General features: G+C 59.7%; 48 protein-coding genes and 1 tRNA gene (2 of these 49 running past the window's edge). 26 read left to right on the plus strand and 23 right to left on the minus strand.

Annotated elements, in window-relative coordinates; all coding sequences use genetic code 11:
- From pcrA to sucD, 4 genes are all read left to right on the plus strand, one after another.
- Positions 1 to 1,111, plus strand: partial view of a DNA helicase PcrA gene (gene pcrA, locus ACRCJM_RS05275; protein WP_431464080.1) — the end only. Its footprint begins 1,589 nt before the window's first position; the window shows 1,111 of its 2,700 coding nt (coding positions 1,590-2,700); its start codon lies beyond the left edge, outside the window; the stop codon is at positions 1,109 to 1,111.
- Positions 1,112 to 1,179: 68 nt separating this feature from the next.
- Positions 1,180 to 1,788 carry a hypothetical protein gene (locus ACRCJM_RS05280; RefSeq protein ID WP_431464081.1) on the plus strand — a complete coding sequence of 203 codons (609 nt, stop codon included), beginning with the start codon at positions 1,180 to 1,182 and terminating at the stop codon, positions 1,786 to 1,788.
- Positions 1,789 to 1,997: 209 nt separating this feature from the next.
- Entirely contained in the window at positions 1,998 to 3,164 is a 1,167-nt protein-coding gene (gene sucC, locus ACRCJM_RS05285) for an ADP-forming succinate--CoA ligase subunit beta (protein ID WP_431464082.1), read from the plus strand.
- A 33-nt stretch (positions 3,165 to 3,197) separates the two neighbouring features.
- Positions 3,198 to 4,115: a succinate--CoA ligase subunit alpha gene (sucD, locus tag ACRCJM_RS05290; RefSeq protein ID WP_237195048.1), complete on the plus strand. Its 918-nt coding sequence runs from the start codon at positions 3,198 to 3,200 to the stop codon at positions 4,113 to 4,115.
- 221 nt (positions 4,116 to 4,336) lie between these two features.
- Here sucD and ACRCJM_RS05295 read toward each other — a convergent pair whose 3' ends face one another.
- Together ACRCJM_RS05295 and ACRCJM_RS05300 are read right to left on the minus strand one after the other, a co-directional pair.
- On the minus strand, positions 4,337 to 5,119 hold the full coding sequence (locus tag ACRCJM_RS05295; protein WP_431464083.1) for a hypothetical protein: 783 nt from the start codon (positions 5,117 to 5,119) through the stop codon (positions 4,337 to 4,339).
- 1,387 nt (positions 5,120 to 6,506) lie between these two features.
- The gene (locus tag ACRCJM_RS05300; protein ID WP_237185116.1) at positions 6,507 to 7,631 is read right to left on the minus strand and encodes a VIT1/CCC1 transporter family protein; all 1,125 of its coding nucleotides are present in this window, start codon (positions 7,629 to 7,631) and stop codon (positions 6,507 to 6,509) included.
- 386 nt (positions 7,632 to 8,017) lie between these two features.
- Here ACRCJM_RS05300 and ACRCJM_RS05305 point away from each other — a divergent pair, with 386 nt between their 5' ends.
- Together ACRCJM_RS05305 and ACRCJM_RS05310 are read left to right on the plus strand one after the other, a co-directional pair.
- Positions 8,018 to 9,067 (plus strand): YrzE family protein, encoded by a 1,050-nt coding sequence (locus ACRCJM_RS05305; RefSeq protein ID WP_431464084.1) that lies wholly within the window; start codon positions 8,018 to 8,020, stop codon positions 9,065 to 9,067.
- Positions 9,068 to 9,381: 314 nt separating this feature from the next.
- A complete protein-coding gene (locus ACRCJM_RS05310; protein ID WP_431464085.1) occupies positions 9,382 to 9,885 on the plus strand; it encodes a Dps family protein in 504 nt (167 codons plus the stop codon).
- An 82-nt stretch (positions 9,886 to 9,967) separates the two neighbouring features.
- Here the strand turns inward: ACRCJM_RS05310 and ACRCJM_RS05315 are convergent, their stop codons facing one another.
- The gene (locus tag ACRCJM_RS05315; protein WP_431464086.1) at positions 9,968 to 10,618 is read right to left on the minus strand and encodes an HAD family hydrolase; all 651 of its coding nucleotides are present in this window, start codon (positions 10,616 to 10,618) and stop codon (positions 9,968 to 9,970) included.
- A 51-nt stretch (positions 10,619 to 10,669) separates the two neighbouring features.
- Between ACRCJM_RS05315 and ACRCJM_RS05320 the strand changes: the two genes are divergently transcribed.
- Positions 10,670 to 11,263: a hypothetical protein gene (locus tag ACRCJM_RS05320; RefSeq protein WP_431464087.1), complete on the plus strand. Its 594-nt coding sequence runs from the start codon at positions 10,670 to 10,672 to the stop codon at positions 11,261 to 11,263.
- Between the two features lie 26 nt (positions 11,264 to 11,289).
- Here the strand turns inward: ACRCJM_RS05320 and ACRCJM_RS05325 are convergent, their stop codons facing one another.
- Positions 11,290 to 12,006 (minus strand): glutamine amidotransferase, encoded by a 717-nt coding sequence (locus ACRCJM_RS05325; protein ID WP_431464088.1) that lies wholly within the window; start codon positions 12,004 to 12,006, stop codon positions 11,290 to 11,292.
- A 241-nt stretch (positions 12,007 to 12,247) separates the two neighbouring features.
- Here ACRCJM_RS05325 and clpB point away from each other — a divergent pair, with 241 nt between their 5' ends.
- Positions 12,248 to 14,836, plus strand: a complete 2,589-nt coding sequence (gene clpB, locus ACRCJM_RS05330; protein ID WP_431464089.1) for an ATP-dependent chaperone ClpB — start codon at positions 12,248 to 12,250, stop codon at positions 14,834 to 14,836.
- 191 nt (positions 14,837 to 15,027) lie between these two features.
- On the opposite strand, the gene ACRCJM_RS05335 is transcribed toward clpB, so the two are convergent.
- Together ACRCJM_RS05335 and ACRCJM_RS05340 are read right to left on the minus strand one after the other, a co-directional pair.
- A complete protein-coding gene (locus ACRCJM_RS05335; protein ID WP_431464090.1) occupies positions 15,028 to 15,363 on the minus strand; it encodes a type II toxin-antitoxin system PemK/MazF family toxin in 336 nt (111 codons plus the stop codon).
- Entirely contained in the window at positions 15,354 to 15,575 is a 222-nt protein-coding gene (locus tag ACRCJM_RS05340; protein ID WP_431464091.1) for a hypothetical protein, read from the minus strand. Before ACRCJM_RS05340 ends, ACRCJM_RS05335 begins: the two co-directional genes overlap by 10 nt.
- A gap of 217 nt (positions 15,576 to 15,792) precedes the next feature.
- Between ACRCJM_RS05340 and ACRCJM_RS05345 the strand changes: the two genes are divergently transcribed.
- From ACRCJM_RS05345 to ACRCJM_RS05380, 8 genes are all read left to right on the plus strand, one after another.
- Positions 15,793 to 16,725: a Sir2 family NAD-dependent protein deacetylase gene (locus ACRCJM_RS05345; protein WP_431464144.1), complete on the plus strand. Its 933-nt coding sequence runs from the start codon at positions 15,793 to 15,795 to the stop codon at positions 16,723 to 16,725.
- Between the two features lie 161 nt (positions 16,726 to 16,886).
- Positions 16,887 to 17,480, plus strand: a complete 594-nt coding sequence (locus ACRCJM_RS05350) for a DUF4956 domain-containing protein (protein ID WP_431464092.1) — start codon at positions 16,887 to 16,889, stop codon at positions 17,478 to 17,480.
- Between the two features lie 209 nt (positions 17,481 to 17,689).
- Positions 17,690 to 18,562: a polyphosphate polymerase domain-containing protein gene (locus ACRCJM_RS05355; protein ID WP_431464093.1), complete on the plus strand. Its 873-nt coding sequence runs from the start codon at positions 17,690 to 17,692 to the stop codon at positions 18,560 to 18,562.
- A 58-nt stretch (positions 18,563 to 18,620) separates the two neighbouring features.
- The gene (locus tag ACRCJM_RS05360) at positions 18,621 to 20,132 is read left to right on the plus strand and encodes a carbohydrate-binding domain-containing protein (RefSeq protein WP_431464094.1); all 1,512 of its coding nucleotides are present in this window, start codon (positions 18,621 to 18,623) and stop codon (positions 20,130 to 20,132) included.
- Positions 20,133 to 20,449: 317 nt separating this feature from the next.
- Entirely contained in the window at positions 20,450 to 20,656 is a 207-nt protein-coding gene (locus ACRCJM_RS05365) for a DUF3073 domain-containing protein (protein WP_431464095.1), read from the plus strand.
- 960 nt (positions 20,657 to 21,616) lie between these two features.
- Entirely contained in the window at positions 21,617 to 21,955 is a 339-nt protein-coding gene (locus tag ACRCJM_RS05370) for an endonuclease domain-containing protein (protein WP_237185106.1), read from the plus strand.
- Between the two features lie 202 nt (positions 21,956 to 22,157).
- On the plus strand, positions 22,158 to 23,180 hold the full coding sequence (locus tag ACRCJM_RS05375; protein ID WP_431464096.1) for a phosphodiester glycosidase family protein: 1,023 nt from the start codon (positions 22,158 to 22,160) through the stop codon (positions 23,178 to 23,180).
- Between the two features lie 5 nt (positions 23,181 to 23,185).
- Entirely contained in the window at positions 23,186 to 24,232 is a 1,047-nt protein-coding gene (locus ACRCJM_RS05380; RefSeq protein WP_431464097.1) for a glycosyltransferase, read from the plus strand.
- A 269-nt stretch (positions 24,233 to 24,501) separates the two neighbouring features.
- On the opposite strand, the gene purM is transcribed toward ACRCJM_RS05380, so the two are convergent.
- From purM to ACRCJM_RS05420, 8 genes are all read right to left on the minus strand, one after another.
- A complete protein-coding gene (purM, locus tag ACRCJM_RS05385) occupies positions 24,502 to 25,644 on the minus strand; it encodes a phosphoribosylformylglycinamidine cyclo-ligase (RefSeq protein WP_431464098.1) in 1,143 nt (380 codons plus the stop codon).
- Positions 25,645 to 27,372 carry an amidophosphoribosyltransferase gene (gene purF / locus ACRCJM_RS05390; protein ID WP_431464099.1) on the minus strand — a complete coding sequence of 576 codons (1,728 nt, stop codon included), beginning with the start codon at positions 27,370 to 27,372 and terminating at the stop codon, positions 25,645 to 25,647.
- Positions 27,373 to 27,527: 155 nt separating this feature from the next.
- On the minus strand, positions 27,528 to 27,899 hold the full coding sequence (locus tag ACRCJM_RS05395) for a hypothetical protein (protein ID WP_431464100.1): 372 nt from the start codon (positions 27,897 to 27,899) through the stop codon (positions 27,528 to 27,530).
- A gap of 26 nt (positions 27,900 to 27,925) precedes the next feature.
- A complete protein-coding gene (locus tag ACRCJM_RS05400; RefSeq protein WP_431464101.1) occupies positions 27,926 to 29,032 on the minus strand; it encodes a hypothetical protein in 1,107 nt (368 codons plus the stop codon).
- Between the two features lie 74 nt (positions 29,033 to 29,106).
- Positions 29,107 to 29,502 (minus strand): sterol carrier family protein, encoded by a 396-nt coding sequence (locus ACRCJM_RS05405; RefSeq protein WP_431464102.1) that lies wholly within the window; start codon positions 29,500 to 29,502, stop codon positions 29,107 to 29,109.
- Positions 29,502 to 30,500 carry an asparaginase gene (locus ACRCJM_RS05410; RefSeq protein WP_431464103.1) on the minus strand — a complete coding sequence of 333 codons (999 nt, stop codon included), beginning with the start codon at positions 30,498 to 30,500 and terminating at the stop codon, positions 29,502 to 29,504. Before ACRCJM_RS05410 ends, ACRCJM_RS05405 begins: the two co-directional genes overlap by 1 nt.
- Before the next feature lie 156 nt (positions 30,501 to 30,656).
- Entirely contained in the window at positions 30,657 to 33,722 is a 3,066-nt protein-coding gene (locus ACRCJM_RS05415; RefSeq protein WP_431464104.1) for an MMPL family transporter, read from the minus strand.
- A 38-nt stretch (positions 33,723 to 33,760) separates the two neighbouring features.
- Positions 33,761 to 34,468, minus strand: a complete 708-nt coding sequence (locus ACRCJM_RS05420; RefSeq protein WP_237194998.1) for a TetR/AcrR family transcriptional regulator — start codon at positions 34,466 to 34,468, stop codon at positions 33,761 to 33,763.
- Between the two features lie 313 nt (positions 34,469 to 34,781).
- Between ACRCJM_RS05420 and ACRCJM_RS05425 the strand changes: the two genes are divergently transcribed.
- The 3 genes from ACRCJM_RS05425 (at position 34,782) to ACRCJM_RS05435 (ending at position 38,175) form a co-directional block, all read left to right on the plus strand.
- Entirely contained in the window at positions 34,782 to 35,705 is a 924-nt protein-coding gene (locus ACRCJM_RS05425; protein ID WP_431464105.1) for a DUF559 domain-containing protein, read from the plus strand.
- A 177-nt stretch (positions 35,706 to 35,882) separates the two neighbouring features.
- Positions 35,883 to 37,163, plus strand: a complete 1,281-nt coding sequence (gene purD, locus ACRCJM_RS05430; protein WP_431464106.1) for a phosphoribosylamine--glycine ligase — start codon at positions 35,883 to 35,885, stop codon at positions 37,161 to 37,163.
- An 85-nt stretch (positions 37,164 to 37,248) separates the two neighbouring features.
- Entirely contained in the window at positions 37,249 to 38,175 is a 927-nt protein-coding gene (locus tag ACRCJM_RS05435; protein ID WP_135012541.1) for a phosphoribosylaminoimidazolesuccinocarboxamide synthase, read from the plus strand.
- Here the strand turns inward: ACRCJM_RS05435 and ACRCJM_RS05440 are convergent.
- Positions 38,172 to 38,930 (minus strand): FadR/GntR family transcriptional regulator, encoded by a 759-nt coding sequence (locus ACRCJM_RS05440; protein WP_431464107.1) that lies wholly within the window; start codon positions 38,928 to 38,930, stop codon positions 38,172 to 38,174. The two genes, ACRCJM_RS05435 and ACRCJM_RS05440, sit on opposite strands and share 4 nt — an antisense overlap.
- Before the next feature lie 124 nt (positions 38,931 to 39,054).
- Positions 39,055 to 40,749 carry an L-lactate permease gene (locus ACRCJM_RS05445; RefSeq protein WP_431464108.1) on the minus strand — a complete coding sequence of 565 codons (1,695 nt, stop codon included), beginning with the start codon at positions 40,747 to 40,749 and terminating at the stop codon, positions 39,055 to 39,057.
- A gap of 517 nt (positions 40,750 to 41,266) precedes the next feature.
- On the opposite strand from ACRCJM_RS05445, the gene ACRCJM_RS05450 reads away from it, so the two are divergent.
- From ACRCJM_RS05450 to ACRCJM_RS05460, 3 genes are read left to right on the plus strand one after another with little or no spacing between them, the layout of a single operon-like run.
- Positions 41,267 to 42,064, plus strand: a complete 798-nt coding sequence (locus ACRCJM_RS05450; RefSeq protein WP_135012547.1) for a (Fe-S)-binding protein — start codon at positions 41,267 to 41,269, stop codon at positions 42,062 to 42,064.
- A 4-nt stretch (positions 42,065 to 42,068) separates the two neighbouring features.
- Positions 42,069 to 43,694 (plus strand): LutB/LldF family L-lactate oxidation iron-sulfur protein, encoded by a 1,626-nt coding sequence (locus ACRCJM_RS05455; RefSeq protein WP_431464109.1) that lies wholly within the window; start codon positions 42,069 to 42,071, stop codon positions 43,692 to 43,694.
- Positions 43,694 to 44,335, plus strand: a complete 642-nt coding sequence (locus tag ACRCJM_RS05460; protein ID WP_431464110.1) for a LutC/YkgG family protein — start codon at positions 43,694 to 43,696, stop codon at positions 44,333 to 44,335. The genes ACRCJM_RS05455 and ACRCJM_RS05460 overlap by 1 nt, the downstream gene beginning before the upstream one ends.
- 90 nt (positions 44,336 to 44,425) lie before the next feature.
- Here the strand turns inward: ACRCJM_RS05460 and ACRCJM_RS05465 are convergent, their stop codons facing one another.
- Positions 44,426 to 45,787, minus strand: a complete 1,362-nt coding sequence (locus ACRCJM_RS05465; RefSeq protein ID WP_431464111.1) for a cation:proton antiporter — start codon at positions 45,785 to 45,787, stop codon at positions 44,426 to 44,428.
- A gap of 112 nt (positions 45,788 to 45,899) precedes the next feature.
- On the opposite strand from ACRCJM_RS05465, the gene ACRCJM_RS05470 reads away from it, so the two are divergent.
- Complete coding sequence (locus tag ACRCJM_RS05470) at positions 45,900 to 46,913, plus strand: acyltransferase family protein (RefSeq protein WP_431464112.1); 1,014 nt, start codon at positions 45,900 to 45,902, stop codon at positions 46,911 to 46,913.
- A 9-nt stretch (positions 46,914 to 46,922) separates the two neighbouring features.
- Positions 46,923 to 49,076, plus strand: coding sequence for an MMPL family transporter (locus ACRCJM_RS05475; protein WP_431464113.1), 2,154 nt, complete (start codon positions 46,923 to 46,925; stop codon positions 49,074 to 49,076).
- Between the two features lie 88 nt (positions 49,077 to 49,164).
- On the opposite strand, the gene ACRCJM_RS05480 is transcribed toward ACRCJM_RS05475, so the two are convergent.
- The 6 genes from ACRCJM_RS05480 to ACRCJM_RS05505 all read right to left on the minus strand — a co-directional run bounded on the left by ACRCJM_RS05480 (position 49,165) and on the right by ACRCJM_RS05505 (position 56,839).
- Entirely contained in the window at positions 49,165 to 49,725 is a 561-nt protein-coding gene (locus ACRCJM_RS05480) for an NADPH-dependent FMN reductase (RefSeq protein ID WP_431464114.1), read from the minus strand.
- 145 nt (positions 49,726 to 49,870) lie between these two features.
- Positions 49,871 to 49,947 (minus strand) — tRNA-Pro (locus ACRCJM_RS05485).
- 66 nt (positions 49,948 to 50,013) lie between these two features.
- Positions 50,014 to 51,771: an ABC transporter ATP-binding protein gene (locus ACRCJM_RS05490; protein WP_431464145.1), complete on the minus strand. Its 1,758-nt coding sequence runs from the start codon at positions 51,769 to 51,771 to the stop codon at positions 50,014 to 50,016.
- 67 nt (positions 51,772 to 51,838) lie between these two features.
- On the minus strand, positions 51,839 to 53,704 hold the full coding sequence (locus ACRCJM_RS05495) for an ABC transporter ATP-binding protein (protein WP_431464115.1): 1,866 nt from the start codon (positions 53,702 to 53,704) through the stop codon (positions 51,839 to 51,841).
- 43 nt (positions 53,705 to 53,747) lie between these two features.
- Positions 53,748 to 54,677 carry a metallophosphoesterase gene (locus ACRCJM_RS05500; RefSeq protein WP_409348804.1) on the minus strand — a complete coding sequence of 310 codons (930 nt, stop codon included), beginning with the start codon at positions 54,675 to 54,677 and terminating at the stop codon, positions 53,748 to 53,750.
- A gap of 32 nt (positions 54,678 to 54,709) precedes the next feature.
- Positions 54,710 to 56,839 carry a transglycosylase domain-containing protein gene (locus ACRCJM_RS05505; RefSeq protein WP_431464116.1) on the minus strand — a complete coding sequence of 710 codons (2,130 nt, stop codon included), beginning with the start codon at positions 56,837 to 56,839 and terminating at the stop codon, positions 54,710 to 54,712.
- Between the two features lie 121 nt (positions 56,840 to 56,960).
- Here ACRCJM_RS05505 and ACRCJM_RS05510 point away from each other — a divergent pair, with 121 nt between their 5' ends.
- Together ACRCJM_RS05510 and ACRCJM_RS05515 are read left to right on the plus strand one after the other, a co-directional pair.
- A complete protein-coding gene (locus ACRCJM_RS05510; RefSeq protein ID WP_185174154.1) occupies positions 56,961 to 57,167 on the plus strand; it encodes a DUF4177 domain-containing protein in 207 nt (68 codons plus the stop codon).
- An 89-nt stretch (positions 57,168 to 57,256) separates the two neighbouring features.
- On the plus strand, positions 57,257 to 57,671 hold the 5' portion of the coding sequence (locus ACRCJM_RS05515) for a RidA family protein (protein WP_431464117.1). Its footprint extends 62 nt past the window's final position; only the first 415 of its 477 coding nucleotides appear in the window; its start codon is at positions 57,257 to 57,259; its stop codon lies beyond the right edge, outside the window.

Here is a 57,671-nt window from a genome sequence, read left to right on the forward strand (position 1 = left end):
CCTGCGCCAGGGCAGCGAGGTGCCCGGTCTGGGAGCTGCCGCCGTGAAGAAGATGGCCGCTTTTGCCCAGATGATCGACGATCTCGCCCAGCTAGCTGCCACGGAGTCGGCAGCCACCTGCCTCGAAGCCGTACTGGAGCAGACCGGCTACCTGGCGGCCCTACGCGAGTCCAAGGATATTCAGGACGAATCCCGCGTGGAAAACCTCTCAGAGCTGGTGGACGCCGTGCGCGAGTTCGAAATCGACAACGCAGGTGCCACCCTGGAGGACTTCCTCGAACACGTTGCCCTGGTCGCTGACGCCGACCAGATCCCCAACAAGCCCAAGGCCGAGCAGGAGGGCGGACCGTCCGCCGCCCAGATTGCCGCAGAGGTGGCCGAAGCCCGCTCCCAGGGCGTCATTACCCTCATGACACTGCACACCGCTAAGGGCCTAGAATTCCCCGTGGTCTTCTTGACCGGTATGGAACACGGCCTCTTCCCCCACCAGCGAGCCCTCACCGACGACTCAGAAATGAGCGAGGAACGCCGCCTGGCCTACGTGGGTCTGACCCGCGCTATGGAACGGCTCTACCTCACTCGCGCTGAGAACCGCTCCATGTGGGGCCAGAGCCAATTCAACCCGCCCTCCCCCTTCCTCGAAGAGATCCCCGAGGAGCTCATTGACTGGAAGCGTACCGGCTCATCCTTCGGCGGCTATTCCGGCAGCGGTTATGGGGGAGCCTACGCGGGCGGACGCGGCGGCTGGGCTGGCAACCGCGGCGGCGGCTCAGCTAGCGGGTACGGGTCCTCTTACGGGTCTTCCACCTACTCCAGCCGCTTCGACGAACCAGCTGAGCGGCGGCGTCCTTCCGAACCAACTACCAGCGAAGTCAACGGCTCAGCTACCTACGGGCTCAAAGCAGCAGCCCGCCAGGTTTCCCGCGTGCAGCAGAACAAGGAAATCCCGGCGCTCGCGGTTGGTGACCGGGTTGAGCACACCAGTTTTGGTGAGGGCCGGGTGACAGCAGTTGAGGGTAGCGGTGATAAAACCGTGGCTAAGGTACGCTTCGCGAAAGAAGAGAAAAGGCTTCTGCTGCGCTACGCCCCGCTCACAAAGAAGACCGACTAAAATAAAAGTAGCCCGGCACCGCCCCGTGGTGCCGGGCTCTTTTCTGCCCGATTCACTCAAGGATGACCATGGATCACGACTCTAACCTTCCCTCTATCGCCGAAGAATTTGTGGAGGCAATGGATGAGGTGACCGATACCCGCGTGCAGCTTCAGGAGATTTCTGACCTCTTTCTCTTTCGCATCGAAATTGACCCCACAACCCCAGCTGCCCGCCGCATCGAAAAGGTGCTGGGCGCAGCTCTGCCGACCACCCGCGGGCAGGTAACGGGCGATGCAACCGCCCTGCACCTTCTCTACGGCACCCGTCAGGTGGTTGCCTGCCTCTACGTTGAGGAGGGCGTCTATCTGGTAGTGACCAGGGTGGACGCGGTCAAGCTGGGTCGGGCTCTTGCAGCCGCCCTGGGGCGCGACGAGGGGCTGGTACTTGATGTGTCGGTCAACCGAACCGTGCTGAATCTGAGCGGAGTAGCGGCGGCGGACGTCATCGATGAGGTCGTCCACTTTGACTTCCCGCCGGATTTCTTCGACCCGGGCATGGCCCTGTCCTGCACCGTGGCTGAGGCCCGTATCATGCTCTGGCGTATCGATGAGCTGGAGTACCTGATGGTGCCTCGTGCCTCCGATACAGCCCCCTTCCTGGTCAATATTTTGGATGCCTGCGAGAAGGTCAAATAGGCCCGGTCGGGGAGCGCCGGTCGTAACTGACAGGTTTGTTTCATTCAGAGGGAAATAAGTTCGCACCCCTGTAGGCAAGTACGCTAAAGTTTCTTTGTGGAGAAGCTTTGTGTGCTCCAGCTCTCGCAATGGGGCGGGCACCGAACTTCGTACATGTAAACGCCGGGAGCACCGCTTTCTGGCATGACTTCGACGAAGAAGGAACCCCTGTGGACCTGTTTGAATACCAGGCACGCGATCTCTTTGAGAAGCACGGCGTCCCCGTGCTCCAGGGCATCGTAGCTACCACCCCTGAAGAAGCAAAGGCAGCAGCTGAGAAGATCGGTGGCGTCACCGTAGTCAAGGCCCAGGTTAAGGTGGGCGGACGCGGTAAGGCCGGTGGCGTGAAAGTTGCCAAGACCGCTGATGAGGCTTACGAGTACGCCCAGCAGATTCTGGGCATGGACATCAAGGGCCATACCGTCCACCGCGTAATGATTGCCCAGGGCGCAGACATCGCTGAAGAGTACTACTTCTCCATGCTGCTTGACCGCGCTAACCGCTCCTACCTGGCCATGTGCTCCGTTGAAGGTGGCATGGACATTGAGACCCTGGCTGCAGAGCGCCCCGAGGCCCTGGCCAAGGTTGAGGTCAACCCCATGGAGGGCATCACCGCTGAGAAGGCTGCCGAGATTGTTGAGGCTGCTGGCTTTGCTGAGGACGTGCGCGAGGACGTCGCCGCTGTGCTGGTCAAGCTGGGCGAGGTCTACAAGAAGGAAGATGCCACCCTGGTTGAGGTCAACCCGCTGGTCAAGACCGGCGACGGTAAGATCCTGGCCCTGGACGGCAAGGTCTCCCTGGACGATAACGCCGAGTTCCGTCAGCCCGAGCACGAGGCCCTGGTCGATAAGTCAGCCGAGAACCCCCTGGAAGCTAAGGCCAAGGAAAACGACCTCAACTACGTCAAGCTGGACGGCGAGGTTGGCATCATCGGTAACGGTGCAGGCCTGGTCATGTCTACCCTGGACGTTGTTGCCTACGCCGGTGAAAACCACGGCAATGTCAAGCCCGCTAACTTCCTCGACATCGGTGGCGGTGCTTCTGCTGAGGTCATGGCAGCTGGCCTGGATATCATCCTCAACGACGAGCAGGTCAAGTCTGTTTTCGTTAACGTCTTCGGTGGTATCACCTCCTGCGACGCCGTTGCTAACGGTATCGTCAAGGCCCTGGAAATCCTCGGTGATAAGGCAACTAAGCCCCTGGTTGTCCGCCTCGACGGCAACAACGTTGAAGAGGGCCGTCGCATTCTCACCGAAGCCAACCATCCCCTGGTCCACCAGGCAGAGACCATGGACTCCGGTGCCGATAAGGCTGCCGAGCTGGCCCACACCGCCTAAATCACCGCTGATTATTACTAGAAGGTTTTTACAATGTCTATCTTTTTGAACAAGGACTCCAAGGTCATCGTTCAGGGCATCACCGGCGGTGAAGGCACCAAGCACACCGCCCGCATGCTCGCAGCTGGCACCCAGGTCGTCGGTGGCGTCAATGCCCGCAAGGCTGGCACCACTGTCTCCCACAAGGACGCCTCCGGTAACGACGTTGAGCTGAACGTCTACGGCTCCGTTGCTGAAGCCGTCAAGGAGACCGGCGCAGATGTCTCCATCGTCTTCGTCCCCCCGGCCTTCACCAAGGACGCTGTTATCGAAGCAATCGACGCTGAGGTGCCCCTGGTCGTCGTTATTACCGAGGGCGTGCCCGTCGGTGATACCGCTGAGTTCTGGGCCTACGCTAAGAGCAAGGTTGGCGCTGACGGCAAGCAGATTACCCGCATCATCGGCCCCAACTGCCCCGGCATCATCACCCCCGGCGAATCCCTGGTCGGTATTACCCCCGCCAACATCACCGGTAAGGGCAAGATTGGTTTGGTCTCCAAGTCAGGTACCCTGACCTACCAGATGATGTTTGAGCTGCGCGATATCGGCTTCACCACCGCTATCGGTATCGGCGGTGACCCCATCATCGGCACCACCCATATTGATGCTCTCGAAGCTTTCGAGGCTGATCCCGAGACCGAGGCTATCGTGATGATTGGTGAGATTGGTGGTGACGCTGAAGAGCGCGCTGCTGAGTTTATCAAGGCTAACGTCACCAAGCCCGTTGTTGGCTACGTTGCCGGCTTTACCGCCCCCGAGGGTAAGACCATGGGCCATGCCGGTGCGATTGTATCCGGTTCATCTGGCACTGCCCAGGCCAAGAAGGAAGCCCTGGAAGCCGCTGGCGTCAAGGTTGGTAAGACTCCGTCAGAGGCTGCCCAGCTGATGCGCGAGATTTTCGCTAACAAGTAAGCTAGTTCCCCTAGCCGGTAGGACGCCGGTGGTCACGCAGGTGCGTGACCACCGGCGTCCTTGTTTATCTGCGAGGTAATGCCACACACCCGGACTTCGTATTTCTGATGGTGAACCGGCCAAGAGATATGCAGGAAGGGGCCCTGACCAGCTTGCTGGTCAGGGCCCCTATTCTGCCGGGCAGACAGACTAGTTAGATGAAGTGCCGGTTGAGCAGACGTTCAGCGTGTTGAGCAGACGTTCAGCGTGGTAGGGCCACCGATAACGAAGTCCTGAGCGCCGGTACGATTGCTGCCGTTAGCCCAGGTAAGGGTAATGGTATCGACGGGCTTGGGGAAGCTCAGAGTGACGTTGCCTGCAGATGACCTGGGGTCCAGTGAGTTTCGATTAGCTGTGAAAGTTGTGGTGGTGGCGTTAGCTGAGATGGTGGCTCCGCCTGAGGCGATAGGAGCAGAGGTCGCGACACCCTTAAGAGAAGAACTTGCAGTGAAGACATCCTGCCAGGGGCCACCGGAAGCGGTGGAACCCTGGTCGACGTCTCCGATAGTGAAAGTGAAACCTGTAACGGGAGCTGAGAAACTCATAGTGATGGTGGACTTCTGGTTACCGCCAGTGTAACCGTTGGTGCCGCTCCGCAAACTCTGGAAGAAAAGATAATTTGACAAGCCTGAGTAGCTAGACCAAGTAACGGTGCCCGCTACGTTTTTATTAGTGATGAGATTCTGAGAGTTTGAGAGGGATGGTCCGGTTGAAGAGACATGGGTGATGGTAAGAACCGCCTTGCCGTCATTAGTGGTAACGGAGCCTGAGTGCCTGGTGCTACCCTGGGCAGTGACGGGAGTATTTCGAACGAAATTAGCCCAGTTGATGCTGGTAGTAGGCGAGGTGCTAGAACACACATCGGAAGGGCTAGCTGCGTAAGCAGGGATAGCAGAGGTAGAGATAACGACGGGAGCTGCCCAGGCAGCACCCTTGGCTAGGTTGCGACGTGAAACGTTGTTCATTGTTTTCCTTTGCTAAAGGGCTAGGTTAAGTGATCAATGCGAGACCATTTTGGCGAGTGACTCCAGCATGCACACTGGGAGACAAAGCCGTTAGAGGGTTTGAAGATATGGAAAAGCCAAAGAGTTCACTAAGGCTACTAAAATATCCCAAAAATCTAGGTTGAAAACATATTAGCAGAAATGTGCTGATTCCCGAGACAGTTTAACTGGGGGAATCCATGTGATTAAGGCGTCAGGTGCTAGAAAATGCTTTTTTGGGGTGTGGCTGTGTGCGGGGGTGACCATCTCTGGAGCATGTGTTGGGGTGCCGGATATCAGTAAGTGCTTATTACAACGCCTTCGTCCCCTCTTGTGTGGGGGGGGGCGTCTAGAGGTTATCGCTGGACTCTGTGTAATAAGGGCGCCCCACCAAATAGCGGTGGGCGCCCTTTGTATATGGGTTCAAGGTAGGCCTATGATCCCGATATAGAACGGTGGGTGAGTGTCTGGCCGTTTGAGAGGGTAATCGTAATCAGGGTTTCACCTTTGTAAGTGCTATTCACGTTATTGGAGCTGGCTGGGGGAACTACACCGCTGTACACAATGGGGAAGCGCCCTGATGGTCCTGTGGTGAAATTGCGGCAATCAGAGGATGTAGAAGAAGTTGAATAGTGACCATCAGTATTAGCGCCCGTGCTGGGGTCCCAGGTCATAATGAGGTTCCAAGATTGTTCAGTTGCGCCCGAAGGGTAAGTATGGTTCACCAAGTTTTGAGTGCTTTGCACTATAAGTACAAAGGGTGCGTAAGGGTTGGTAACCCTGGGGTGGCATCAACGGTCATTCGTTTAGTCCTAGGTACCAAATGGGTTTTCGTGACGTCGGTGGTCCAGGGGATTTGGCTCGTTGATGTGTTTCTAACTGCGCAAGAAGAGTACTGGGCGGAGGTGTTACCAATCCAGAAAATACCGGGTCCAGAAGATTTCTGGTCTATGCAGTTAGAGGTCCAGACCTCGTATTTAATACTGGTGACGGTGATATTGGCTGGTAAATCCGTGATGAAGAATTGGCCACCCAGAGTCAAGGTCTGGGTTGTGCTTGTGACACCTTCTTGCCGCGTACCCCCAGTCGTATATTCGGCCCCACCGCTAAATCGGGTAGTTGTAATGCACCGTGTGAGGCCGTATAAGCGGGGATAGTGGCGCTGGAGATAACGGCAGGCGCTGCCCAGGCTGCCCCCTTCACCAAGGTTCTGCGGTTGGGTTAGAGAACTTTTTGATGATGTGACATGGTAAACCTTCTGTGAAATATGCGCGGTAAAACCCTGCAAGTCTAGGTATTTCTGACATGCAGGGTTTAATAACTTGCCATGTCCTGACAGGTGTTTCTGGGCAGATGGTTGTGTGTCTATCTAGAGAACCACTGTATTGAATGCCAACCCTAGTAGATAAGTAGCTAGGGCCGCCCCGTAACCGATCGCTAGCTGGCGCAGGCCGCGTTTGAAGGGGGAGGCTCCCGAAAGAAGACCCACCACACCACCGGTGACCATCAGCGCAAAGCCCACTAGCAGCATGGCAACCAGCATGGCTGCACCGCCCGACATGCCAAAAATATAGGGAAGAATCGGGATCAATGCGCCGGATGCAAAGAAGCAGAAACTGGAGGCCGCAGCCCCCACATCGCTGCCGAGTGCGCCGTGGGCGTCCTCAACCTCTTCGCCCTCAATATCATTGCGGAAGGAGAGTGAGGGATCGCAGTCGCAGGTGAAATAGCCGAAGCGCTCCATGGCACGGTGGCGGGCAGCTTCCTCGCTCATGCCTCGAGCCTTGTAAATCAGTTCTAGTTCATTCTGGTTAATATCGAGCTGGTGGGCAACGTTGAGGGTGACCTGAGTTGGGCGAGAAGCGTCCAGGAGTTCACGCTGGGAGCGCACAGAAACGAACTCGCCCGCTGCCATGGAGAGGGCGCCAGCCAGTAGGCCTGCGACGCCTGAAAGAAGCACCATAGAGCTGCTGACGCCAGAAGCCCCCACGCCCATGATGAGAGCAGCATTCGATACTAGACCATCATTTGCGCCAAAGACGGCGGCGCGGAAGTTGCCCGAGAGTTTTTCACGGCCAGAGGTAGACAGTGCTCGAATAATCTCTTCGTGAATTGCTTCATCGGCGGCCATGGCTTCAGTGGCGTCGGGGTCCTCCGCGTAAGGTGAGCGGCCCTCGGCACGCTGGGCTAGGGCGAGCACAAAAACTGACCCAAAGTTCTTAGCAAGAAGTTGCAGGAATCTGGCGGAGATAGACGGCTTGGGTTCGGGGTAAGCGTGCTCGCCTAACAGTTCCCGCCAGTGATTTTGGTGGCGCTCCTCAGCCTGAGCAACCTCCCGGAGAATCTCTGCTTCTTTTCCTTCGGCACGCTCTGCCAGGGCGGCATAGATGCGAGCTTCTGAGATTTCTTCAGCCAGGTAGCGGCGCCAGCGGCGAATCTGGGCGCAACTGGGGAAGGTGCGTGAAGGTGAAGGTTGAGAACTGGTCGTAGGCATGGTGAAAGAGTTTCGCTTGGCCGATGCGGGTCTAACCCTATATTTTAGCATTCTGGTTCTGACTGTTCGTGCCTCAGAGATATCTCCTAGCAGTCAAGCCTACTTATGAAATGAATCCCATTTTTCATGGTGGTGACGCAAAGTTTACTTATCGATATGCTGTTGAAATCGCTACTTGACTAGTAAAAATTTTCGTGATTTTGAGCATGGCGGTAGTGATGCTGCGTCACCTAAACCGTGATTATTGGGGTTGTCGGTAGCTCATGAATGAAAGTGTACGTGCTATAAATAGAGGGTATGCACTATCTTCTAGAGTGATCTAGAGTGATATTGTGTCTCATGCTTAAAATTCTTGATTAGTTGATCATGTATCTAAAGGAAAAATTATGACCGAAAATGTAGGGGTTGTTGAGTCAGGCGCTAACGCGCCTCGGGGTATCGCACGCGGCTCTCTCCGCCAGATTATTGCCCAAGATGCCCGTCTTGAGGCAGGTAGTAACATCTCATGGCGAAGCATCTTTGCTGGTCTAGTTACCTTCATCGCTCTCTCTGCACTCTTCTCTCTTGTGGGAACTGCGGTGGGGCTTGGAGGTACCGACCTGACTGCTGAAAACCCAACGGAAGGTGTCGGAACTGGTCTGATAATCTGGACTATTTTTTCTTTGGCTGTTTCTCTTGGCGTGGCGGGCTTTATTGCTGGTTTGACCGCTAACAAGGCGGGCTTGATTCACGGGTTCCTTACGTGGGCACTGGGTGTTATTGCCATTGTGGTTCTAGCTGTGAGCGCAGTATCTTCTGCATTTGGGGCGCTGGGTAACATGCTTGGTGCGGCTGGCGGTGCTGTTTCAAGTGCGTCATCGGCGGCGGCTCAGGCTGTTTCGAATATCAATACCGACCGAATTGATGTTGATGCCGAGGGTGTCTCTGTTGATGTGCGTCAGGCGCTTGCTAATAGCTCCATTGAGCAGCTGCACCCCGACTATCTCCAGGCCCAAGTTGATGAAACCGTTGCTGACCTGCAGGTAGCTGCTCAGCGAATCATTGTAGACGGTGAAGATTCTTCTGTTGTTGCAGAGGATGTTCGTGCAAACATTGAAGATCGTATTGCATCAATCACTGAGCAGATCGACGAGGATGCTCTGGCTCGTGAAATTGAAGCTAACACTAACCTCACCGCAGCTCAATCGCGATCGGCTGCTAACAATATCGTGACCTCATATGAAGAGGGCGTACAGAAGGCTGAGGAAACCCTGAATAACCTGGCAAACAATGCTCAAGAAACCTTTGATCAGGCTGTTGTTGTAGCAAACGATGCTATGAACAACACCGCTAAGTACTCCCTGTACACTTTCTGTGGTCTCATTTTGGCTATGATCATCACCGCCCTGGGTGGTCTGCTTGGTGCCCGCACTGGCCGCTCTGCTGAAAAAATCTAATCATCAGCGGGTTGCATAACCAGTCTCATTGATTGCATCAAGGTTCACGCTCCACCATCTGTGGCGCGTGAACCTTTATGTTAAATGGGTTTATGTGGTTTGACTGCCTGAAATATCTAGCCAGAGTGTGGTCAGGTAAGGCTTAACTAAGACAGAAATAAGGTGTTCCAGCAGGTCAAACAAGGTTTTGCTTATTATGAATTAATCATAATAATGCTTGAAAACGCTGTTGAGAGTGCGTAGGCTAGAAGTACAGCAAGCCAGCCGGAGCTTTGAAAAATACCGGTCATCACTTTCGAAAGGAAGTCTCACTCATGAGCAAGTACGCATCATTTACCGTTCCTGGCCTCACCGAAGAGTCAGGTCACCACGTAGCCGACGTCCTGCAGCTTCGCCTGCACGCCCTGAACGACCTGCACCTGGTCCTCAAGCACGCTCACTGGAATGTCGTTGGCCCCAACTTCATCGCCGTTCACGAAATGCTCGACCCCCAGGTTGATCTGGTTCGTGGCTTCGTTGACGCTATTGCTGAGCGTATGGCCACCATGGGTGTAGCTCCCAATGGCCTCTCTGGCGACCTGGTAAAAAAGCGCACCTGGGCTGAATACGATGTTGACCGTGCTGATGCACTGACTCACATTCGCGCTCTGAATGAGGTCTACAACGTGGTTGTTGAAGACCACCGTGCTGCCATCGCTAAGGTGGGCGACATCGATCCCATCACCGAGGATTTGCTCATCGGTCAGACCGCTGAACTGGAACTCTTCCAGTGGTTCCTGCGCGGTCACCTTGAAGATGGTCAGGGCAACCTTAAGTAAGCTCCACCCATACGTGAACCACACGGTAAAGGCGGGTCTATCACACACGATAGACCCGCCTTTACTGATGCAGTTGTGTCCTTTACCCCTCAATCAAAGCCCTGATTTTTTCTAGGCTAAGTTCTGTGTGAGTGTAGCGGGCGTGCCCCAGATGGTCTGGAACCTCGGTCAGGCCCGGTACCACAACCACCTTCATGCCTGCTGCCATAGCGCTCTGGGCGCCAGAAGCAGAGTCCTCCACCGCAACACAGTTAGCTGGGTCTACCCCCAGGTTGCGTGCTGCCATGAGGTAGGGGTCGGGGTCAGGCTTAGCGTGAGTAACCTGCTCATCGGTTACCAGGGTTTTAAAGAGACCCTCCGGTGCCAGCTTGGCGGTGTTGGCAGCTACCTCGGTCGTAGCGTTGGTGACAATGCCGGCGGGGACGCCTGCCTCAGCTACCTGCGCCAGGAGCGCCTCGATGCCGGGTAGGAGCTCAACCCGGGCGTCCTTAAGCAGCACCGACATCTTCGCCTTGAGCCGGTCGTAGAGTTCATCGGTGGGAGCATCTGCACCCAGCTCCTGCATTCGGGCAAAAGTGACTGCAGCAGGCTTACCCAGGGCCATGAGCGTATCCTGCTCAGTCCAGTTGGCACCGAACTCGGCAGCTAGGGTAGTTTTTGCCTCGGCCCACAGGGGTTCGGTATCTACGAGGGTTCCGTCGTGGTCAAAGAAAATAGCTTTAAGTCTGCTCATATACACCACCCTACCCGTCCTGGGGGAGGTTTGTCCGGTTAGGATAGGTGAGTGAACCAAGAGCGCCCCCATACCACTACAGACCAGTTGCCCACCCACCCGCGTCTACGGCGGCAGCCAAGCCCCGTGCGCCGGGTGCTTGCCTATCTGTTGGTGCCCATGGCTTTTATTTCTGCTGCCTGGATTACTGCCGGGCGCGCCCTTTTTGGCGCCGGGGGAGAGCTGGTGCCCATTTATGCGATTTCATTTGGGCCTGCCCTACTGATTATCCTGTTGGTCGCTGCCCTGTTTTCTTTCAAAGAAATGGGTGTGCAAGAAAAGGGAGTGCGGGCTGGCTTGCCGCCCGTCACCGCGCTCGTGGTAGCATCTACCTGGGTACTGGCCGGATTCTTCGGTATGGTGGCTCCTGACCGTCTTGAGGGGCAGAACATTTCAGCTGCCGCTGCCCTGCTGGGCTCCGACGTTATCGGCCTCTCCGCTGCCTTTGGTAATACCAGCGGGATTTTGACCTTCTCGTTCGCTATTGCCACCCTGCTACTTGCTATCAGTGACTACCGAAAAGCCCGAGCCCTGACGCGAGGGCTCGATGATGCCACTCGGGAGCAGCTAGAGCGTGAAGAATCGATGTACGACTTTCTTGACTAGCCCTGGGCAGATGCTGAAGGGAAGTCTTACAGATTAACCTGCTCGAGCCAGCCCTTGAGTACATCGGTTGCAGCTGTAGTCAGCTTTTCTGCGTAGAGGGAGGCCTCGCGGCGGATGACCGCAACGTCCTGCTCTGAAGCCCTGATGTAGTCGGCATAAGCAATGAGCCACTGCTCAATATGGCGGGGGTTGACTTCAAGGTGGAACTGGAGCGCCAGAGCGTAGGGTCGCCCTGCCTCGTCCTTGAGGGCAAAGGCTTGGTTCTCGCACATCTGGGTGCGGGCCAGGCTTGAGGTGCCCTTGGGTAGGGTGAAGGCATCTCCGTGCCAGTGGAGGACGGGGGTGTTGCCGAGCGGTGCAAGTACTGATTCTTGCCCGGCTTCGGTAAGTTCTACCGGGGAGTAGCCCAGCTCGATTTCGCCGGTGGGGTCAACCTGCGCGCCCGCTGCCAGGGCAATCTGCTGGGCGCCTAGACAAATGCCCAGGACGGGCTTCTGAGCGGAGATGCGCGCCTTGATGAGTTCTACTTCTTCAAAGAGGAAGGGGTAGTCCTGGGTGTCGTTCACGCTAATGGGGGCGCCCAGAATGATTAGCAAATCTGCCTCGCGCACCTCGGGGGTGTTGAGGGCGTCAATACCGGCATCGCGATATTCGACGCTAAAACCTCGCTTGGTGAGTAAATCTTCAAAGATGCCAAGATCTTCAAAGGCGACATGGCGGACGGCGTAGGCGGTGCGGGGCATGGTTCTCCTTGGGTGAGTGACTGCTATCCAGTGTAAAGGTGATGTGGTGGGCTGAGAAAGATGGCGGACGTGCGTGCCCGCCGTGCGAGACACCTGTAGGTTTGGGGTAGATAGGGGCGGAAAGAAAATTGCCCCTCAGATATCTAGTGCAAGATAGTTGAGTGTAGTAGACTCAAGTTAAAGCTGAGTGGAGTACACTCAAGTATGAACAAACTACCTACGCAAAAGGTAAAGGAGAACAATGAACGCACAATTTACAACCAAGAGCCAAGAAGCGCTCTCGGCAGCCAACATGAATGCCCAAACCGCGGGCAACCCCACCCTAGACACCTCCCACCTGCTCAAGGCCCTCATGAACCAGCGAGAGGGAGTGGCAGTGGCCGTCCTTAAAACCGCAGGTCTCGACGTTGACGCCATCTCCCTGGCAGCCTCCACCGAGATTTCAAAACTGCCCAAGGTGCAGGGCGCCTCAGCCGCCCAGGCCCAGCCGAGCCGCGCCGTCCTGACCGCCATCCAAACTGCCCAAGCCAAGGCAGCCCAGTTCGGGGACACCTACATCTCCACCGAGATACTGCTGCTGGCGCTCGCAGCGGGGGATGACGCCACCGCCCGCGCCCTGCAGCAGGCCGGGGCCACCGAAAAGACCATTGAAGACACCATTCCAACCGTGAGAGGAGACCGCACCGTGACCACCCCCGACCCCGAAGGTACCTTCGGTGCCCTAGAACAGTACGGCACCGACCTGACCGCCGTTGCCCGTGAAGGCAAGCTTGACCCCGTCATTGGGCGAGACAGCGAAATCCGCCGCGTCATCCAGGTGCTCTCCCGCCGCACCAAGAACAACCCTGTGCTCATTGGCGAACCCGGCGTCGGTAAAACCGCCGTCGTTGAGGGCCTGGCCCAGCGCATGGTTTCCGGCGACGTGCCCGAATCTCTGCGCGGCAAGACCCTAATCTCCCTCGACCTGGGTGCCATGGTTGCCGGTGCCAAGTACCGCGGCGAGTTCGAAGAGCGCCTCAAGGCCGTGCTGGAAGACATCAAGAAGTCCGAGGGGCAAATCGTCACCTTCATCGACGAAATCCACACCGTCGTTGGAGCAGGTGCCTCCGAAGGCTCTATGGACGCCGGCAACATGCTTAAGCCTATGCTGGCCCGCGGCGAGCTGCGCCTGATCGGTGCAACCACCCTCGACGAATACCGCGAAAACATCGAAAAGGACGCTGCCCTGGAGCGCCGCTTCCAGCAGGTCTACGTGGGTGAACCCAGCGTCGATGACACCATCGGTATTCTGCGTGGCCTCAAGGAACGCTACGAGGCCCACCACAAGGTTGCTATCGCAGACTCCGCCCTGGTGGCTGCCGCCAATCTGTCGAACCGCTACATCCCCTCGCGTCAGCTGCCCGACAAGGCCATCGACCTGATCGACGAGGCCGCCTCCCGCCTGCGCATGGAAATCGACTCGGCCCCCGAAGAAATCGACGCCCTGCGCCGCGCCGTTGACCGCCTGACCATGGAAGAACTGGCCCTGGCCAACGAGACCGACCCGGCCTCCGTCGAGCGCCTTGAAGCCCTGCGGGCAGATATGGCCGACAAGAAGGAAGAGCTGGACGCCCTCAACGCCCGTTGGGAAGCTGAAAAGGCAGGTCTCAACCGCGTCGGCGACCTCAAAACCCAGATCGACGAGCTGCGTTCCAAGGCAGAAGTCGCCCAGCGCGAAGGCAACCTGGCCGAAGCCTCCCGCATGCTCTACGGCGAAATCCCCGCCCTCGAAGCCGAACTGGCCGCCGCTCAGCAGGCTGAGAACACCGCGTCCGAAGAGTCCATGGTCTCTGAGGAAGTGACCGCCGACGATATCGCCGAGGTGATCTCATCCTGGACCGGTATCCCCGCCGGGCGCATGCTCCAGGGCGAATCGGAAAAGCTCCTGCATATGGAAGACGAACTGGGCAAGCGCCTTATCGGCCAGCGCCAGGCAGTTGCCGCCGTCGCCGACGCCGTCCGCCGCTCCCGTGCCGGAATCTCCGACCCCGACCGTCCTATCGGCTCCTTCCTCTTCCTGGGCCCCACCGGCGTCGGTAAAACCGAGCTCGCCAAGGCCCTGGCCGAGTTCCAGTTCGACGACGAACGTGCCCTGGTACGTATCGACATGAGCGAATACGCCGAAAAGCACGCCGTCGCCCGCCTGGTCGGTGCCCCTCCCGGGTACGTCGGCTACGAAGAGGGCGGCCAGCTCACCGAAGCTGTACGCCGCCGCCCCTACTCGGTCGTGCTCCTCGACGAGGTTGAAAAGGCCCACCCCGAGGTCTTCGACATCCTGCTCCAGGTGCTCGACGACGGACGCCTAACCGACGGGCAGGGACGCACCGTGGACTTCCGCAACGTCATCCTGATCCTGACCTCCAACCTGGGCTCCCAGTTCCTGATTGACCAGAACCTCGATGACGAAGCCCGCAAGAGCGCCGTCATGACCACCGTCAACGCCAGCTTCAAGCCGGAATTCCTCAACCGCCTGGACGAGGTCATCATGTTCGAGCCCCTCTCAGCCGATGACCTGGCCTCCATCGTGGGTCTGCAAATCGCATCCATGGCCCGCCGACTGGAAGACCGCCGCCTGACCCTGGACGTCACCGACGCCGCCACCGAGTGGCTGGGACTTGCCGGCTACGACCCGGCCTACGGCGCCCGTCCGCTCCGCCGCCTCGTGCAGCGCGAAATCGGCGACCGCCTCGCCAAGGGAATCCTGGCCGGTGCCATCAAGGACGGCGACACCGTGCGCGTGGACGTCAACCCCGACGTCGCCGTGGACGGGCTGGTCGTCACCGCCGAGTAAAAGTGGAAACAAGAGCTATGGGATGTGCCTGAGCCGGCAGACCCTCTCACGTCTCGCCCTGGAGGGCTCGCCGTGATTCACGCCAGCCCCGAGCCAGCCGGCTCAGGCACATCCCTACGCTCTGTCAAACCAGCGCACTCCGTCGAGCCAGTAGCTTCGCTGTGAGTCTGCTTCACCCGCGCTAGATTCTCTTAGATGAAATCTTTTACCCAGCGGCGTACCTCTGCAAGGGTGGTCGCGTCGACGGCACCAATGCGGGCGGTGAGGCGGCGCCGGGAGATAGTGCGTACCTGCTCGGTCATGGCCCAGGAGTCCTTGCCGAGCCCGCAGTTAGGTGGCACGAGAACATGGTTACTCCAGCCTCGATTCTGGGAGGTCAGGGGCACAGCAACAGCAAGAGTATCAACCAGCCTGTTATAGAAGGGGTTGCTGATGATCAAGACGGGGCGGCGGCCGGACTGCTCCCTGCCGACCGTGGCGTCAGGCTTAGCCCACCACAGTTCACCTTCCTGAATCTCTAGCTCCATGCGTCACTCTGCCATTCTTCGGCTTCTCGGTGATAAGAGGCATCGGGCGGGCTTTTCTTCAAATCCCGGGCGAGCTGTTCAAAGCGCATAGCGCGTTCCTCTTCATCAAGGAGCGCCATGAGGTGCTCGTTGAGGGTATGACCGTAGGCTTTAGCGTGAGTTTTAAGGCGGTCGCGCACTTCCTGGGTTACTCGAATCGTTGTGGCACTCATACATTAAGTATGAGTTATTACGGGTGAAAGTGTCGAGGGTGGGTAAGCCCCACAAACATGGCACTGCATGACCCTATTGTTTCTCTCTTGACCCTACAGATTATCTCGGGGTCAAGAGAGAAGCGATAGGGTCTTTGTCTTTTAAACTAGAAGAGTGAACCAGCCCCAGCCCGCACCCACCCCGATCGATACCCGCTTTGCCGGGGCGTCCGCGTCCATCACCGCGCACGCCGATATCGCCGCCACCCATGCGGCAGCCCTGCGCTCCATCGACCGGGTGGTAGCCGAAATGGCCCAGCCCACCGACCCGCAGGTAGCGGCGGACGGCGTCCGGCAGCTCCTGCACGACGGGCAGGTTCTGGTGCTCACAGGGGCAGGAATCTCCACAGGCTCAGGGATCCCCGACTACCGCGGCCCCGCCGGGTCCCTGCGCAACCACCGGCCCATGACCTACCAGGAATTCCGCTTCGACGAGGTGGCGCGGCAGCGCTACTGGGCCCGTTCCTTCGTGGGCTGGCGGCAGATGAACCGGGCGCGCCCCAACACCGCCCACTACCTGCTGGCAGAGCTGGAAGCCCGCGGGCACCTGGCCGGGCTCATTACCCAAAACGTCGATGGCCTGCACACCGCCGCCGGCTCACAGAAGGTCCTGACCCTGCACGGGGACCTCTCCCGCATCGAGTGCCTAGATTGCGGCGCGGACGAGGGCCGCACCTCCCTCGATACCCGTATCGAGGCCGCCAACCCCGGCTACCTTGAACGCCTTTCCAGTACCACCTTGCAGGTTAACCCCGACGGCGACGCCGAGATCGATACCCGTTTTATTCAAGATTTTCAGATGGTCGGCTGCTTGGCCTGCGGCTCGACCAAGCTCAAACCCGCCGTCGTTTACTTCGGTGAACCCGTTCCACCTGCCCGCAAGCAGGCCGTGAAAGAACTGGGGGAGCGGGCGCGCTCCCTGCTGGTGCTCGGCTCATCTCTGGCCGTGATGAGCTCCTACAAAATCGCCCTCGATTTCGCCCGCGCGGGCAAGCCCATCGCCGTCATCAACCAGGGCCCGGGCCGGGCGGACGCGCGTGCCACCTACCTCTGGCGCGCCGACGTCACCGACGCCCTTTATGCCGTTACAGCCCCGCACGAAGGCATCTAAAACTTTTTCTTCTGTGAGTTTCACCAGGTCAAAGGCACTAAAGGGGATGTCTGTAGGTGCTCATAAGTGAAGGCTAAGTACAACACAGGCTAAACACAGACTCTGGGAGAACACTGGTTATCAAGCAAAACAAGACCAGATACACCCCTCGGAGAACTCCCGTGAACACCATCATCACAGCAGCCGCCCTTGACCTCGTCGCCATCCTAATTCTGTGCGGCATGTATGTGGCCCGCCACCGCCGCCGCGACCTCGTGGTCTCCTACATCATTATCAACGTGGGCGTCTTCGCCGTCACCGTCGCCCTGGCTAACGCCGACGCCACCAGCGCGGGCATGGGTATGGGCCTCTTCGGCGTACTGTCCATCATCCGCCTGCGCTCCACCGAGCTCGACCAGCGCGAAGTCGCCTACTACTTCGCAGCGCTCGCCCTCGGCCTGCTCATGGGTATCGGCCTCGAACCCATCGGCCTGGCTCTCGGCCTCTCAGCCCTGCTACTGGCCATCATGTTCGTGGTTGACCACTCCAAGCTCATGACCACCCTGCGCAGCCAGACCATCATTGTCGACCGCGCCATCAGCGACGAAGAAGAACTCAAGGCCTACCTCTCAACCCAGCTGGGCTACAGCATCGAGAACGCTACCATCGCCGAGCTTGACCTCATCAACGACAAGACCATCGCCAACATCCGCTACACCGTGGGAGATTCCAAGAAGACTCTGCCCGCCACCGGCTCCCTCACCAGCGTGCGCTAGGGGTCAGTGAGCGAGCAGGACGCCCGCACCCGCTTTACTTGCCAGGGGCAAGAAAGTCGGGGCGGGCATCCTTATTTTTACCTTTTGACAAGGGGAAATAAAAAAGTTTGGCATGCATAAGTTCAAGCTAAGTTCACCACAGCTTAAACATAGCTTCGCCCACCAGACTGTTAACAACAGCCCGAACAGAGCACGACAGAAAGACCGCCATGACTGCTACAGCCTTCACCCAGAACACCGCCACCCTGGTCCCGGCCCACTGGCCCGGCATCAGCCTGGACGAACTGAACGCCAAAGCAGCCATGCAGACCCGCGTCGACCGCAAGTACATCGTCGACGGCCTCTACGCCGCAGCGGTACTTTCCAACCTGCCCGCCGATGCGTCCGTACTCGAAATCAACGGCGAACGCGACTTCGCCTACGACTCGGTCTACTTCGACACCGAAAACCTAGACTCCTACAAGCTGGCCGCCACCGGCCGCCGCAACCGCTACAAGATCCGCACCCGCTCCTACGTAGACACCGGCGAAACCTTCCTAGAAGTCAAGACCGAGGGCGCCCGGGCAGTCACCGTCAAGGAACGCATCCCCTACCCCGCCGCAGACCGGGCCTACCTCAACGCCGCAGGCCGCGACTACGTCGAAGAATCCCTGCGCGGCCTCATCGACGCCCCGGCCACCGCCTTTGAACCCATCCTGACCACCGCCTACCGCCGCACCACCGTGCTGCTACCGGCGTCCGAACACAACCCGGTCGACTCCCGCATGACCATCGACACCCACCTGACCTGGACCCCCATGAGCGAACGAGCCTTAGGGCCCCACTCCCAGTACGAGGTCGGCACCGACTACACCGCAGCCGGCATGGTCATCATCGAAACCAAGTCAGGCTCAGCCCCCTCGGTAGCAGACAAGCACCTGTGGCGGGCAGGCATCCGCCCCTCGAAGATTTCAAAGTTCGCCACCGGTATGGCAGCCCTCAACCCCGATCTGCCCTCCAACAAGTGGAACCGAACCATCGCCCGCAACATGTACCTGCAGCCGGTCGAAGCCGAAGCCCGCTTCGCGGCCCTGGCCAGCTAAAACCAGCCAGCCCCACAAACTTTCCACAAACCAAGACCAGAAAACAAAGGAAAAATCCATGAAGATGCCCGCAACCCTCACCAAAGCCCTGACCTCCGTAGCCCTGGTCGGCACCCTGGCCCTGGCAGGTTGCTCCGCAGGAACCACCGCAAGCTCCAGCACTTCAACCACCACCACCTCATCAAGCTCAGCTGCGGCAACCGCTGTAGCCACTGCGTCCGGAGCCACTGTAGCCTCCGTGATCAGCTACGACACCCACTACGACGCAGACGACCTCACCTGGGACGCCTCAACCGAAGTCACCATCGACCTCTCCAACCCCACCGCCACCGACGGCGTCACCGTTGAAAACGGCGTCATCACCATCACCGCCGCCGGTAACTACCGCCTCACCGGCACCCTAGCTGACGGGCAGGTTGTGGTCGCCGCCGGTGACGAGGACGTCGTACGCCTGATCCTCGATAACGCCTCCATCACCAACAGCGACGGTGCCGCCATCGACGCCGAAAGTGCCAACGAAACCATCATCTACACCGAAGCCGGTACCACTAACACCGTCACCGACAGCTCCACCTACGCAGCCACCGGCGAAGAAGACCCCGACGCCGCCCTCTACGCCCGCACCGACCTTACCCTCGCCGGTGAAGGTACCCTGACCGTCACCGGTAACTACGGCGACGGCATCGCCAGCGGCGACGGTCTGACCATCGCAGGCGGAACCATCGAAGTCACCGCAACCGACGACGGTATCAAGGGCAAGGACTACGTCGACATTCTCGGTGGCACTATCGATGTCACCGCCACTAGCGACGGCATCAAGGCCACCAACGATACGGACGCCGAGCGCGGCTGGGTACGCCTGCTGGATGGCGCCGTCACCATCAGCGCAGGTGACGACGGCTTCAAGTCAGAACGCGAACTTGAAATCGCAGGCGGCACCCTGACCATCGAAGAATCGGTCGAAGCTATCGAGGGTCAGTACCTGACCATCAGCGGCGGAGTCACTAACGCCACCAGCTCCGATGACGGTATCAATGCCACCATTCCCTCCACCGACTCAACCTCAACCACCACCTCCGGCGGTGGCATGGACCAGGTCGTTGACGCGTCCATCTCCATCACCGGCGGCGAGCTCACCCTGAACGTCGAGGGCGACGGTATTGACTCCAACGGCACCGCGGAAATCTCAGGCGGCACCGTTGTCGTCAACGGCCCCTCCACCGGTGGCAACGGCGCAACTGACGCCGCGGGCGGGTTGACCATCATCGGCGGCACCCTGATTCAGGGCGACTCCGGCGACATGTTCGAGGGTATGGAGGGTGCCTACGCCCAGTTCTCTGCCAGCGTCTCAGCGGGTGACACCGTAACCGTTACTAACTCCAGTGGTGAGGTCGTAGCTGAATACACCTCAACCAAGACCATCTCCCAGGTGGTTGTAGCCGGTAGCTCCGTCACCGAGGGTGAAACCTACACCATCAGTGTCAACGGCTCAGAGGCCGATACCGCTACAGCAACCTCCGGTGCTGCCGCAGGTGGCATGGGTGGTATGGCACCCGGTGGCCGCCCCTAAAGCCCCATAAACTCAGCCGGCGATAACGACACTCGCAGCCTAGACCTTCGCCGGCTGCCCTACCGCTCCGCGTCACCTCTTTCTGGTCGGGTGACGCGGAGCTTCTCTTTGCCAGGAGGGGAGCTATGTGAAATAAAACGACCGTTCTCTATATTTTTGTGGTTTTTAGCAGTTTCTTACATCTCATGTGGCGAACAGGCAAGCAAAGACGCGTAAAAACATGTACCCTTAGATACAGAAAAGACTGAAAGTTTTTCTGGCACACCCCTGCGCGCACGCGGGTGGCCAGATACGAGCGATAAAGAGGGGGTCTCGCCATGGGGCGCGGCCGTCAGAAGGCTAAAGCAACTCGGCAGGCTCGGGAGATGAAGTACTTCAGCCCCGACACCGACTACACTGCACTCGAACGCGAACTGAGCAAGAGCACCAGCTCTCAGCCTAAGACGTCTGGTTATCAGTACGATGACGAGGACGACTACTCGGAATACGCAGATAAGTACGCCGACGATTATCAAGAGAAGTAACCCGCGTAGCACCACGCGGGTTCTTCCCGTCTCTTTTTCTAGCCCGCCACCGCCTGCCGGTGGCGGGCTTTTGTATGGGTGCGGGCGCAACATGTTGTGGCTACCGCCAAATGTGGCGGTGGCGTCGCCACATTTGGCGGTCAGCGCCACAGTTAGAGAAGGGTTAGCGGTGTAGGCGCGGACGCCCGTGCTCGGCTAGGCGCGTCGCGCAGAGTCGTCCGTCTTCGCGGCTCCTGGAGCAGCGCCGATACTTGCAAAGCTGTCAAGCCCTGTGGACGATTCTTAACACATAGCGAGGCCGCTACGACATACAGGCTGATAAGAGCAAAAAATAGCTGAAGTTATCCACAGATTCACCGCCCCCTCTAGAAAACGCGAGGTCTGGTGGTCAAGGTAGTGGGTATGAGCAGGATATACGATCAGATCAAAACCTCATCGGAGCTGAAAGACGAAGGTATCAGCTCGTCCGAAATTTCTCGGCGGTGTCGACGGGGTCTACTGTATAAGATCGCGACCAATGCCTATACGCCGGTGCAGACATGGCAAAGTTGGGACGGCCGTCACCGGTTTATGGCCCAGCATGTGGCGTTTATGAAGACGCACCCTCAGTATGTGCTGAGTCATTCATCTGCAGCTCTTTGGTGGGGAGCGCCTTTATTGGAAGCACCCGCAAAGATATGGGTGAGCAGCGCTTCTTCTGCTGTGCGGTCAAAACCGGGTGTACATGTGAGTAGGTCGCGCAAAGAAATCTGTGACCAGGCAGTACTGAATCAGGGGCTAGCTGTGACTACGCCTCTGCAGACGATACTTGACTGCTGCCAGAGTCTTCCTTTTTTGAGCGCTTTGTGCGTTGCGGATTATTTTCTGCACCACCGTTTGGTGCCAGCTGCCGAGCTGCGGAGTGCCGTGCTCAAAAGCAGCGGTAGGTATTCGAAACAGCGTCAAAAGATAGCTGAGTATATGAGCGAAAAATCTGAGTCGCCTGCAGAGACGGTTGCACGGTATCTGGTGATGTCGTGGGGTCTGTCTCGGCCTGAGGAACAGAAAGTTATTTGGGTGGGGCAGCGGTACTATCGTCCTGATTTTTTGTGGGAGGATGCCAAAGTCATCCTGGAGGTCGATGGAGACGTGAAGTACTCGGGAGCTTATGGGCAGCCGGATCATGTGCTTCAGAAGGAAGTTATTCGTCAGCGTGACCTTGAGCTGCGAGGCTATCGTTTTGTGCGTGTTAGGTGGAGCGACCTGATGAATAACCCTGAGCTTGTGCGAAAGAATCTGGTGGATAAGGGCGTCCGCTGATGGGCGGGGGCGCAACATGTTGTGGCTACCGCCAAATGTGGCGGTGGCGTTGCCACATTTGGCGGTCAGTGCCACAGTTAGAGAAGGGTTAGCGGTGTAGGCGCGGACGTCCGCGCTCGGCTAGGTACGCTCGGGTGCAGTCACAGCTGGGGCATAGGTTAGACAAGCCTGCGTCATGGGTTAGCTGCCCATAGTGGAGGGTATGAATACTAATGCAGACCAGAACTTTGAACAGACCACACCGCACACCCAAGTACGTGACGCTAATAAGTCAACGATTTCTCGTCGTACCGCCCTGGTGGGCAGCCTGGGTCTCTTGGGTACCGCAGGCCTGGGCGGCGGCTGGGCCTATAACCGCTACCTGCGTGACCACACCGAAATCGCAGACGTAGCCGCCTACGAGGCTCAGGCTGCCTCGAACAGCACCACGAGCGCCGCGGCATCCGACACCGAACTGATCAACATGCAGGTGACCGACACCGGCGTCACCGCAGATAACGGCTCTATCGCCCTGAATACCATCGTGCTCAACGAGGGCACCAGCGACCAGATCACCGCCTACACCGCGGAGGTCAAGCTGGGGTCAGCGAGCATCCTGCGCTCGGCCTTCGCTAACAACCAGTTCGGCCTGAACATCGTTGACCTGCCCAGCAACATCGGCGCAGAACACAACGCTATCTGGGCTATCAACGGCGACTACTACGGCTTCCGCGAAACCGGCATTGTGGTGCGTAACGGCGTGGTCTACCGCGACTCTCCTGCCCGCACCGGCCTAGCCTTCTACGCCGATGGCAGCGTCAAAATCTACGACGAAACCGCCACCACCGCCCAGGCACTCGTTGACGAGGGCGTGCTCAACACCCTCTCCTTCGGCCCGGCACTGGTAGAGAACGGTGCGATTCTCGACGGCATCGAGGACGTCGAAGTCGACACCAACTTCGGTAACCACTCTATCCAGGGCGAGCAGCCCCGCACCGCGGTGGGCGTCATTGGCACTAACCACCTGCTTTTCATGGTGGTCGACGGCCGCTCAGAAGGCTACTCCCGCGGCGCCACCATGACCGAACTGGCCCAGATGATGATTGACGCCGGCTGCACCACCGCCTACAACATCGACGGTGGCGGCTCGTCGGTCATGATTTTCAACGACTCACTGGTCAACAACCCGCTCGGTAAGGGCGAAGAACGCGAAACCAGCGACATTCTCTACATCGCAGGAGCCTAAACGCCATGCTGATTCTGATTCCCGCCTACAAGCCCGATACCTCCCTGGTGCGTCTTATCGACGATATAGACGCCCGCGCCCACGCCGAGGGCACCAGCGCCCGCGTGCTGGTGGTCAATGACGGCTCCGGCCCCGACTTCGCTCCTGTCTTTGGGCAGGTTGAGCGGCTGGGGGCCCGGTTAGCTCCCGCCCCTTCGGTCGAGCGCCGCTTAACCCAGCCTGGGCTGGTATCGGTGACTGTGCTACACTTACCCGCCAACGGCGGTAAGGGTGCGGCGCTGCGAGCGGGAATCGCTTGGGCCCAGCAGGAAGCGCCGGGCGAGGTAGTTGTCACAGCGGACGCCGACGGGCAGCACCTGCCCGCCGACATCCTGGCCGTGGGTAGGGAAGCTGAGGCACGGGCGTCCGCCGGGCAAAAAACCCTAGTGATGGGCGTCCGCACCATCGCTGACCCCGCTGCCCCCGACACCCGGGTGCCGCTGCGCTCGCGGGTAGGCAACGCTCTGACCGCTGCGCTTTTTGGTCTGTCGACCGGTCAGAAACTGGCTGACACCCAAACCGGTCTGCGCGGCCTGACCCCGCAGATTCTGCCCTGGGCTTTCGAGCTGCCCGGTGACCGCTATGAGTACGAGTTCAATATGTTGCTGCGAGCCTCGCGTTGTGGGGTTGAGTTGGCCCAGGTGCCCATCACCAAGGTCTATGAGCCGGGTAATCCCACCAGCCACTTCAACCCGGTACTGGACTCCCTACGGATTTACACCCCGCTCCTGGCCTTTCTGGCGGCGAGTTTCTCGGGCTTCATCATCGACACGGTAGCCCTCATGGTCTTGGCTGCCCTGGGATCGCCCCTGATTCTGGCGGTGGTGGGAGCCCGCGTCATCTCCGCCCTGTGCAACTTTGCCCTCAACCGTATTGTTCTGCATGATGGCGGGCCCCCCGCAGACCCACCGCTCCCTGGGACGCTATGCGGTACTGGCTGTAGCGATTCTGACGACCAACACCGCTTTGCTAGAGGCCCTCACCTGGATAGGGCTGCCGCTACTGGCCGCTAAGGTGCTGGTCGAGCTGGTACTCATACCGGTCAGTTTCGCAGCGCAGCGCCGCTGGGTTTTTGCAGATCAACAGCAGTCCGAACAGAAAAACAGCCCGACAGAACAGCATAAGAGGACGGACGCGGCCCTCACCTCGGCTGCATCAGGAGAGCAGATACATGGGCAGCAAGCCCCGCTTAAGGTTGCCTAAGATCCAACAGATACGAAAAATGGTGGTGGGCCCGGTCAAAAAGACCGGGCCCACCACCATTTATGTGTTTCTGTAAAACCTACTTGTAGGCCCCCAGCAGCACCGCAGCGCCGCCGTCCACGCCCTTAGCGCCCTGCACATAATCGGGGTTGGCCTTGTGCTCGCCAGAATCCTTCTGCACGGTACCCAGTACCCAGGAAGGCAGACCGCGCTTGTTCAGACGCTCAACGGCCGCATCAGCAACCGACGGGTCAACCACAGCAATCATGCCCACACCCAGGTTGAGGGTGCGTTCCAGGTCAGCCTGGGGCACAGAACCCAGCTCACCGATCAGCTTGAAAATCGCCGGAATCTCCCAGGTCGAACGCTCCACCACGCCCACGGTACCTACCGGCAGCACACGGGCCAGGTTAGCGGCCAGGCCGCCACCGGTCACATGCGAGAAGCCGCGTACGCCCGAACCGGTCTGGCCGTCCTCACCGTTCACGGGGAAAGCCTCAATCAAATCCAGGCAGTCAGCGGTGTAAATGCGGGTGGGCTCCAGCAGCTCCTCACCCAGGGTACGGCCCAGCTCAGCCACCTCACGCTCGTACTCCCAGCCAGCAACCGAGAGCACCTTACGCACCAGGGAGTAGCCGTTAGAGTGAATACCGCTGGAGGCCATAGCAATCAGTACATCGCCCTCGCGCACGCGGTCGGGCCCCAACAGCTCGTCGGCCTCGACGATGCCGGTAGCGGCACCTGCCACGTCGTACTCGTCCTCAGCCAGCAGACCGGGGTGCTCGGCGGTTTCGCCGCCCACCAGGGCGGTACCAGCTAGGGAGCAGCCCTCAGCCACACCGCGCACAATATCGGCAATGCGCTCGGGCACCACCTTACCGGTGGCAATGTAGTCGGTCATAAAGAGGGGGCGGGCACCGGTCACCACGATATCGTCGACCACCATACCCACCAGGTCATGGCCAATGGTGTGGTGGATATCGAGCTTCTGGGCAATTGCCACCTTGGTGCCCACACCATCGGTGGAGGTTGCCAGGTAGGGCTTGCGGTAATCCTTGAGTACAGACAGGTCAAAGAGGCCAGCAAAGCCGCCCACACCGCCAACCACACCGGCCCCGTGAGTTGCCTTGACGGCGTCCTTCATCAGCTCAACAGCGCGGTCGCCCGCCTCAACATCTACACCAGCCGAAGCGTAGGTAACTGCGTTCTGGTTCTCGCTCATTTAGCGGGCCTCTCGGTCAGTGCCGGTAGAATCGGCAGGAATCGTATCTTGGGGAAGGACTAAATCTTCAAGGTCTGAATCGGGGCCAGGCTCACAAGAACCGGTGCCCGATGACGCCGCCGGGGCACCATCAAACTTGTGCTCCAGCGCCTCGGTGCCGGGGCGGGTTTCGATAGACACCGCCTTGGCCTTAGAAGGCTTATGGGCAACAGGACGCTCCACCGTCACCTCAGCCGCGGTACCGGCCAGCGGGCCCCCCTTGGAATCATCAAAGATGGACTTACCGCGGCGGTCTTCGCTGGGCAGCTCAATGGGGTACTTACCGGTAAAGCAAGCGGTGCACAGGCGCTCGCGGGGCTGCTCGGTAGCGGCAATCATGCCCTCTTCTGAGATGAAGCCCAGGGAGTCTGCGCCCAGCGACTTACCGATCTCTTCAATGGTCAGGCCGTTAGCGATCAGCTCGGAGCGCGAGGCAAAGTCGATGCCGTAGAAGCAGGGCCACTTGACCGGCGGGGACGAAATCCGCACATGGACCTCTTTAGCGCCTGCCTCACGCAGCATCCGCACCAGGGCGCGCTGGGTGTTACCGCGAACAATGGAGTCATCAATAACCACCAGGCGCTTGCCCTCGACCACGGAGCGCAGAGGGTTGAGCTTGAGCCGAATACCCAGCTGACGGATGGTCTGCGAGGGCTGAATGAAGGTGCGGCCCACATAGGCGTTCTTGACCAGGCCGTTGCCGAAGGGAATGCCGGACTCCTCAGCGTAGCCAATAGCCGCCGGAGTGCCAGATTCGGGCGTGGGCATGACCAGGTCAGCCTCAACCTGATGTTCACGAGCCAGCTGGCGGCCCATCTCCACACGGGACTCGTAGACGCTGCGGCCCGAGATAGTGGTGTCAGGGCGAGCCAAGTAGACGTACTCAAAGACGCAGCCGGCAGGCTTGGCCTCGGCAAAGCGCTGGGAGCGCAGGCCGTCCTCATCGATGGTGATGAACTCACCGGGCTCAACCTCTCGCACGAATGACGCGCCGACGATGTCGAGGGCTGCGGTTTCTGAGGCGATGACCCAGCCGCGATCCAGACGACCCAGCACCAGCGGACGCACGCCCTGGGGGTCACGCGCAGCGTACAGGGTGTGCTCGTCCATGAAAACCAGGCAGAAAGCACCTGAAAGGGTGGGGAGCAAATCGAGGGCAGCCTCTTCAAGGCTGTCGAAGTCATGATCTTTCAGCAGGGCGGTGACCAGGGCGGTATCGGTCGTATTACCCTGAGCCAGCTCGCCGCGTTCGGGGCGCTTGCCACCGTTCTTAGCCAGCAGGCGGTCGTAGAGGTCTGCCGAGTTAACCAGGTTGCCATTGTGGGCCAGGGCCAGGGTGCCGTGGGGGGTATCGCCCAGGGTCGGCTGGGCATTCTGCCAGATGTTGCCGCCGGTGGTGGAGTAGCGGCAGTGGCCGATGGCCATATGGCCGGTCATGGAGTTGAGGGTGACCTCATCAAAAACCTGGGAGACCAGGCCGATGTCCTTGTAGACGTTCAGGCGTTTGCCGTCGCTGGTGGCGATACCGGCTGACTCCTGGCCGCGGTGCTGCAGGGCGTAGAGGCCGTAGTAGGTGAGTTTAGCGATATCTTCGCCGGGAGCCCATACACCAAAGACACCGCATTCGTCTTTAGGGCCGTAATCAACAGGGTCAAGGTCGAAGGAGAGTTTTCCGTCAGGACGAGCCAAAGCAGGTTTTCCGTCTCTTGTCGTGGGGCGGTTATCTCGCTGTGCAGCATGAGGTAGCACACGTGAGCGAGCGAACATACCAAGTGTACCTGCCCGATGCGCTACTGATAAGTAAAGCCCACCGTGTGAGCATTTTTCTCACGGGTGGGCTTTGGTTAGTCTTTGCTGCTGACCGCTTGGTAGGTGGTGGTGTGCTTGGTGGAGCGCTTATCGAGAATTAGGGCTACCACGATGGTGGCTGCGGTGCACAGGGTGCCAAAGAGAACCGCCATCACACCAAAGACAGCGCCGAAGGTGTAGTCGGGGTTCTCCGGGCCTAAGGCAGTGACTACGAAGGCCACCACGAGGCCGATGAGCAGGCCAGTGATAGCGAAGGCCGGGAGAGAGGGGGCACGGCGCACGGTAAGGTTGGCGCGGTCGGGGGCGGACGCCGGTGCAAAATGCTGGCCGGGGGCCGCCTGCTTGTCTGCCTCAGTGAGAGGAGTAGCAGGTTCGGTGGGGCGGCGGAATCTCGACAGAATGCTCATAACTACTAACCTTACCAAGGCTAGATTTATAAATCGTCTGTTGTCTGTGCCAACTCTAAAGCATGGAGAGACGTATATCTTTGACTTTGTGTATATGCGCTTCCGCGACCGTGACGCTCGTGTTTAATGGGATGGTTAAGGGTTCTATGCTCACCGTGGGGAGGTTTTTCGTCGGGTGATGAAAGGATAAAAACCTGGTAACGACCACCTTCCCAACCTGCAGCGCGGGCAGCCAAGATAGCGTTACCAAGTTTGCGTTCATTTCGGTTGTTGCTTGCTGTGAGCTGCTCTGCGTGTTCTTCAGACCAGGGCACATCATCACGTTTAAATTTGATTCGTGCTACTTCAGGCTTAATCTCTTTCTCCGAGTAAAAGGCTATATATTTGACGTCCTTGAAGGATCTCCCGGCCTGGCACACGTAGATATGGTGGTCGCAGTAGAGAGGCCAGGCGTCCTTCCCTGCTACCACAACGGTGTCTTCTGAGTTTACGGGCTTCTCTGCGTAGATAGTATGAACTCTCGATACAGATCGCATCCATTTCTCGAACTGCGGATCTATATAACCAGCCAACTTAAAGATTCTTGTAGCTTCAAAGAGAATGTCTGTATTAAGCAGAGAATCGTGGTGGGCGATCCTATTTCTAAATTTTCTTACAGCTTCTAGCTCTACAGCGACAGATTTACGCTTCCCTTGGTAGGCGTACGGAAATGCTTTATGCAGGCACTTTTTCCATAGCTCATCATATTTGCTTCCCAGCAGTCCAGACCAGAAGCCAAAAGAAAGAGATGCTGAAATCTGCTCCCGGTTATTTTGATGTACTTCAGGGAGCCGATTCCGCCCTGTTGCTATCATTTCAGCGATTTGATGATTGATGAGAGGCTGGGAAAAAATCCAAGGAATACTTGAAGGGTTATGCTCATAGTGTTCTCTGAGCGCATTATCGATGGAATTGCGCACTCCTACTTCGAGGTAAGCAATCAGCTCAAAACAAGTGCTCGCCATGCGGTGAATCCAGGTGTAAAGTTCCAGTGCTTCGGGAGCTGAAGCTGTTTGCGCCCTATAAGGTGAGAGACGGGGCTCAGAAAGGAGTTCCAATATTTTTGTAATGTCCATCTCATTTTTGTTAGGCATGTGGTCATGGTACCATGAGTATGAACGCCCCGGTGCGGCCTCTGCCTTGAGTAAGCTCCCGGGGCTTTTATTTTTTATAGAAGCGGTAGGTAGTCGCTCAAATCAGCGCGCAGCCCAGAAGCTGAAACAGCGGCCGCTGATTCCTGCCAGCTGGCATAACCCAGGGTGATAGCGCACCAGGTGAGCGCATCGGTTTCAACCACATTGGGCGGAGTGCCGCGGGTATGGCGCGGCCCGGCAATACACTGGGTCACCCCAAAAGGCGGCACCCGCACCTCCACCGAATTGCCAGGGGCAAGGGTCGCCAGCTCTTCGAGTAGAAAACGGACGGACGCCGCCCGCACCCCGCGCGGCAGGGCAGCAAAAGCCGCCGCGCGGGCGTCCTCATTCTCTGCCCCCTCAAAAACCTGCCGCACCTGAGTAACGGCAGCGAGGCCGTCCGCCTCGGAAATCTTGCGGCGAATCGCCATTAGAGGAGCCCCTCAAATGCAGCGCCAGGCTCAAGAGAACCAACGGGCTGCCCGCCGCCGGTGATGGGTAGGGTGGTTCCAGCAACCGCCCGGTCAGCCACCTCAGCCTCTACATAACCTGCCGCCTGGAGCGCACGCACAGCGACCAGAGAAGCGGCACGGTTAGAACCATCAAGCATCTTCAGGGCCATCGACGCACCCGAGCGCAGCCCGATGGCCAGCACACCTTCGGCACCGCGCTTGACTACGGCATCAAGAGTTTCAGCCAGAACCGTATCAGAGCCGCCGGGTCCATGGACGTACTCGGGATAGTCCACCATAGCGGTAGCGACGGTGGCAGCACGGGCATCAGCCTTGATGTTCTCCACCGCTGCGCCCAGAGTGGAATAAGCTCGGGCCAACCCCATCAGCGAGGTCGCAGCCACCGGTGCGCCACAACCATCGACGGTGATGTGCTGGGGCGTTTCTCCCGTGAACTCCTGAATGGTCTCAAGCACCAGTTCCTGGAGCGGGTGGGACGGGTCGGTGTAGTTCTCGGTCGGCCAGCCCGACTTCACACAGCCCCATAAAAAGGCCGCGTGCTTGCCGGAGCAGTTAAAAGCCAGGCGCTGCTTGCTGTGACCAGCCTTGACCAGAGCATGGTAGCTGGGCTCATCGGACGGCCAGGCCGGTGGGCAGAGCAGGGCCTCAGCGGTCAGACCAGCCTCAGCCAGCACCGACTGGGCCACCTTCATATGCTCAAAAGAACCGGTATGAGAACCGGCAGCCAGGGCAATCTGGGCGCCCTGCAGCTCTGCCCCCGCGTTCATCGACGCAATAGCCTGTAGGGGTTTGAGCGCTGAGCGGGCATAGACCAGAGCATCGGGACTTCCCATGCTCAAGGCGGTAGACCCGTCGGGTGCGAGTACCACCAGGGAACCCACATGCCTCGATTCGATGAAATCGCCACGGGTTACGACGGCCAGCTCTGCTGCCTGCTGCGCGGTAAAAGTCTGCATGCCCTCCAGTCTACTGGGTAGCCCCGGCCGCTAAACCAAGCGAGGCCCGCACTTATTCTGATTCATCCGCAACTAGTTGCGGGTTTTTCAGAATAAATGCGGGCCTCGGGTCTCTAGCAGGTGGCCTTGCGGGAGCTGCCGGGTGCGGCGTCCGCGCTAGTGGTTTTTCTGCTGTTCAGAAATAGCCCTGAGCGCCTCGCGGGCCGCGCGGGCAGCACGCTGAGCTTCGGCCTGGGCCTCATCCGCCGCAGCAAGAGCCTGGTCGGCTGCCACTACAGCGGCCTGAGCAAGAGCGGCCGTGGACTCAACCGCTACCACCTGGGTGGGGCTGACCGGACGCTCCGGGGCGCGCGTCGCTGCCTCAACAGGTACCTGCGCCGTAGCTACTGCCGGGGCAGCCACTGCCACACCAGCAGGTGAAGCCGGGGCGGACATCCGCGCTTCAGCGGGTGCCGGGCTTGCCGCGGGCGCTGCGGGTGCCTCTTCCTCGTGGGCCTGAGCTTCGAGCTTGGTGCCCTCAACATCCAGGTCGGGCAGTAGGCGGTCGAGCCAGGAGGGTAGCCACCATGCCTTTTCACCCAGTAGGTACATGAGCGCCGGAATCAGGGTCATACGCACGACGAAGGCGTCCAGCAGAACACCGACCGCCAGCACGAAGCCGATGGAGGCAATCATGGGGTCGCCCGAGAAGACGAAGCCAATAAAGACACCGGCCATAATCAGGGCAGCAGCTGTGACCACACGCGCACCGTGGTGATAACCCACAACAACCGAGGTCTTAGCCCCGCGGCCGTGTGAATACGACTCCCGCATGCCAGAGACCAGGAAGAGCTGGTAGTCCATCGCCAAGCCGAAGAGAATACCCACTGCCAGAATCGGCAGGAAGGCCAGTAGCGGGCCGGGGGTTGAGACATTGAAGAGTTCGGATGCCCAACCCCACTGGAAGACAGCCGTGGTCGCACCGAGGGCTGCCAGCAGGGAGAAGAGGAAGCCCAGGGTCGCGGTCACCGGCACCAGAATGGAACGGAAGACCAGAACCAGAACCAGCAGCGACAAGCCCATGACCAGGGCAACGTAAAGGGGCAGAACATCTGCCAGGTTCTGGGCGATATCAACGGCCATAGCGGTCTGGCCGGTCACACCAAAAGTCACCTCACCCTTATCGGTCGAGACGGTGTCCTCACGCAGGGTATGCACCAGGTTGGTGGTCGACTCAGTGTTGGGGCCTTCATCGGGAATCACCTGGTAGAGCAGGGCAGAGTTATCGTCAGAAATCATGGCGGGGATGACGGCTGAAACGTCACTCTGATCCAGAAGGTCCTGGCCCACCTCAACCTGCAGAGCCTTAGCCTGTTCCTCGGTGGTTCCCTCGGGCAGGCGGGCTGCTACCACGATGGGGCCGTTCTGACCCTCACCAAACTTGTCGGCAATCGTGGTGTACGAGATGTAGGCAGCTGAATCCGTGGTTTGAGAGGCACCGGTCGGCAGGCCCAACCGCATATCGGTCACCGGCAGGGCGACAGCACCCAGTGCCAGAACCACAGCGGCAACGGTGGCAATCGGCTTCTTCAAGATTAGGCCGATCCAGCCGCGGTGGGCCTCCTCGTGGTCAGCCGCCGCCTGCTTAGCTTCTGCCCGAATGGAAGCCGCCTGGGCGTCGTCCTCGCTGGCAGCCTGCGCGCCAGCCGCAATTTTTGCCCGCTGCTTTTTGCTCAGGACGCGCTCACCCAGCAGGGACATCACGGCGGGGGAGAGGGTGGTGGCTACCGCCACGGCAACAGCAACCGCAAAGGCACCGGCGTTACCCATCACGCCCAGGAAGGGGATGCCCACGACGTTCAGACCCAGCAGGGCGATGATAACGGTGGCACCGGCGAAGAAGACCGCGCCGCCGGAGGTGCCGGTGGCCAGGGCGATGGATTCCTTCACGTTCATTCCCTTCGCCAGGTTGGTGCGGTGGCGGTTCAGAATGAAGAGGGTGTAGTCGATACCCACAGCCAGGCCCAGCATGGTGCCCAGGGTGGGAGTAGTGGAGGTCATCTCGATGACGCTCGAGAGCGACAGGACGGCCAGAGCCGAGGTTCCCACGCCAATAATCGCCATGATAATCGGTAGCCCGGCAGCGACCAGGGTGCCCAGCATCAGGAAGAGGACGATAAAGGCAATGCCGATACCGATAGCCTCAGCGGTCGCATTCATCTCGGGCTCAACACCCTGCATGTACTGGTCGTAGGTGACGGTCAGGCCGCTATCGGACAGCACGTTGAGCTTCTGCTGGGTTTCTTCGAGAGTTTCTACAGGGATAGAACCGGTCTCCGCATCAAAGGTAACGGACACGATAGCGGTGGAGTTATCCTCAGAAATCGCAACACCGCTCTGAGACATCTCCAACAGGGCAGCGTTCTGCTCGATAGTGCTCTTGCCGCTCTCTAACTGAGAACGGGAATCTTCAAGCTGGGCAAGACCGGCTTCATAATCGGCGCGACCCTGATCAAGCTGGGCCTGGGCCTCATCCAGCTGGGTGCGGCCCTGATTAAGCTGCTTAGCGGTAGCGTCCAGCTGAGCCCGCTGAGCATCCAGCTGGGCCTGCTGGCCGTCGAGTTCACCGAAAGCTTCCGGCGGTGCTCCCTCACCCTCAAGACGGGTGCGGGCCTCGTTCAGCTGATTCTGGGCGTCCTCAAGCTGGGCATAGCCCTCATCAAGCTGCTGCTGGCCTGAATCCAACTCGGCACGGCGAGAATCAAGCTCGGCCTGCCCCGAATCCAACTGGGCCTTAGCGGCATCAAGCTGAGCTTGGCCGTCCGCAAGCTGCTGCTCGCCCCCGCTCAACTCAGCCTGACCCGCCTCAAGCTGCGCCTGGCCGTCCGCAAGCTGCTGAGCTACAGCAAAGGGGTCGGTGACGCTATCAACGCCCTCAACGGTCTCGGACTCAGCAACGGCGCTCGCCACCGCAGCCTTCTGCTCATCGGTGAAGGCTGAGCCGTCCTCGGTCTGCACAATGGCAGAACCGGTACCGGCATTGAGATTCAGATTGAAGGTGTCGCTCAGCTCTTCCTGAACCAGCTGCGCCTCGGTGCCAGGAATAGTGATGGAATCGGTCAAATCGCCCTTAAAAGAGGCGTAGGCGCCGCCAGCTAGAGCAATCACCAGCGCCCAGATACCGATAACGGCCCAGGCACGGCGAGCTGCAAAGCTACCGACTTTATAGAGGAACTCAGACATGGCCTGCCGGTTTCCCTTTCGTGTGGTTGTGTTTTCTCTTAAACGGTCTGGTGGGAGGTAACGCTGCCGTCAGCGGCAAATACCGGGGTTCCGGCTGCTACCTGGTTGATATAAGCGTGGATATGGGGCACGAACATCTGGGGCTCGATAACCAGCTGCTTGGTGGGCTCTTCAAAAATGTTCTCTTCAAGTTCTTGAGCGAACCGCACAAAGGCGAAAACGTAACCCATCAGCAGGTTGTAGGCGAAGAGACCAAGGGCTAGTGACTGGTCGAGTGATAGGTCGGGGTAGAGCTGATCAATTTCGCTACAGAGGGCGTTGCAGATATCGCCCAGGGTGAGGGTGACTTCGCGGGCTACCAGGTCAAACTCTTCCTCAACCAGTGCTGCGCCCAGGGTGACAAAGCGGACGAGATCCTGCTGCACCCGTTCGGTTTCTACTGCCTCGTGGAAGTGCTGCACCAGGGCCTGTGGGAGGTCTTCGATGGCGACTCCCCGGGGAAAGGGAGGCTCGTCGATACAGGGTTCGAGGTGAGTTGAGAGCTGGTAGGTCAGGGCGTCTTCGAGTTTTTTGAAGTGGTTGAAGACGGTGCGTTCAGAGACCCCTGCCTGCTCTGCGAGGGCCGAGGCTGTCAGGCCTGCTCGCCCGCTGGTGAGCACAAGGTGTTCGGCGGCTGCGGCGATCTTTTGTTTGGACGCCGTCGAGCGGGCCCTGCGCCGGTCGAGGGGAGGGGTGTGTTTCAGCATGTATTTACAGTAACTGCAATATTGCAGGAACTGCAAATAGTTGGGGTGTGGGGTTGGGCACGGTTGCGGGTTGCTGGGCGTGGCTGGCGCAAGTCTTCCGCACTTATTCTGATTTACCCGCAACTAGTTGCGGGGTTTTCAGAATGAGTGCGGAGAGACGGTGGAGTGTGTGATTTGAGCGGTTTCGACTATGACCTTCTGTTGCAATTTTTTCCACAGATTCGGTACACGCCTTGACAAGGGTGAACTTCAGTTTTCCACAGGTTCGAAAATAGTGCTTGAGTGCCCACCGCCGCTCTGCGACAGTAGTCCCATGCACGACAGAATTGAACGGGTTGCCTCAAAAGTCAAAACATCTCAACAGCTCAACTTTGAAGGGCTGAGTAAAAACCTCATCGGCGCTATGCACCGGCGGGGTGAACTTATTAGGCTGACGCGGGGTGTCTATGTTTCAGCTGCAGAAGGTCGGCAGTTCACGCCCGAAGAGCGGTGTATCGCTGTGACAATAGCGCTCGCGATGTCTCATCGGCAGGCGGTACTCAGTCACGCATCTGCTGCGCTGATGTGGGGTGCTCCGCTCTTCGGGCTGCCCGCCAAGGTTGAGCTGTCTCTTCCCCGCTCTAACCACCGGCACCATAGCCAGGCTAGGTACCACAGCTCCCGTTCGGACGTGTGCGAGCTGGCTCGTACGGTAGCTGGTTTTTCAGTCACAGACCCACTGACCACGATTCTCGACTGTGCTCGAACCTTACCTGTAGTTCAGGCCCTGGCAGTTACAGACTATTTTCTGCACCGCGCCCATGTAGGTTATCGCGATGTCCATGCCCGGCTCATGGGCGCTCGCGGTTATGGAACGAGCAGTTTTTCCCTGATTGCTGAGTCGATGAGCGCTTTGACCGAGTCCCCTCTCGAATCGCTGGCAATGCTTAGAATCGTGCAGTCCAAACTCGAACGTCCTCGTCAGCAGCTGGAAATAAGAGCGCACGATGGCAGGGTGCACCGTTCAGATTTCGCCTGGGAAGCGCTGAAACTCCTGTTAGAGGTCGACGGTCTGCATAAGTACTACGGTGCCTACCGCCCGACAGAGGAGCAGCTACGCAGGGATGCCCTGCGCCAACGTTCGCTTGAACTTATGGGCTGGACGGTCGTTCGAGCCACCTGGGACGACCTTATGAACAGGCCGCAGGTCGTGATTCAGCGCCTCATGCATGGTGGAGCGCGGAAGTTGGGACGGTGATTATCGAGACCCCTCCGCATTTATTCTGAAAACACCGCAACTAGTTGCGGGTAAATCAGAATAAGTGCGGAAAGGTATGTGAGCCGGTACAGGCGTCCGCAAAAATCAATCGGCAAAAACCGCTCAAACTGCGGTAAAAACTTCATCAAATCGTGACCTTGCCGGTAGCCTAAAAGAATGAAGGTTTTGGTACTGGGCCCCGGCGGTCGTGAACACGCAATAATCCGAGCACTCCTGAAAGATTCAGCCGTTACCGAGGTGCACTCAGCCCCCGGTAATGCGGGTATCGCCCAGGACGTCCCCGTGCACGCTATCGATGCAAATAACCCCGAGGCAGCCCTTGCACTAGCCACCGAACTGGCCGCTGACCTGGTTGTCATTGGCCCCGAAGCCCCCCTGGTCGCAGGCGTCTCAGACACCCTGCGCGATGCCGGTTTCGCCGTTTTCGGCCCGTCCAAGCCCGCTGCCCTGCTCGAAGGGTCCAAGGCCTTTGCCAAGGAAGTCATGGCCAGCGCCAATGTGCCCACCGCTATGGCTAAGGTCGCCACCAACCGCGAAGAAGCAGAAACCGCTCTCGCTACCTTCGGCGCCCCCTACGTCGTTAAAGATGACGGCCTGGCGGCCGGTAAGGGCGTCGTTGTCACCGAAGACTTTGATGCAGCCCTGGCCCACGCTGAATCCTGCTTTGCAGCTGGCGGTAGCGTCGTCATCGAAGAGTACCTGGATGGCCCCGAAGTCTCCCTCTTCGTGATCTCCGACGGTAGCACCTGCCTGCCCCTCTCACCTGCCCAGGACTTCAAGCGTATTTTCGACAACGACGAGGGCCCCAATACCGGTGGCATGGGCGCTTACACCCCCCTGCCCTGGCTGCCCGAAGGTTTCGTCGAAGAGGTCATTGAGCGCGTAGCCCAGCCCACCGTTGATGAAATGGCCCGCCGCGGTACCCCCTTTGTGGGCGTCCTCTACTGCGGTCTGGCAGCGACCTCCCGCGGTATTCGCGTCATCGAATTCAATGCCCGCTTCGGTGACCCCGAAACCCAGGCCGTGCTGGCCCGCCTGCGCACCCCGCTCGGTGGCGTCCTGCTGGCAGCAGCCAAGGGCGAACTGCCCGCCGATCTCACCCTCGACTGGGATCCCCGCACTGCCGTCGATGTGGTCATGGCTGCCGAAAACTACCCCGATACTCCCCGCAAGGGCGACGCCATCACCGGTCTCGACACCGCCAACCAGCGCGAGAACGTACATGTTGACCACGCAGGTACCGCCCTCGACGGTGACAGCATCGTCACTGCCGGCGGTCGCGTACTGGCTGTTGTAGCCCTGGGCGAAAACCTCACCGAGGCCCGCGACGCCGCCTACGCCGGTGTGCGCGACATTGCCTGGAAGGGAGCCCAGTACCGCTCAGACATTGCGCTCGCCGCCGCTGAGAATCGCATTCAGATTCCCACCCAGAACTAACCTCCTGTGACTGCCCACCGCACCCGCGTGGGCAGTCACTTTTCTATCACCTCACAGCCCACCTGCACACCCCCAGGAGAAAATCATGAGCCATACCCCCGTAGACATTCCCGGCTGGAAGCACGTGTATTCCGGCAAGGTCCGTGACCTCTACATTCCCGACGAGGATACCCAGGACGTCACCGGCCTGAACGTAAAGGACGACGCCGAGCTGCGCGCCGGTTCCGTGATGGTGGTTGCTACCGACCGCATCAGCGCCTTTGACCAGGTGCTACCCACCGAGATCCCCGATAAGGGCAAGATTCTGACCCAGATGTCCCTCTGGTGGTTTGAACAGCTCAAGGGTGTGCCCAATCATGTGCTGTCCACCGACGTGCCCGAGGTTGTGGCCGGTCGCGCCATGATCTGTAAGTCTCTGAACATGTTCCCGGTTGAGTGCATTGTGCGCGGCTACCTCACCGGTTCGGGTCTGGCCTCCTACCGCAAGACAGGTAAGGTCAACGAGTTTGAGCTGCCCGCTGGTCTAGTGGACGGCTCCCGTCTGGAGCCCGCCCTCTTTACCCCTACCGGTAAGGCAGAGGTGGGGGAGCACGACGAGCCCATCACCCGTGAAGAGCTCGACGCTGAGGTGGGAGAGGCTATCGCCGACCGCCTGCAGGAACTGACTCTCTATGTCTACGAGACCGCCGAGAAGATTGCGCGTGAGCGCGGCATCATTCTGGCCGACACCAAGATTGAGTTCGGTACCGACTCCTACCGCGGTGAAATCACCCTGGGCGATGAGGTGCTGACCCCCGATTCATCGCGTTTCTGGGATGCCAACGACTACGAGCCCGGCCGCGCCCAGGCGTCCTTCGATAAGCAGTACGTGCGCGACTGGCTCAAGAGCGAGGAGTCGGGCTGGGACGGCACCGGCCCCGTGCCTGAGCTTCCCGCCGAGGTTGTGGAGAAGACCCGCGCCCGCTACGTTGAGGCCTACGAGCGTTTGACCGGGCAGAAGTTCGAGGCTTAGACCTGCGTATCGCGTACCTTCTGGTGGTACTCGTAGTGGGCGGCCCCGATTTCTGAGAGGGCGTAGAACCAACGAATGTGCTCAGCGACTGTTCGCTGGGCACGTTCTGCATCTCCGGCAATAACTGCCGCGTAGATGGCCCGGTGCTGGTCCTGGAGTTCCCGTTTGGTTGCTTCCCAGTCGTCGAGGTAGGGCACAGCTTCCTGTACGTAGCCTACGGTGGCTAGGTGTAGGGAGTCGATGACGGTGTCCATCACGATGTTCCCGCCGAGGGACGATATTTCGTAGTGGAAGCGGGTGTCGCAGAAGTGGAAGCGGTCGTCGCTAATATCTGCGTGGTCCATTTCTTCGAGGTAGCGGCGGGCGGTGGCGAGGGACGCGGCGTGTTCGGGCTGGTGGGCTACGTCGGCGGCGCGGGCGGCGGCTTCGCCTTCGAGCAGGACGCGGGTGCTCACGATATCTGCTACCGGCAGGGTGCGGGTGGCGATGTGCATGCGCAGGGCCCAGCCGAGGGCGTCCGAGGGCTCTGAGACCACGACAGCACCGGCCTTGGGACCTGAGCCCACCCCCGACCGAATGAGGCCCACCGCGGAGAGAATGCGCAGGGCTTCGCGCACCGAGGCCCGTGAGATACTGTATTCCTCTGCCAGGGAGCGCTCACCGGGCAGGCGGTCGCCGATACGCAGCTGGCCGTGGCGCAACCGGTGTTCGATGGACTCGAGCAGGGCGGTGTAAGTGGGCTCTTTTTCTTTCACTCGCTGTCTTTCAGGTGGGGTAGGTACATAGACAAGGTATAGGTAAGGGCGGTGCAGTTCCAACGTATGTTACGTGGGACTGCACCGCCCTTTGTGTGCCTAGCTCATAGGTGTGAACCTGTGATTAGTGGCCGGTGAGGTAGGGCTCAACCAGCAGGCCGGAGAGGACGGTGGCCTGTAGGAAGACCAGGGCACAGACGGCCAGCAGCAGGATGAAGGACCAGCCGAGAACTGCCTTGAAGATTTCGGACTCCTTGCCTTCCATGTTGACCGAGGTGGCCGCGATGGCGAGGGACTGGGGTGAAATCATCTTGCCGACCACACCACCGGTGGTGTTGGCTGCCAGCATGAGTTCGGGGTGGGCGCCGGTCATGCCGCCTTCTTGCAGGTGCTCAGCGGCGGTGACCTGGAGCTTGGAGAAGAGGGCGTTGGCTGAGGTGTCGGAGCCGGTGACGGCGGTGCCGACCCAGCCGAGGACGGGTGCCAGGAAGGCGTAGGCTACGCCGAGGGAGGCGACGTATTCGCCGATGGCGACGGTCTGACCGGAGTAGTTCATGACGAAGGCCAGGGCCAGAACCAGGGCGATGGTGGCTGCTGACCAGCGCATCTTGTAGGCTACAGAGCCGATTTCCTTGAAGGCGTCAGCAATTGAGAGCTTGTACTTGCCGTTTTCGTTGAAGATGGCGTAGAGGACGGCGACCAGGATGCCGGAGATCAGCAGGTAGGTGCCGGGGTTGTTGAGCCATGCCCACTTGTAGACGGTGTCTACTGCGGTGCCGTCCGCCTTGAGCAGACGTTCAGAGAGTAGAGGCATATCGAACTCGGCAACGGTGGTCTTCATCCAGTTGACCAGGGGGGTGTAGAGGTTGGCGACACCGAAGATGATGACAACGACCAGGTAGGGCATGAGGGCCATCCAGATGCGGCGGCCGGGCAGGTGCTCAACTTCGAGGGGGGCGGTGATGCCGTAGCGTTCGCGGACGCCTTCAACACCGCGGGGCTTGACGAAGCGCATGAAGACAACGGCTGCTGCGATGGAGACGATGCAGGCTACGACGTCGGTGAGCTGGTAGACGAAGTGCGCAGAGGCCCACCACTGGGCGATAGAGAAGGAGGCACCGATGACGGCTGCGTGCATCCAGGCGTCCTTGAGGCCCTTAACGCCGTCGAGGATCCAGAGCAGGATGAAGGGCACGAAGAAGGCGATGAAGGGGGCCTGGTGACCAACGAGGGCTGCGATGACGGTGGCGTCCTTGCCGCCCACTTCACCGGCGGTGGTGATGGGGATAGCGACGGCACCGAAGGCTACGGGGGCGGTGTTGGCGATGAGGACGGTGGTGGCAGCCTTGAGGGGCTTGACACCCAGGGCCAGAATCATGGTTGCGGTAATAGCAACGGGGGCACCGAAACCTGCCAGGGCTTCGAGTAGACCGCCGAAGCAGAAGGCGATGAGGATGGCCTGGATGCGCAGGTCGCCGCCGCCGATCAGGTCGAAGGTGCGGCGCAGGTCTTCAAAGCGGCCTGAGAGTACGGTGACCTGGTAGAACCAGATGGCCATGAGGATAACCCAGACGATGGGGAAGAGGCCGTAGATGCCGCCGCGGAAGGCTGACATACCGGCGAGGTCCCAGGGCATGCCGAAGCCGAAGATGGCGACGAGGATTGCAACGATCAGCGATACGAGACCGGCGACGTGTGCGCGGGCTTTGAAGCCGAGCAGCATGATAAAGAATGCCAACAGCGGCAGGGTGGAGACCAGGGCGCTGAGCGCGAGGCTTCCTCCTACGGCGTCGGTTACAGCGGTATAGGTATTTTCCACCGTATTCTCCTTAGTGATGTGTGGTATGGCTGGGCGTCACATCTGTGGGGTGCTGAGCCAAAAAATATGAGGCCTAACCTCCTGTGGTCAGACCATTGCTTTTCGAGGTCTACGTTACATGAGGTAGTTCACTTTCGCCAAGCTGTGGCCGCATCTATTTGCGGTATTTTTTTCGCCCCTGTGGTTTTGTGGGTTTTTCGGGGTTTTTGGGTGCGCTCTTGTGTTGGCATGTACCTGCTTGTGTGGTTCTTGGGGTGCGCGGACGCCCGCGGTGGAGGAGCGGGGTTCTTTCAGCTTTCTTTGTGTGGTCAGACCGTTAGATTATTTGCATAAGAAAATATGCCCTATTTAAAGTATCGAAACACCGACCCCATCGTGTTAAATGAGGGAGTAGGAAAAGAATCTAACAGGCACCCCGCCCGCCCTTCCTCTCCCACCCGGCCACCGGCGTCCGCGCCCCTGAACCGGTGAGGAAAACGCGGGCTACCCATGCCGCACAGAAGAAGAGAGAACCAACATGCGTGTCGCACTGTTTTCAACGTGCATCGTCGACGCAATGTACCCCAAGGTAGCTAAGGCTACCGTTGACATCCTGGAGCGTCTCGGCCACGAGGTCGTCTTCCCGCAGGGCCAGACCTGCTGCTCCCAGATGCACGTCAACTCGGGCTACTTCGACGACGCCTACCCCATCGTCAAAACCCACGTACAGGCCTTTGAAGAATGGGACTTCGACGCAATCGTTGCGCCCTCAGGCTCCTGCGTCGCCTCCCTCGGTCACCAGCAGCCCATGATTGCAGAGCGAGCAGGCGACGACGCCACTGCCCGCGCTGCCGCCTCACTGGCTGCCCGCTCCTTCGAGCTCTCCCAGTTCCTCATCGACGTCTGCGGCATCACCAACGCAGCAGAACAGCTGGGCTCCTACTTCCCCGAGAAGGTCACCTACCACTCATCCTGCCACGGTATGCGCCTGCTGGGTCTGGGCACCCGCCAGGAAGACCTGATCCGCACCGTTGAGGGTCTGGAATACACCCAGATTGACGGCCTTGACCAGTGCTGCGGCTTCGGTGGAACCTTCTCCTTTAAGAACGCAGACACCTCCGGCGCCATGGTTGCCGACAAGGTAGAGAACATTGAAGCAACCGGTGCATCGGTCTGCACCGGCGGCGACTCATCCTGCCTGATGAACATCGGCGGCGCTCTCTCCCGCAAGAACTCACCCGTACAGACCGTACACTTCGCCGAGATTCTTGCATCCACTAAGGAAAACCCGCTCAAGGTCACCGGCCCCGTAGCCGTTACCGCAGGAGGTAAGTAAAGCCATGTCAACCACCGCACTCGGCATGCCCAAGGTCCGCCACGGCGTCGGCAATATCTTCGAATTCGAGCCCTTCCCCGAATACGCAGAGAAGGAACTCCAGAACGAGCAGTTGCGCGCCAACCTGGGCTTTGCTACCCACAAGATTCGTAACAAGCGCGCCGCCGTTATCTCAGAACTGCCCGACTGGCAGGATCTGCGCACCGCAGGTTCCATGATCAAGCAGAAGGTCATGGCCAACCTTGACACCTACCTCGAAGAGTTCGAAAAGAACTTCACCGCCCGCGGCGGCCACGTACACTGGGCCCGCGACGCCCACGAGGCCAACGAAATCGCCCTCAAGCTGATTCAGGCTGAAGGCGTCACCGAGGTCAACAAGATTAAGTCAATGGCCACCGCCGAAACCGGCCTCAACGAGTTCCTTGAAGAGCACGGTATCTACGCTATTGAAACCGACCTGGCAGAAGAAATCGTCCAGCTGGGCGACAACGACCGCCCCTCCCACATCCTGGTGCCCGCAATTCACCGCAACCGTACCGAGATCCGCGACATCTTCCTTAAGAAGATTGAGGGCGTCAACCCCAACCTCACCAACGACCCGGCAGAGCTGGCAGAAGCCTCCCGCTTCCGCCTGCGTGAGAAGTTCCTGACCAACAAGGTCGCCATCTCAGGCGTCAACTTCGGCATCGCCGAAACCGGCACCATGACCATCGTTGAATCTGAGGGTAACGGCCGTATGTGCCTGACCCTGCCCGATACCCTGATTACCTTCATGGGCATCGAAAAGCTGCTGCCGACCCTGCAGGACCTCGAGGTCTTCACCCAGCTGCTGCCCCGTTCATCCACCGGTGAGCGTATGAACCCCTACACCTCCATGTGGACCGGTGTGACCCCCGGCGACGGCCCCCAGAACCTGCACGTCATCCTGATGGACAACGGCCGTACCGCAGCTCTGGCTGACCAGGTCGGACGTCAGGCCCTGCACTGCATCCGTTGCTCTGCTTGCATGAACGTCTGCCCCGTCTACGAACGCGCAGGCGGCCACGCCTACGGCTCCACCTACCCCGGTCCCATCGGTGCGATTCTCTCACCCCAGCTCGGCGGTATCGAGAACCAGTACAACTCCACCCTGCCCTACGCATCCTCCCTCTGCGGCGCCTGCTACGAGGCCTGCCCCGTGAAGATCAACATCCCCGATGTGCTGGTTCACCTGCGTGGCAAGGCCGTTGACCACGAGAAGGCCCAGGGCGAGTTCGAAGGTGGCAAGAAGGAGCGCCACGTGCAGATGGACGCCATGATGTTCGGCGCCAAGAAGCTCTTCAGCTCCGGCGCACTCATGGCCCTGGCCACCAAGGGTCTGCCCGCCTCCAAGCTGATTACCGGCAAGAAGGGCAAGATCACCAAGCTGCCCGGCATCGTCGGTGGTTGGACCGAATACCGCGATATCCCGGCACCCCCCAAGACCTCCTTCCGCAACGAGTGGAAGAAGGAGCGCGGCTCCGCCCCCAAGCGTGTGGGGGGCGAACGCGTTGACCTGCAGGCCGTCATCGCCGCTAACCAGGCTAAGCTTGCCGAGGCCCACGCTAACGCCGAGACCGCTAACCCCATTGCCCCCAAGGAGGCCAACTAATGTCTGATGCAAAAGCAGAAATCCTGGGCCGCATCCGCGCCTCCCTCTGGGATAACCCCCAGCCGGCTGAGCCCGTCCGCGCCTACCGCCGTGAAAGCGACAAGGGCAGCGAGGAAATCATCGAGATGCTGGTTGACCGCCTGATTGACTACAAGGCTAACGTCTACCACGAAACCGAAGAGACCATCGCCGCCCGCGTGGGCGAGCTCCTGGGCAAGTCTTCCCGCTACGTGGTGCCCGCCGGCCTGAAGACCGAGTGGCTACCCGAAGACACCGCCGCCCGCTCTCGCGTGGTGGACTCCGGCAACGCGAATAAGCCCGGCGCCCTGTCGGTGCGCGAACTCGATGCCATCGATGCTGTGGTCACATCTTCGACCGTCTCTTGCGCTGAAACCGGCACCATCGCCCTCAACAGCACCGAGACCGAAGGCCGCCGCGCCATCACCCTGGTGCCCGACCACCACATCTGCGTGGTTCCCGTGGACACCATCGTGGAGCTGATTCCCGAGACCGTGGCTCGTCTGAACTTCGACAAGCCCATCACCTGGATCTCAGGTCCCTCCGCAACCTCAGACATCGAGCTGATTCGCGTTGAGGGCGTACACGGCCCCCGTACCCTGGACGTCATCATTCTCAAGTAGGCTACATTAGCTCCTTGATACCAAAGGGCCCCCTTGCTTCAGCAAGGGGGCCCTTTGGTATCGGTGGGCAGTAGCAGCGTGAGGGCAATGCTAGGAATTTGGACGCTTGATGACGGGAATAGCGCCAGTTGCCGCCCGCACCGCGGCGGCCCGTTCTAGCTTCTTAGCGCTACGACGCTGCCGCGAGCTTGAGCCACCATTGTCACCTGAGCTGCTACCGGCGTCCTTGCGCCCCACCGCCCCAAGGGCCGAAGCCCAGAGGGGAAAGAGCAGGATGGTCAGCGCCCCACCTGCAACCAGCAGGGAGGCGTGCTGTTCGCTGAGCAGGTCATTCGCTAAAGCAACCTCGGTCACCGCCACAATAATGGGCAGACCTGCCGCCGAGTAGAGCCCCAGCTGCAGCTTCTCCTGGGTGGTGGTCAGCGCTGAGCCGGTGTCGAAGAAGTGCTCGGCAGCTACCACGGGCAGGCCACGCACCAGCAGAATACCGAGCACAATCCCAGCGAGCAGAAGCGGTTGCTCCCAGACCACCGAGACCTTAATACCCATACCTGAGCTGACAAAGAAGAGGGGAATAAGGAAGGAGAATCCAAGGGCCTCAAGGCGCTTAGAGAAGGGCTCAAAGGCGCCCTCGGGGGTGAGAGAGCGCAGGATGATACCGGCGGCAAAGGCCCCCAGCACCACATCGAGCTCAAAGACCGCGGCAACCATCATGAGGGTGGCCAGCAGGAACATGGCCAGGCGGAGCATAGTCTGGCTGGTGGTATTAGCTTCAGCTGCCATCGTGCGGCGCAGGCCAGGAATGTGCTCAAAGAGGCGGTGGGGCACAATCGCTGAAATCACCGCGATCACCATAAAAGCTAGCAGAATCATGACCGCTACCCAGGGGGCATGCGATGAGAGCAGTAGTGACATGGCGAAGATGGGGAAGAGCTCACCGATAGCCCCGTGCACCATCACCCCGTCGCCCACCTTTGTGCCTGATTTTCCGTGGCTCTTGAGCAGGGGTAGGAGTGTGCCCAGGGCAGTAGAACTCAGAGCAATACCAATGACGGCGTAGGTAGAGAAAGAGCCCGAAAACTGAGAGAGGCCCATGGCCAGAAGCAGGCCCAGGGTGAAGCTCACCAGCCAGGACCCCGCAGCAAAAGCCCCCTGGCGTCCGCGCAGGGCACCGGTATTAATCTCGTATCCGGCGAGCAAAAAGAGCAGACCCAGCCCCAGATCCTTCACCAGGGCAACCCCGCCGTCGGTGCTAGCAAAGCCCAGCACTTCAGGCCCGATCAGCACACCGAAGATCAGCAGGAAGACAACGTCTGGAATTTTCTTCTGCACCAGGGCGGAGGCCAGCGGCGCCAGTAGGGCCGCGGCGGCTATCCAGAAGATAGAAATATATTCACTGGTTGCTGACGAGCCAGCGGCCAGCAGGACGGCATCGGTAGGGGAAGTGCTCATAGTAGCTTTCGTCAGGTGGGAAGCAACCCCTCTAGTGTGCCATGCCTTAGGTGCCCTGTGCAGGGAGCTGGGCAGTGTTAGGCTAAAGCAGGTATGGAGTGAGGAGTGTTGCGTGACCGACCTAAAGGCCGCTGGCCGCGTTATCGGTATTGATTTGGCCCGTTGTGCTGCCCTGATCAGTATGTTTATTGCCCACGGAGCCCCCGGCGGCGGCCCCGGCGGTGTGCTCAACCTCAGCGAATTCCTCACCGCCCCGCTCTTTGCTTTCCTGCTGGGCGCAGGCGCCTTCTTCTCGTCTCAAAGAATGAGCTTTCCGGCCCTCTTTGCCTCATCGGTTGTGCGGGCTATCGTGTTAGTTGCTGTGGGTCTCTACATCGGTACCTGGGGTGCCCAGGTCGATATTGTCTTGGAATATCTAGGTCTTTTGAGTTTGCTCATGGCTCCCCTGGTCTTCCTGCCCTCCTGGGCTCTAGCGGCTCTGGCCGTGGGCACCTGGTGGTTTGCGGCGTCCGCTCGTACCTACTTTCAACCCCATGCTATCCAGGCGTCTTTGGACGGTAGCTATGCTGCCTACCTCTACGAGTGGATGTTCACCGGCCATAACTATCAGGTCTTCACCCTGCTCACCTACGCCTGCGTGGGGGCTGTGATTGCTTCCCTGATTGAGCGCTGGGGCGTGTGGGGCGATGTGGCTCTGGCCCTGTTAGGTAGCCTGGCAACCGGTGCCCTCTTCTGGTACTCCCGCTTTGCTGTGGCTGAGTTCGTTCCCTATACCTCAAGCCGCCTAGAAATTGCTTTTAGCCTGGCAGCCTGCCTAGCGACCGTTGGCTGGTGCTGCCTGCTGGCGCGGGCGGTGGCAGGACGCGAACACCTGGCCGGGGTGCCGGTAGCGGCTGGGCGCATGACCCTCTCCCTCTACGTGCTCCAGATAGCTGTGCTGGCTCTCTATTCCACCTATGCTCCGACCTACGGCCTGCCTGCCTCTGATAACTCCTGGGCCATGATGTTCGGCCTGATTCTGGGTGCCCTGCTCTTTGCCTGGGTCTGGCAGCGCCTGCTCGGTCAGACCTTCTTGCGGCGCGGCCCGCTTGAGACCCCCTTAGCCTGGATCTCTGGCAGGGGCTAGACTCTCAGTATGCATACTTCTTCTTCGGAAACCGGCTCTATCAAGGCCGGGTCCTCTTCACGCACCTGGGTGCGGGTTGCTCTTGCCGTCCTATTGACCCTTACCTGGCTCGCTGTGGCGGGTATTGGCGGGCCCTACTTCGGAAAAATCTCCGAGGTCTCAACCAACTCCCAGACTGACTTTCTGCCCGCCTCCGCTGAATCCACCCAGGTGGTAGAGCAGCAGGGCGACTTTCTGGGCACCGACGCGGTGCCCGCGATTCTTGTCTTTGAAGCTGACGGTTCCCTCACCGATGCCCACCGCACCTACCTAGAGGGGCTCACCGGCCAGCTGGCGGCGTCCGGCACTTTCACCGGTGAAAGCTCGCCCGTCATTTACTCAGAGGACGGTCGGGCAGCGGAGCTCATTCTGCCCATCTCCACCGCCGATGAGACCCGAGATGTCGTTGATGGAATCCGCGCCGAGATAACCCAGGCTCCCGACGGCCTCACCGGCTACGTGACCGGCCCGGCTGGCTTCTCGGCCGACCTGGTTGAGGCATTTGGCGGTATCGACGGCATCCTGCTGGCAGTTGCCCTGATTGTGGTCTTCGTGATTCTGCTGGTGGTCTACCGCTCACCCCTGCTGCCCATCATCGTGCTGTTGAGCTCCATGGTTGCTCTCTCTGGCGCTATCTTCGTTATCTGGCACATGGCCAATGCAGGCTGGGTCATGATCAACGGCCAGGTGCAGGGTATTCTGCTGATTCTGGTGGTGGGCGCTGCCACCGACTACTCCCTGCTCTATGTAGCTCGCTACCGTGAGGCGCTGACCCAGTACACCTCCCGCTGGGAGGCAACCCGCGCTGCCTGGCGCGGCTCCCTCGAACCGATTCTGGCCTCCGGCGGCACGGTGATTGCGGGTCTGCTGTGCCTGCTACTCTCTGAGCTGTCGTCGAACAAGGCCCTGGGGCCTGTGGCGGCTACCGGCATTGTGCTATCCATGCTGGCCTCGCTGACCTTCCTGCCCGCCGTCCTAGCTCTGCTGGGCAGGGTAGCCTTCTGGCCTGCCCGCCCCCGCTATTCCGCTGAGGTTAAGGACGCCTCAGCCGGCTTCTGGGCAAAAATTGCGGCTTTCGTGTCGGGCAAGCCCCGCGCAGTCTGGCTGGTCACGGCTCTGGTGCTGGCTATCTTCGCCGGCTTTTCTGCGACTTTCCAGGCCAACGGGGTGCGCCAATCTGACCTGGTGCTGGGGCAGTCCCAGGCACGGGACGGCCAGAATGTGCTAGCTGAACACTTCCCCGGTGGCTCAGGCTCCCCGGCAAACGTGATTGTGCCTGCTGCCGAGCAAGACGCTGCGGTGGCTGCCCTTGACGGGCTCGACGGGGTGAGCTCCATTGCAGCGGTCGCCCAGGAGTCACCCGCTGGTACTGTGCCGGTGGGTGCTTCTGCTGAGTCCGTGCCGCCGGTTTTTGCCGCTGTTACTCCCACCGAGGTGGACGGCCGAGTCATGCTCCAGGTGACCCTGGCTGACCCCGCCGACTCACCGCAGGCAGAAGAGACCGTGCGCCAGATGCGCGAGAGCCTTGCCAGCGCAGCTCCCGGCTCGCTGGTTGGCGGGACGACCGCGTCCGCCCTCGATACCATCGATAGCGCCCAGCGCGACCGTACCCTCATCATCCCGGTGGTGCTTGTTGTTATCGCCCTGATTCTGATGGTTCTGCTGCGCTCAATTCTGGCCCCGCTGATGCTGGTGGCTGCCACGGTGCTGTCGTACCTCACTGCCCTGGGCGTTTCGGCCCTGGTCTTCAACCATGTGTTCAACTTCCCCGGGGCTGACCCCACCGTGCCCCTCTACGGGTTTGTCTTCCTGGTCGCTCTGGGGATCGACTACACCATCTTCTTGATGACCCGTGTACGAGAAGAAGCCCTGCATCAGGGGACCGAACAGGGCCTACGAACGGCACTGATTGCAACGGGTGGCGTGATTACCTCAGCCGGTATCGTGCTTGCGGCAACCTTCGCCGCCCTGGGCGTCATCCCGCTGATTTTCCTGGCCCAGCTTGCCTTCATTGTGGCCTTCGGCGTGCTGCTCGACGCCACCGTAGTGCGAGCCCTGCTGATACCCGCCCTCGTGGAAGATATCGGCAAGAAAATCTGGTGGCCCTCGAAGCTCTCCCGCTGAATCTAGCTCGCTGAGCCGAACTGCTGAAACCCATGCAAAAGGGCCTCCCTGTGTGCCAGGGAGGCCCCAATTTTTTGAGTTCAGGTGATTAGTCGGCCAGGAACTTCAGGTAGTCAGCAACGAACTGATCAACGTTCTTCTGCTGCTCTTCGTCCAGTTCTAGCTTGCCGGTGCCCCAGGCCTCACCGGGGATGCGGACGCCTAGGCCCTCGCCCTCCATCAGGTCGGCTCGAACGTAGGGGACCAGGCTACGCAGGTGCTCGCGCACGAACTTACCGTAGGTTGAGTTGGCGACCGAGGCAACGCCGACCTTCTTGCCGTTCAGTACGGTGGGGGTGGTGTTATCGCCCGCGATGACGGCGCGTGGAGCCCAGTCAATCAGGTTCTTTAGGCGGGCAGGGTAGGAGCCGTTGTATTCGGGGGAGACCAGAATCAGGCCGGCCGCATTAGCAATATCGGCGCGTAGCTTTTCGACGGAGGCCGGGGCCGGGAACTCGGAGTTCTGGCTGAGCAGGGGAACTGCCGAGAAATCGTAGACCTCAGCGCGCTGGCCCTCATTTTCTAGGGCTTCTACGAGCTGCTCGGCGAGCTGGGTGTTGAAGGAACCGTCGCGGTCTGAGCCGGAGATAACGAGAATTTTCTGTGACACGGGTCGTCCTTTCACTTCTGCATTTTTCTTCAGCTTACACCCAATAAACTTTACAATGCAAGTATTATGACGCTGTGTGACCCTATGGGGGGTAAAAGCGGGCAACAAAAAACCGCCCCCGGCTAGATCCAGGGGCGGTTATGCTTGGTCGGGATGACAGGATTTGAACCTGCGGCCTCGTCGTCCCGAACGACGCGCGCTACCAAGCTGCGCCACATCCCGATTGTTGCGTATAACAACCTCTCAAGTATAGCGCGGCGGTCTTAAGCCTGCCAAATCACCGGGTTTCTAGCCCTCGGTGCTGTTGTTCTCTTCCCAGGCCCGGGCCATGGCGGCAAAGCGTCCGCCGGCCTCGACCAGGGCGGCGGGGGAGCCGTCCTCCACCACGCGCCCGTCCGACACCACCAGCACCCGGTCGGCGGTAAGCACCGTCGAGAGGCGGTGGGCAATTACCACGGAGGTGCGCCCGGCCAGCAGGGACTCCAGACCCCGCTGAACCAGTTTTTCGGTGGGAATGTCGAGAGAGGCGGTAGCTTCATCGAGAATCAGGACGGCCGGGTCGGCCAGGAAAGCGCGGGCAAAAGAGATGAGCTGACGCTGCCCGGCAGAAACCCGCCCGCCACGCTTTGACAGGTTGGTGCCAAAGCCCTGGGGCAGGCTCATGATGAAGTCGTAAGCCCCGACCTTTCGGGCTGCCTCAAAGACCTCTTCGTCGCTGGCGGCGGGGTTGCCCAGGCGGATGTTGTCAGCCACGGTGCCCTTGAAGAGATAGGCCTCCTGGGTGACCATGACGACCTCTCGTCGCAGTTGCTCATCGGAGAGGTCCCGCAGGTCTACCCCGTCGAGGGTGAGCTGCCCGTGGGTGACATCGTAGAAGCGGGCAATGAGTTTGGCGATGGTTGATTTACCGGCGCCGGTTTCGCCCACCAGGGCTAGGCGCTGCCCGGCAGGGATGTCGAGATTCAGACGGTGCAGGGTGGGGCGTCCTTCGACGTACTCAAACTCAACCTCGTCAAAGACCAGGTGGCCGCTTGCGGGAGCGGTTCGGCGGGCCGGACGCTCGGGCTCGGCTACCTCGGGCTCTTCGGCGAGGAAACCCGACACCTTTTCCAGAGCCGAGACAGCCGACTGGAACATGTTGTAGTAGTCCGAGAGCATGAAGATAGGTTCAAAGACCCGGTTGGCGTAGATGACCAGGGCTAGCAGGGTGCCTGCCTGCATGGACCCGCCCAAAATGGAGTAGCCGCCGATGACGAGCACAATGGCAACAAAGGTGTTGCCCAGGGCCTGAAGGGCTGGCATGTAGGTGCCGTGCACCTTGATGGACTGCATGACGCGCACCCGGTAGTCCTCGGCGGCGTCCGCGTAGGCTGCGCGCGAGCTTGCCTCGGCGCGGAAGGCCTTGACGGCGCGTAGGCCGGTGAAGGTCTCGGCAAAGCGGGAGATGATGCGGGCGGACGCCACCCGCTGGGCTCGGTAGGCCAGCTCAGATTCGCGGCGGAACCAGGCGGTGAGCCAGGCGACGGGCAGCATCATGACCAGCAAGGCCAGGCCTGCCCGCCAGTCCATCAGGCAAAGAGCAACCACGGTAAAAGAGATAGAGAGCAGCATGGCTGCTAGCTCGGAGAGACCGGAGTCAAGGAACTGGCGAATCGTATCGAGGTCGCTGGTCAGGCGGGAAATGACCCGACCTGAGGTGTAGGTGTCATGAAAGCCCACAGACAGTTTCTGGGCGTGCTCAAACATGCGCTGGCGCAGGTCGAAAAGCACTTTCTGGGAAATCTTATAGGTGAGCAGAATGTTGGTGTAGGTGGCTAAGCCCGCGATCAAAGCAGCCGCTACGTAGAGGGCAGCTAGGGTGATGGCGTAGCTGCTGTCCCCGGCGAGAAGAGGCTCCAGGGCATCGTTAATGGCCGTGGAAATCAGCCAGGGCATGGCGGTGGTCAGGGCGGTTGCCAGAATGACCAGGAAGAGAGTGAAGAGTAAATGACCCCGCACCGGCCGTAGGACATCAAGCAGAAGGGCAACCGAGCGCTGCCGTACCATCTTGGCCTCTTCGCGGCTGAGGGTGATCCTGTCTTCGGCATCGGAAATCTTGTGTGCTGCCACGGTGCTAGCCCTCCTCGCTCTCGTGGGCCGGAGCCCCGGCGTCCTGCCCTGCGGTAGGCAGAGTGGTGTCAGTGCTCATGAGATCGCGGTAGACAGGGTCGTCCAGAAGCTCTGTATGGGTGCCCACCGCTGCCACCTGCCCCTGCTGCAAGAGCACAACCCTGTCGGCCAGGGCCACTGTGGAGGGCCGGTGGGCGGTGAGCAGGGTGGTGGTTTCGGTCAGCTCCTGTTTGAGTAGGCCCACCACCTTTTCTTCGGTCGTCACATCGAGGGCAGAGAGCGGATCATCGAGCAGGAGGACGGCCGGGCTCGCGGCGATAGCGCGCGCTAGCGAGAGACGCTGGCGCTGGCCACCAGATAGGCTCATACCTTCTTCACCGATGACGGTATCGATTCCCTCAGGGAGCTGGTACACATAGTCAGCGGCAGCCACGGTCAGGGCGCGGGTCAGAATGGCTTCTTCCTCAGCCAGGGTGAGTTCGCTGCGGTCTAGACCCAGCAGGACGTTATCGCGCACGCTCGCCGAAAACAGCAGGGGGTCTTCAAAGGCAATTGCCACCTGGGAACGCAGTTCAGGCAGGGGAAGGGCGGCGATATCGCGACCGTTCAGGCTGATGCTGCCCGCGGTCGGCTCATAGAGCCTCTGCACCAGCTGAAGCACAGTAGACTTACCCGACCCGGTCGAACCGACCAGGGCAATAATCTCCCCCGGGTGCACCTGAAGAGTAAAGCCGGTGAGCACCTGCTGCTCCTGCTCCCCGTAGCTGAAGGTGACGTCCTTAAAATCGAGGCGGGCAGCTGCCGCTTCGGGGCGCTCGCGGTGGGCAGGCAGAATGTCGATATCTTCACCGGCCTCGCCCACCATGACCTGGCGGTGGCGGTCCATCGAAACACTCGATGCCAGATACATGGAAATCAGCATGCCCGAGCGCTCCACCTGGGTAAACAGGATGGTGGCGGTTGCGAAATAGCTGGTGAGGGCACCGACGGTCATGACGTCCGTACTGACCAGGTGCAGGCCCCAGAGGAGAGCCAGGCAGAGGGAGGCTCCGCTAATGAGGGTGGTCTGCATACGGACCCGCCCCATGGCCCGGCCTCGCGCAACTTCAAGGTCTAGTAGTTCTTGGGCTTCTTGGCGGAACCCGGCCAGGGCATGCGGGCCTCGCCCTAGCGCCTTGAGCACGCGTAAGCCCTGCACCGATTCTTCGACGGTTGTTGCCAGGTCACCGGTACGTTCTTGGGCCTTGCGGGTCAGGGTGCGGAAGGTCAGTACAAACCGCCAGACGCAGAAGAGGGTCAGCGGCATGCTGGCCAGGAAGACCAGCCCCAGCTGCCAGGAGCCGGTAAACATGTAGAAACTACCGACGGTTACCTGGACGGCTACGGTAATGATTTGGATCAGGCCGAAGGCGGTCCAGCGGCGGATAGTGCCCAAATCACTCATGGCACGGGTCAGGAGTTGGCCCGAGGGCCAGCGGTCGTGGAAGGCCACGGGGGAGCGCAGTAGACGGTCGAAGAGGTCGATGCGCATGGTGTTTTCTACCGTGCTGGCGGGTTCAATAACCAGCTGCCTACGCAGGAAGAAAAGGGCAGATTGGGCTAGACCCAGCGCAAAGACCAGGGCGCCGCCTGCCCAGACCGCTCCTACGGTGGGCTGGTCGGTCAGCATGGCATCGACAATCCAGCCCAGCACCTGGGGGATGGAGATAGCGATAATGGCTGCGGTGAGTGCTACGAAAAGCCCGCAGACCCAGCGCGCGCGAATAGGACGGGAGTACTGCCAGAGGGTGATGTCCTGCTCTGTGCGGGCACCGTAGGGCACAGGGGGAGGCGTGGGTATGGGGGAGACGCGCAGTAGTCGAGAAGCCATAGTAATCTATCTTACATTTGCATTCCTGCAAAAACCAGATAGGTTACCGGGCCGTCAGCGTCACCAGTACAGCCTCGGGTGGGCAGAAGAGTCGCACCTGGGCATAGCGTGAGGTGCCCAGGCCAGCCGTTACCTGCACAGGTACGTCCCCCTGGTAGGAGAGGCCCTTAGCCCGGGCCGGGGGTAGGTCACAGTTGGACACTAGGGCCCGCCCACCCGGGAGGCACACCTGCCCACCGTGGGTGTGGCCCGCGAAGATAGCCTGGGCGCCGTCGTCCGCAAACCGGTCCAGGGTGCGCAGGTAGGGGGCGTGGCAGACACCCAGGCGGACGCTCGGGCCCGGCTCCGCGCTGAAAGCTGTGGGGGAGAAACCGGGGTGGCGGTCGTACTCCAGGTGGGGGTCGTCCACCCCGGAGAATTCTAGGCGCAGCCCTCCGAGGGTGAGCGTCTCATAGCGGTTAATCAGCCCTACCCAGCCGCGGGCATCGAAGGCATCGTGCATTACCTGGGTGGGGAGTACCGCGCGGGTTTGGTCGTTGGCCTCGTCCCCGGTGTTCTTCTTCCAGAGGTAGCGGGCCGGGTTTTTGGGCACCGGGGCAAAGTAGCAGTTAGAGCCGGGCACATAGACACCCGGGAAATCCAGCAGGGGGTCCAGGGCCTCTAGTAGGGCGGGAAGGCCATCGAGATGGGAGAGGTTATCGCCGGTATTGATGACCAGGTCAGGCTCTAGCTCGGCTAGAGAATGCATAAAGGCGGTTTTCTGGGCCTGCCCCGGAATCATATGCATATCCGAGATATGCAGAATCTTAAAATCGGGGCTACCTGCCGGCAGAATCGGCAGGGTTTCCCGGCGCACCTGGAAGTTATTGAGCTCAATAAAGTGGGCATAAGCGGCCGTGGCGGCCCCAGCTACGGCACCCGCTGCCAGAACCCCTGAAAGGGTCTGAGCCAGGGTGCCAGCTGAAGCCGCCACGCCACGAGAATTCTGAGAATTCAAGGGAGTCCTTACTGGTTAGTACCAAGAACCGTGTTCGAGGGGGTATCGAACTTATCGGTGTTGTAGTTCTTAGCCTGGGCCTGCATGAACTTCTGCCACTGGGCAGCTGCGTAGGTGGCACCGTCCACGTAGTCCAGAACTCTACCGTTGATGGAAAGGCCGTTGAGAGGGCGAGAGGTGTTTTCCATGCTGCCCACCCATGATGCGGTGGAAAGGCCGCGCGTGTACCCTACGGTCCAGGTCTGGGCAGAGTTATCGGTGGTACCGGTTTTAGCGGCGGACGCATCGGTCAGGCCAATACCGCGCTGGTAACCCGAGCCGTCCACCAGAACCTGCTTGAGTACGTAGTTCACGCCGTTGGCAACGTCCTCTTCAAGTACGCGCTCACAGGTGGACTCATAGGTCTTGACCTCGGTATCGCCCTTACTGACCTTCTCCAGCGAAACAGGCTCGCAGTAGGTGCCGCCGCTGGCAAAAGTGGCGTAGGCCGAAGCCATAATCAGCGGGGTGGTACCATGGGGCCAACCACCCAGCAGGTAGGCGGGGCGGGTGATGGAATAGGGGTCTGCCCCGTTACCGTCGGTGATGCGGAGCTTGGCCCGTAGGTCGTTGAGGGCACAGGCATCGGTCACCGACGCCATCTTAATGGAGTAGGAGTTAATGGAGTTCTTCAGGCCGTAGGCCACGGTACCCCAGCTCTGGCTGCCGCCTTCAGAGTTGGTGAAGACGTAGCCATCAGCGTCTTCGGAGGTAACGAAGCCGCCCTCCTCGCATTTAGCAGGCCACTGGAAGCTCTTGGGGTAGCTGAGGGAAGTGCCATCAATGGTGGCGTTGACGCCCTTGCCGTCCTTAATCCACTGGGCCAGAATCACGGCCTTGAAGGTTGAACCGGGCTGGAAGCCTGCTGTACCACCGTGGGAGACACTCACGTTGAAGTTGAAGTAGTTATCCGCAAAGTCGCTTGTATCAGAGGGGCCGTAGCCGGAGTTCTGGGCCATGGCAATAATCTTGCCGGTGCCGGGAGCAACTGAAACGAGAGAGGCACTGACACGGTCGGGGTTGTTGGTGGAAGGCTGAGTGGCTTCAACCTGGGTCTTGGCGTCCTTCTGGGCGTCAGGGTCAATGGTGGTAATGATCTTGTAGCCGCCGCGGTAGAGGGCATTTTCACGGTCCTCTTCGGTGGCACCGAAGGTCTCATCACTCAGGAAATCAAATATTGCGTACCTACAGAAATGCGCAAAGTCGCCGGCGGTGGAGCAGCCCATGGGGGTGGTGTGAATGTCGAGAGTAATCTCTTCGTTGAGGGCGTCCGAGTATTCGTCCTCGGTAATCTTGCCGTCGCGGAGCATGGTGCCCAGAACTACATCGCGACGTTCCTTGGACAGTTCGGGGTTAACATCGGGGCGGTAGACGTTAGGTGAAACCACCATGCCTGCCAGAATCGCCGATTGGGAGATGCTGAGCTCTGATGCTGAAATGCCCCAATAGTAGTAGGCTGCGGCCTCTACACCGTAGTTGGAACCGCCCAGGTTGATGATGTTGAGGTAGCCCTCAAGAATCTGGTCCTTGGAGAGATTCTGCTCCATCGAGATGGCCAGCTTAATTTCCTTGATCTTATCAAGGTAGTCCTTATTAGCACCCAGGGTACTTGCCTCGGTGCCTGCCTGCTCAGCGGCATCAATCAGAAGGTTATTGACGTACTGCTGGGTCAGAGTAGAAGCACCCTGACGAGCTTCGGGGTTAATGACATTGTTGACCAAGGCGCGGGCAATACCCATGGGGGAAACCGCGCCGTGATCGTAGAAGTTACGGTCTTCAGACGAAAGAATTGCATCCTTCATGTGCTGGGAGATGTCATCCAGCGCCACATCGGTGCGGTTCTGAGCGTAGTAGGAGGCAAGCTCGGTTTTACCGTCATTCGCGTAGATAACAGACGGCTGCGAACGTGGGCCGTCGCTGAGGGTCGCGGGCAGACTCTTAAACCAGTTCATCGATGCATTAATAGATGCACTCAGTGCCGTTGTAGGGGGCACCATAATCAGCGCCGCAATAAAACCGGCAATGATGCTCAGCGCAATAAACTGAACAAGGTCGCCGGAGCTACGGCGCCTCTTTCGCACATTCTTTGAAGAAGCCATTGCATCAGTTTATCGGCTCAGGGCGAAAAACGCACCGGCGCGCATGTCACAGCCACCCAAGAAAAACCTGTGAGAGGTGTAAGAGTCGTCTTTTTAGCCCCGGTAGTCTAGGCTTGGTGCTATGGAAAAATGGGAATACGCAACAGTGCCCCTGATGATTCACGCAACCAAGCAGATCCTCGACAACTGGGGTGAAGACGGCTGGGAGCTCGTTACCGTGCTCCCCGGTGCCCCCGCCCCCAGCGGCGCCACCCCCGCCGGAAACATGGTTGCTCCCACTCAGGGCAATCCGATCGCCTACTTCAAGCGCAAGAAGGCTAGTAACTAAATACTCACACCAGAACCGGGTTCAGGCTGACCATAGCCACGAGCCCGGTTTTTGGCCCCTAGAAATATTGCTTTTCAAGAAGGTATACCGTGTCAAAGATTGAAGACCGCCTCAAAGAACTTGGCTATGACCTGCCCGAGCTGGCAGCCCCGGTAGCTGCCTACGTTCCTGCCGTCACCAGCGGTAACTACGTCTACACCTCGGGCCAGCTGCCTTTCGTTAAGGGCGAGCTGCCCGCCACCGGCAAGGTCTCAGATTCCGGCGCCGAAGGCTTTGTAGACCCCGAAACCGCGCAGAAACTGGCTAGCCTCTCAGCCCTGAACGCCCTGGCTGCCGTCAAGTCCGTCATCGGCGATCTTGACCGCGTCACCCGCGTGGTCAAGGTGGTCGGCTTCGTCTCATCAGACCCCTCCTTCACCGGCCAGCCCGCCGTCATCAACGGGGCCTCCCTGCTTCTGGGAGAGGTCTTTGGCGAGGCAGGCGTGCACGCCCGCTCAGCCGTTG

The sequence above is a fragment of the Rothia sp. L_38 genome, assembly GCF_050689125.1.
In the GTDB taxonomy this organism is placed as follows: Bacteria; Actinomycetota; Actinomycetes; order Actinomycetales; family Micrococcaceae; genus Rothia.

Bases quoted from the DNA above. Each gene is read 5' to 3' on its own strand.
- ACRCJM_RS05280 (WP_431464081.1), top strand. From the start codon at position 1,180: ATGGATCACGACTCTAACCTTCCCTCTATCGCCGAAGAATTTGTGGAG.
- sucD (WP_237195048.1), top strand. From the start codon at position 3,198: ATGTCTATCTTTTTGAACAAGGACTCCAAGGTCATCGTTCAGGGCATC.
- ACRCJM_RS05295 (WP_431464083.1), bottom strand. From the start codon at position 5,119: ATGAACAACGTTTCACGTCGCAACCTAGCCAAGGGTGCTGCCTGGGCA.
- ACRCJM_RS05300 (WP_237185116.1), bottom strand. From the start codon at position 7,631: ATGCCTACGACCAGTTCTCAACCTTCACCTTCACGCACCTTCCCCAGT.
- ACRCJM_RS05305 (WP_431464084.1), top strand. From the start codon at position 8,018: ATGACCGAAAATGTAGGGGTTGTTGAGTCAGGCGCTAACGCGCCTCGG.
- ACRCJM_RS05310 (WP_431464085.1), top strand. From the start codon at position 9,382: ATGAGCAAGTACGCATCATTTACCGTTCCTGGCCTCACCGAAGAGTCA.
- ACRCJM_RS05315 (WP_431464086.1), bottom strand. From the start codon at position 10,618: ATGAGCAGACTTAAAGCTATTTTCTTTGACCACGACGGAACCCTCGTA.
- ACRCJM_RS05325 (WP_431464088.1), bottom strand. From the start codon at position 12,006: ATGCCCCGCACCGCCTACGCCGTCCGCCATGTCGCCTTTGAAGATCTT.
- clpB (WP_431464089.1), top strand. From the start codon at position 12,248: ATGAACGCACAATTTACAACCAAGAGCCAAGAAGCGCTCTCGGCAGCC.
- ACRCJM_RS05335 (WP_431464090.1), bottom strand. From the start codon at position 15,363: ATGGAGCTAGAGATTCAGGAAGGTGAACTGTGGTGGGCTAAGCCTGAC.
- ACRCJM_RS05340 (WP_431464091.1), bottom strand. From the start codon at position 15,575: ATGAGTGCCACAACGATTCGAGTAACCCAGGAAGTGCGCGACCGCCTT.
- ACRCJM_RS05355 (WP_431464093.1), top strand. From the start codon at position 17,690: ATGACTGCTACAGCCTTCACCCAGAACACCGCCACCCTGGTCCCGGCC.
- ACRCJM_RS05360 (WP_431464094.1), top strand. From the start codon at position 18,621: ATGAAGATGCCCGCAACCCTCACCAAAGCCCTGACCTCCGTAGCCCTG.
- ACRCJM_RS05365 (WP_431464095.1), top strand. From the start codon at position 20,450: ATGGGGCGCGGCCGTCAGAAGGCTAAAGCAACTCGGCAGGCTCGGGAG.
- ACRCJM_RS05370 (WP_237185106.1), top strand. From the start codon at position 21,617: ATGAGCGAAAAATCTGAGTCGCCTGCAGAGACGGTTGCACGGTATCTG.
- ACRCJM_RS05375 (WP_431464096.1), top strand. From the start codon at position 22,158: ATGAATACTAATGCAGACCAGAACTTTGAACAGACCACACCGCACACC.
- ACRCJM_RS05380 (WP_431464097.1), top strand. From the start codon at position 23,186: ATGCTGATTCTGATTCCCGCCTACAAGCCCGATACCTCCCTGGTGCGT.
- purM (WP_431464098.1), bottom strand. From the start codon at position 25,644: ATGAGCGAGAACCAGAACGCAGTTACCTACGCTTCGGCTGGTGTAGAT.
- ACRCJM_RS05395 (WP_431464100.1), bottom strand. From the start codon at position 27,899: ATGAGCATTCTGTCGAGATTCCGCCGCCCCACCGAACCTGCTACTCCT.
- ACRCJM_RS05400 (WP_431464101.1), bottom strand. From the start codon at position 29,032: ATGCCTAACAAAAATGAGATGGACATTACAAAAATATTGGAACTCCTT.
- ACRCJM_RS05405 (WP_431464102.1), bottom strand. From the start codon at position 29,502: ATGGCGATTCGCCGCAAGATTTCCGAGGCGGACGGCCTCGCTGCCGTT.
- ACRCJM_RS05410 (WP_431464103.1), bottom strand. From the start codon at position 30,500: ATGCAGACTTTTACCGCGCAGCAGGCAGCAGAGCTGGCCGTCGTAACC.
- ACRCJM_RS05415 (WP_431464104.1), bottom strand. From the start codon at position 33,722: ATGTCTGAGTTCCTCTATAAAGTCGGTAGCTTTGCAGCTCGCCGTGCC.
- ACRCJM_RS05420 (WP_237194998.1), bottom strand. From the start codon at position 34,468: ATGCTGAAACACACCCCTCCCCTCGACCGGCGCAGGGCCCGCTCGACG.
- ACRCJM_RS05425 (WP_431464105.1), top strand. From the start codon at position 34,782: ATGCACGACAGAATTGAACGGGTTGCCTCAAAAGTCAAAACATCTCAA.
- purD (WP_431464106.1), top strand. From the start codon at position 35,883: ATGAAGGTTTTGGTACTGGGCCCCGGCGGTCGTGAACACGCAATAATC.
- ACRCJM_RS05435 (WP_135012541.1), top strand. From the start codon at position 37,249: ATGAGCCATACCCCCGTAGACATTCCCGGCTGGAAGCACGTGTATTCC.
- ACRCJM_RS05450 (WP_135012547.1), top strand. From the start codon at position 41,267: ATGCGTGTCGCACTGTTTTCAACGTGCATCGTCGACGCAATGTACCCC.
- ACRCJM_RS05455 (WP_431464109.1), top strand. From the start codon at position 42,069: ATGTCAACCACCGCACTCGGCATGCCCAAGGTCCGCCACGGCGTCGGC.
- ACRCJM_RS05460 (WP_431464110.1), top strand. From the start codon at position 43,694: ATGTCTGATGCAAAAGCAGAAATCCTGGGCCGCATCCGCGCCTCCCTC.
- ACRCJM_RS05465 (WP_431464111.1), bottom strand. From the start codon at position 45,787: ATGAGCACTTCCCCTACCGATGCCGTCCTGCTGGCCGCTGGCTCGTCA.
- ACRCJM_RS05475 (WP_431464113.1), top strand. From the start codon at position 46,923: ATGCATACTTCTTCTTCGGAAACCGGCTCTATCAAGGCCGGGTCCTCT.
- ACRCJM_RS05490 (WP_431464145.1), bottom strand. From the start codon at position 51,771: ATGGTACGGCAGCGCTCGGTTGCCCTTCTGCTTGATGTCCTACGGCCG.
- ACRCJM_RS05495 (WP_431464115.1), bottom strand. From the start codon at position 53,704: ATGGCTTCTCGACTACTGCGCGTCTCCCCCATACCCACGCCTCCCCCT.
- ACRCJM_RS05505 (WP_431464116.1), bottom strand. From the start codon at position 56,839: ATGGCTTCTTCAAAGAATGTGCGAAAGAGGCGCCGTAGCTCCGGCGAC.
- ACRCJM_RS05510 (WP_185174154.1), top strand. From the start codon at position 56,961: ATGGAAAAATGGGAATACGCAACAGTGCCCCTGATGATTCACGCAACC.